This is a genomic window from Bremerella sp. JC817, assembly GCF_040718835.1.
GTDB lineage: Bacteria > Planctomycetota > Planctomycetia > Pirellulales > Pirellulaceae > Bremerella.
This window is the reverse complement of sequence record NZ_JBFEFG010000266.1, coordinates 1-57,671: the sequence shown is the minus strand read 5'-3', so window position 1 is coordinate 57,671 and position 57,671 is coordinate 1. Positions and strand designations below refer to the sequence as shown.

Sequence of the window (57,671 nt, the reverse complement as noted above, 5' to 3'; positions counted from 1 at the left end):
AAAGCCATTTGAGACCAAGCCAAGTACTTTCCAGTTGACGAAAACTGCGACTGCGAAGCACGCCCCGCATTGTTTCAGCGATCGCTTCATCGACCAAGGCAACTAGACCGTCCTGGCGAGAATCGACCCGTTCGACCTTGCTTTCGGCGAGCACTTTCTGAATGAAGGCCTGCCAGTTTCCGCTTTCCAGTGGCGAGCGATCGACGTCGACCGATTGAGCCAGCACATCGGCAAACAGATCTTCCGACCCTGGGGCGGCCGGCGAGACAGGGACCTCGCTGGAAGCGTCCGTCGCGTTGTCTCCCCAAGCCAAGACTTCCGCCGCTGCGGAATCGAAGTGCTTGGGATTTTTCAAACGTCGACGAAGGGTCCGAAGCTGCTCGAACAGTTCGAGCTTTTCGAACAACACGTCGGGCTAAAAGTCTTCGAATTCCTCGAAATCGATCGATTGCGTGGCCCCAGCGGACGATGCCAGAATACCTTCGAGGCGCACCTGAAGTTCCGCCGGCAGTTCGTAGATGTTGTCTCGATCGACTTCGATCGGCGTCGTTCGTTCCGGCTGGCCGCTACCATGGAAATTGCCCACCAGCAGAATATGCAGCGGGACTTGCTCATCGACTTTCATCTTTGCCGGGGCGAGCGCACTGCCAACCTTGATTTCTGCCATGCCAGTCCCCTGTCGATGCGATCCGAAGAATTGATTTGCGAGATCACTTAACCGGTCTGTTCGACGACGCGATTCAATCCCAGCTTCTGAAGTGGCTCGGCCCATGACTTGCGGGTGAACAGTTGCCAACTGTCAGGCATGTCCGCCACTTCGGTCAAAATCGCTTCGACAGGCTGACCAAGCAATTGATCGACCGTTTCCTGATCGCGTTGGGTCAAAAAAGTCGTCAGCAAATTGGGCGAGAAGACCGCGAAGAATTGCGGCCCCGGCGATGCACTCGGCTGGTCACCACGGGAAGGCCCGAACAGGCCAGCGCGGAAGTGGTCGACGATCTTCTGGGGATCGCCAGAAGTGAACAAGACACTGATCGCATCAAGTCCCCACATCTCGTCGATGATCTCACGAAACGGCTCGAGATCTTCCGGGCAGAAGAGCATCGGCCCGCCCAGTGCCGCGAACTTCTCGTCGAGGTCCCCACGTAGCGGCACGCCCCCGAGCCCTTCGGGAATTGGCTTTTCAGCACGCAGGAAATGAATCGACAGCACTGGCCGTGCGATGCGCGATAGCTCGCGGATCATGGCGAACGGCGAGAAAGAAACCGCCGGCGTTCCTTCGAGAATGCTTTGATAGAACGGATAGCCAGAGACCGTGGTCTCTTCGCGAAAACAAAGTCCGCGAACCGATTCTGCCGCCGCAGGGGCCGACGCATCGGTCGCTTCACCCGGCATGTCGGCCTCAGACAGATCGGCCGAAGCGTAATCAGGATTTCGCCAGTTACCAACGCCTGCGGCTTGGGGCTCGTGAAAGCGTGGCGGCGGTTCGATGTTCGACGGAATCGAGACATCCGGATTGAGGCCAGGCACTTCTCGAGCGACCGGATCGTCGTTCGAGAAGCCGACCAGGTTCGGATTGAAGTTGCCAGGTCTCGCCGGCGGTGCAAAGCTGGGACTTTCGGTGCCACTTTCCCGCAGTTTGCCCAGAACCGGGTCGTCGTCCGCCTCGTCATCAAAGTCGAGCGAAGGGCCCAGATGCGGACCGAATTCGTCGTCGCCGAAATCGAGGTTGGGATTGGCACCAGCCTGCAGACCGAGTTGGGCCTCCCATGGAGGCGACTTTGGTTCTTCGATAGGCCCGAACTTACCTTCGCCGGGGGGCTGCTTGAACGGAGGATCTTGCGGCGGAAGGTTCATGAAGTTCGGGATGTCGTCCCGTTCTTCGATATTCGGAAGCCCTGTCGGTGGCGTCCCTGGCGGACCAATCGGCGTGCCGGGTGGAACGGGCCGAGGAGGCGGTGGAAAGTTACCAGCCGGTGGCATGCCAGGCGAAACGGGCGATGGTGGCGTTGGGCTGAAAGGAGGAAAGTTGCCTGGCGATGGATTTCCGCCAGGAGGTCCCATAGGCGAGCCCAGGCCCCCCTTGGCAAACTTAAAGATCGGAGCGTCGTCGCCACCTCGCTTGCGGTTCTCGGGCGGCACGAATGGTCCCGTAGGGGGCGTCCCTGGCGGAAGCAAGCCAGGCGTCACCTGACCTGGCACAGGTTGCCCCGGCACGATCGGCGGCGGAGGCGATTGCGACCAGGGAGGGCTCTTGGCCGTCGGGTTACTCAAATCATTCGAATGGACGTCGCTTCGCACGGTGGGAAAGTTCGGTGGCGTAGCCGGATCGGTGCCCGAGTCTCCCAGTGAGGAACCAGCGATCGGCAAACCAGCCGCGTCATCTTTCGGCAGACCCGACGATGCCGCAGGATTAACCCCCGGCGAACCACTGCTGGAGAAACGAGGATCGCTCCCTTCGATGGCCTGACTGCCATACTCCGAAGACAACAGCGATTGATTCTGAACGGGTTCGATCAGCCCGAGATTGGTCGATTCGTAGGGGCTCTTGGCGCCGCCAGAGATACGGACGAGAAACTCGGTGCGGCCTGCATAGATCTTCTGGCCGTCGTGCAAGACGAGGCTTTCTTTGACGAGCTCGTGATCGACACGCGTTCCGTTGCGGCTATCGAGATCGCGTAGCCAGCAATACTTACCGTCGTTGCGTACCTCGAAGTGTTGGCCAGACATCATGACATCGTCCGCGAATGCTTCGTCGGCGTAATTTGTGCGTCCGATTTTGCATGTCTGATCTTGCGGCACTTTAACTTGGCGCCCAACTTGAGCACCAACGACCACCTCGAGGACAACCAACATGATGTTGAATCTGCACCTAATTTTAGGGGGAACGATTGCAGGAATTCGATTAGATCAGTATCACTCTGACCCGTCAAACAAATACGACGTAACACCAAACCGGGTTGAAGTTTAAAACACGCCCTATCGTAAGTGTCGGTGATTGCCCCAGATAGTTGCGGCATAATCGACAGATTCGGCAACATCGTGCAGGTTTTCCCAATTGTCTCCATGACTGCAACCGACAAGATTCTCTGGTAAAACTGGTAGATTCCGTCGACTTTTCCGACTTTGGAGACGACACATTTCCCGTTTGTGGGAAGAATAAGACCTTATTGCTCCCTGGGCAGCGAACCCGGGATCCACTCGTCCTATCCTCTTTGCCTTCTTCGTGAAAGAGCTCATGAGCACCGCGGATAATATGCCTTCCTTGGCTGATGAAGAGTACAGCTACGACGTCGTTCCGTATCCAAGCCATCCCTTCCGCCAGTCTCACCCAGAACGAATGGCCACGGTGGGGCACCTGTTCGGTTTGAGCCCTGCTCCGGTTGGCAAGTGCCGCGTCCTGGAGATTGGTTGCGCTGCCGGCGGCAACTTGATTCCTATGGCCGAAGCCCTGCCCGAGAGCGAATTTGTCGGGGTTGATCTGTCGAAGAAACAGATCGAGCAAGGGGAAGAAAACATCAGCTATCTCGGGCTGTCGAACATCCAACTGCTGCACATGAATTGTGCCGACATCGACGAGTCGATGGGCGAATTCGACTACATCATTTGCCACGGTGTGTTCTCGTGGGTCAGCGAAGAGATCCAGAACCGTATTCTGGAAGTCTGTCAGAACAGCCTGACGGAAGATGGCATCGCCTACATCAGTTACAACACTTTCCCCGGCTGGCACATGCGCGGCATGATCCGCGACATGATGAGCTTCCATGTCCGCAACGTCAGCGAAGTACCTCGTCGCATTCAACAAGCTCGGGCCTTGCTCGAATTTCTCGCCAAGAGCGTTTCGGCCGACCGGGGCGCCTATGGCATGCTGCTCAACAGCGAACTGCAACTGCTGCGTCGCCAGTCGGACAATTACCTCTTTCACGAACACCTCGAGAAAGAGAACACGCCGCTCTATTTCCACGACTTCGTCGAGCGAGCCCAAGAGCACGACCTGCAGTATCTGGGCGAATCGCAATTGGCGACCATGTGGACCGGCAACTTCCCGAAAGAAGTCGCCGAGACCCTGGAACGGATCGCTCCGGAAATCATCCAGCGCGAACAGTACTCCGACTTCGTCCGCAATCGCACCTTCCGTCAGACGCTGCTTTGCCGCAAAAACGCTAAGCTGTCGCGAGCCTTGAAGCTCGAATCGCTGGACGGGGCCTATGTCGCGGGCAACCTCGACGAGCAGATCGACCGTAGCAAAACCACCAAGCCAGGCGATCCACGTACATTCGTCAATCCACTGACTCGTCAGACGGTCAGCACGCAGGACCCGCTAGTGATTCACACCGTCGAAACGCTGAAGGAGTGCTATCCGGCCGCGATTTCGTTCGACGACTTGTTCCAGTCGGCGATCGATAAGATGGTGGATGGCGTGATTGCCGATGCCACCAAGATCGAGGCTCTCAAGCGATCTTTGGCGACGAACCTCATTCATATGACGGTTAGTGGCATCATCGAACTGCAATACAATCCTTCGCGATTCACCGTCGAGGTTCCGGAATATCCAAAGACCTCAGGCGTCGCCCGGATGCAGGCCGCCAATACGACTCGCTTGACCAACGGCCGCCACGAAACGGTTCAGGTCGACGACCTGGCACGTCATATGGTTCCCTTGATCGATGGTACCCGCGACCATGCCCAACTGGGTGAAGAACTGAAGCGTCTGGTCGACGAAGGAAAGCTGGTCATCCAGACCAAGGGAGACAAAACGGCGAATCTGCCCCGCGACATCGTGGTGAAAAAAGCCATCGAGGAAGTCTTGCAGCGGCTTGGCAAGGCCGCGATGCTCGTTCAATCGTAAGGGTACGAACGACTTCTCAGGAAATCTCCAGCAGAAAGCGGGTTGGTGTCGATAAGACGCTGACCCGCTTTTTTCGTTTCCGGACCGAATCAGCACTCATCGTGCCCATTTCGCCCCTGGGGAGTGTCTTGAATCCCGAAGTGTGTGTGATTTAATGACCGGGTGGGTTCGGATGGGATCGTTTCTTTCGGATGAGGAGCGGACCGTTGTTTTGGTACCCAACATCGACGCCTGATCACGAGAGACACGATGGCCAAGCTTACTCCCGGCATGAAGCAGGATTGGAAGCATCGCCCCGGCAACGGAGGGCGTCCGTTGAAGCGGACGGTTCGCCTGATTTTCGTGGCAATGCTGTTCCTGATTCTGCTGGGAACGCTGATCTGGTTTCTCATTCCCCCTCGGCAACAGCACACTTTCTTCTTTGCGGCAAAGTCGATTGAATACGATCTCTGGGCAACCGTGCCTTTGGTCCATACATCGGTCGCCGATACGATCGCCGAAAAAGGGAACCACGATCCACGCTCGTTTCATCTGACAGCTCTCTCTCTGGAAGAGAACTTCCCATCGATCGACTTGCTGGCCAGCGAAGCCTCGGACGGTAAGACGCCAGGGCGTCACGACGCGTGTGTTTTCTATATTCAGGCCCATACCCTGCGATACGATCAGGACGGTGTCGCCCATGTCGTGGTCGCCACGCCAACCTTCCTTCGTAACTCGCTCGCCAACTGGCAGCAAAGTGGCGTCCTCGATTTGAATGTCGTGCTCGACTGGATCGAGACGGCGAACTGCCCAATGAAGCTGGTCCTGCTCGATGCCGGCACGATTGTCACCGATGGAAGGATCGACCTTTACGAGAACAACTTCACCGCGGCTCTCGAAACCGAGATGAAAGCTCGCGATGACGACAGCTTGTTCATCATCACTTCACACGAGAACGGACAGAAGTCGCTATCGCTATCGCTACAGCGGAACTCGATCTTCTCGCAAGCGGTTCAGGAGGCGTTCATCGGCAAAGATCTGATCGACATGTCGAGCGACGATGTGCTGACGCTCGACGAGTTGTACCATCACATTTGCGTTCGCGTGAAAGACCATCTTGGCGAAGGCGTAATTGTCCAGACGCCTCGGCTGTTCCAAGGTGGCCAGGGAATTCTGACCGATGGGTTTCCAGCGATCTTCATTTGTCGCTATTTCCGAAAGACACCCTCACCCGAAGACGAGGCCAAGGACGCCCTGGAAAAGAAAGAGCCGGTCCCCCCTGCCCCACCCAAAGCAGCCCCTGCGGATGGCAAGCCTGATGCCGCATCCGATGGCAAACCAGACGGCAAGAAGACCACGGATGAGGATCCACGCTGGGTCACCTTGCATGAAGTGTGGCAGCTTCGCGATCAACTGGCTCAGCCACCGGCCGAGCGTGGCGGCATGGTCTGGAGTCCGATCGACTTCGCTCCGCAATACTTTCGTCGACTCGACAGCTACCTGATCGGCTACCAGTTTCGTTTGCTGTTTGCCACCGGTAGCGTGCCGGAAGACAAGCTGACCAAGATGAAAGCTTCGCTAGAAACGCTGCTGGCCAACATGAAGAACGGCCAGGCCATTCAATCGATTCCCCCTCTAAGTGATACTCCGGCCGACAATTTGATCGAAGCGTGGAACCAGTTTGTCGGTACCCCTTACGAGCAAGCATGGAGCGCCGAACTAACCACGGCAGGCACAACCTCACGCGATGCGATCCTGGGATGGAACTATTGCGTTTACCAGGTACCTGAGATCACGCGTTGGTATGAATACACCGGAAGCAACTCGACCGTTTCCAATTACGAATCGCTGCTGAAAGATATCGAAGAGATCACGGTGGGCATGTTGGAAGTCCCCTCCAGCGACGAGTCTGGCGAACCGCTCGAAAACTTTCCGTACGTGGGCGTCGTCGATCGTGCCCTTGCCAATATTAATTCGCTACGTCGACTGACCAATGTCGAGATGACCATCTCACCACTCGATCCGCAGACGAAGAATCAAAACTTTCAAATGGCGGAAGCGATTCGCCTGATCGGTTATCTGAAGACATCGCTGCCATCGGCCGCCGATCGATTGCAGATGTCTCAATCGCTCCGTTCCTTCTCGCAGCAATCCGTTCCGCCTTACTCGTACATCGATAGTTCGACTCCTTTCCTGATGCAGCTTTCTCAGGGAGAACTCCCGCGGGCCTCGGCAGCCAACATGGAACGCCTGCGATCAACTTACCTTCAAATCGCCGCTGCCGGCGAGCCGCCCGCGACCGACGGTAACGAAGCCTTCGTCACGCTCGGCAACACCGTCCCGGCTAATCTTTCGACCAATGCCGACTACCGTGATCAGGTTCGCTACCAGGTTCGTGTCCGGACGATCGATTGGCGCAACATGGCCCAGATCGTCGGCGAAGTTCCACCGCTGCCATTCCGCTTCCCGGTTCAGGAAAAGATCCCTCGCCTGACAATTCAACGTGGCGCCGAGAACCAACCGGTCACCTTGTATGAAATCGGCAAGCCGGTCGAAGTTGCTTTCGATCTGACAGCCACCAACTTCCCGCCTGGACAGGTCACCTTCGAGGTTGCTTACGATAACAACGCGTTGGAAGTCTCGTTCGACAACGGTAGTTTCGATCCGGTGAAGGGAACCCTGAACTACACAATCGATGCCAGCGGACCGCTCATCATCAAAGGAACGGTCACGGCGTTACTCGACCGCGAAGCGAACGCGGTACGGCGAAAGATTCCTGATATTCGCACCGCCCAGCGCGAGATTGTTTCGCTTTCGATTCCGACGCAATACATTCCCCCAGGTGCCGAAGGAAGTCGCGTCGGCAAGCTCGATGTCACGCTGCCTTGGGCAGAAGTTGTCGAGTTGATCGTGCAGCAAACCGGTGCCGATCAGTCTGGCATCTTCTATGGCAACCGCGTGCAAATCCCCGTCTTCGATAACCGCCCGTCGGAATATCGTTTGGGCGTGATGAACCGCTCGCGTGTCCCACGCAGCCTGAATGTGTCGCTCTATCCGGCCGTGCGGCCAGCTGGCAGCATCATGCCAACGGGGAGAATATTCTCTTCGCAGTATCATCGCAAGCCAGCGACAGGCGGTGCCAACAGTCAGGAAGCGGAGCTCGCCCCGTGGCGGGTTGCCAGCTTCGAGCGTCCCTTGGTGAACCTTGGCAAAGACTTCTTACCGACCGGCATTGCCACCGGAATTCAGGCCCCGCCGGTCGATCAGATTCCTCCTCCTGCAACACGCCTGCGAGGCCGGATCGTTAACGAAGCGGTCGACGAGAACCAATGCCAATGGCTTCGTTTCACCGGACCGCCTGGTCCCCCGGGTCCCGACGGCAAACCAGGTTCGCCCGGCAAGGTACTTCCCACCAGCCTGACCAATGGCTTGCTAGTGGTGATCGAAGACACGGAGCACAAAGACGCCGATGGCAACCCGGTACGCTGGATGCGGTGGGTCGAATGGGTTCCCCGCAATCCGAGCGAATACCTCGACTTCCAGCCGGCCGTTTATCCCGCCGATAAGCTCTCGCGGCTCGAGATGATGGTGCAGCCAATCACCGGCAGTCGTGCCATGCCAAGGGCTACCTGGGACGAACAACCTTTGGTTGGATTCTGCACCTTGCCGCATAACCTCGCCAAGATACCGATTCGCGTCGAGTGGGACTGGCAGTTTGATAACGTCTTTGAAGATTCCGAACTGATTCGCCGTCAGTCGTATGGCATGCTGAATTCGCCAGACAGCACGGCGACGCTCGGAGCCGTTTTGAATCTCGATAGCTCCAAGTCTCCTTTGCGTCCGCTGCTGATCGATATCGCGTCTTCAGAAAAGCAGCCTACTTTGCGACGGGCGTTTCGCAAGGTGATGCATCTGAACACCGGCAAGATCGACGCCGACGCTTCGGCCGGTTTTCAGGCATTACGCTTGGATGCATATGTGCCCCATGTCGAAGACGAGCAAAAGCCCCCCTTGCCGGTCGAGGTGATGGCATCGGATTGGCCCGCGAATCGGCTTCCGATTATCTTGCCCAGCAATAGCAAGACGGTCGACTGGTTGATGGCTATTTCGACCGACACCAACAGCTTCAACGGTGCCACCGAGATTAACCCTGACATGATCCAGCTCGGTCTGTTGGAAGCTGGCAATGGTTTTCAATCGGCTCGCTTGAACTTCACTGAGACCCTGTACTCGAATCGCTCGTTCGCCGCCGAGTTGACCACAGCCCAGGCCGAAGGTCCGCTGGTGATCACGTCGTCGCTGCAAGATATCGTTGCCAACGGACTCTCGGCGGCGACTTACGAAACGTTCATTGGGGACTTTGTTGTCGAGATCTATAACGGATCGAAGATGGTCGAAAGCCTCCGTGTGCCGGTGGTCATCGATAAAGATCCGCCAACAATCAACATCGCCCCTTCTCCTTTGGCGATCGCTGTCAACGATGGCGTGAAGGTCACCATCCCAACCGAAGACAAGGCTTCCGGCATCAAGTATCTAGAATTTGGGGAGCCTGGCCCTGGCAAAACGATCGCCGACAAGCCTTCCATCCTGGAGCCGCTGGTGGGCAACATCGTGCCGAACCAAAGCGATATCTTCCTGCGTGTGCCTCAGTTCATCCTCAATATCCGACCGGCGGATTTAAAGTGGGAAGAAGGGACGACCCACAAATTGCGGGTACGAGCCGTGAATCGCGCCGATTTGAAGTCGGATCCGCTCGACCTGATCATTCGTGTCGGTCCCAAGCTGGCCGATCCGACCGATGGCAACCCCCAGCCACTGATGGTCATTCGGACCCAAGTGGTTTTCGTGAATGGCAGAGCGACCAAAGATCCGCAGTACAAACCAAGCATCAAGGAACTCCCGCTCCAGCCGACACTGGCTCCAGATGGGTTTACCTGGGTGTTTGAAAGCACACAACTCAAGCCGGGGACGAATTACACACTGCAGACCAGTGGCCGACAAACTTCTGGCGGAATTAAATCGACCGAAACGACCGCTCAGGCCTCGCCGGCGAACCAACGCTCTCCCATCTACAAACTTCAATTCAACTAGCATGCTGGCTTATTGACGACAGTGCTGCGATAGCACGCTAGCAACTACCTAGTTGTTAGAGACAACGCACTTTCAAATTTTACGCAACCCGCAAAGCCAGCCAGGTAAAATGCGTCAAGTTTTCGGATCACGAAAACCTAGCAGGCTAGGACAATGATTGCGCAAGCATCTTGAATACTGTTTTTGAGGGGCGTTGACTCCGATGGTACTGCATGTGGGGAGTCTCCTATCGTGCACAATCGTTGCAGGATAGCCGACCCCGACATTTGGAATTCATCGGACTTGCCCCAAAACCAACAGGAACGCTCTCATGGTCAGGCCTTCACTGCCGTACGCCGCATTCGCGTGCGTAGCCATGTTCGTTAACGGATGTGCCATCCACTCCGCTCCGCCTACCGTTACGGTGTGGAACAAGCTCGGCATTCCTCAATCGTTCGATGCTGCGAACGCCCATTGGATCAACAAGCATGGCAACCATCCGAAGTGGGAAAAGAAGCCACCACTGAAGCGGATTGCTGACCCGCTCAATCTTCAGTCCCCCAACCCAGCCATCAAGGCCGCGGCTGAGATCAAAGCGGAAGAAGACCTTGCACCGCAGAAGATCAAGGCTTTGAAGTACCTGGCGACCATCGGTTGTGGGTGCTACGACAAGGAAGGCAAAGTCGAAGCCGCCATCCTGGCTGGCCTGAGCGACTGCACCGAAGAAGTCCGCAAGACGGCCGTTCAAACCGTGGCAACTGCCGCGGGGAACTGTGCGTGCAACGATGGTTGCAGCAGCACCTGCTGCACCGAGAAAATCCAGGAAAAGCTGCAAGACATGGCCTATGGCGAGACCGACGGGTGTTGGCACGAGCCTTCCGCCGACGTCCGCTCGATGGCCGCTCAAGCCTTGGCCGCGTGCCCGCCGATCAGCGTGCTTCCGGCAACCCAGGACAGTCGCGAAACAGTTCCGACCCCAGCAGTTCCCGGTCGTGAAACGGCTCCTGGAATGGGCGAACCACTGCCACCGATTCCACCACCTGCTCCGCTGCAGACTGCGGCTCCGGCGAACCTGCAAGACGCCGCGATCGTGCCGATGCCAGAAGCTCCGGTCGAGAAAGCACCTCAGGCCAGCTTCTACGCCCCGGTCCATGTTGGCTCCGCTGAGAAGCAGGAAGCATTCAGCCAGTCGCAGGTCGCGACGGTTTCGGCTGAAATGGCCACCGAAAGCCCCGCCATGATGGTGATCCAGGACAGCGAGCCGTTGAGCATTCCGGTTGCCTCGCGACTAGAAATCATCAGCACCAAGGTCGAGTTCGTCCTGCAGCAGCAGTCGGCTGCCGCCATGCACCTGCCCAAGGCAACCAACATGAACGTTGGTCAAACGTTGGCCATCCAGATCCATAGCCGCCGTGGTGAACATACCATCGACGGCAAAGTGCAAGTCGTGAAAGTCGACGGTAGTTTGTTGTATGTCCGCCCGATCGACGGCCTGGCATTGAACGTACTTCGACCTGGCAGTTCGATCTCGATTGCTCGCTAACCGATGAATCGAGACCCCAATGGTAACGCATCGTCCGCCACGTCATCTTGTTCCCGATGGCGTGGCGTTTGACGTTCTTGGAGAAAGCTGACGCCGTCGATGAATTTCCGCGAAACTTACTCTGAAGCGTCCCGTTAATCTGGTACTCTCGATGGAACGACCTGCGGCATGATCCAGAATCATCGCCAGTGATGTTCCGCGATCTCGTTTCTTCCTCGTCGACTCGAACCCGCAACCGTAGGAGCTAGGCAAGCATCATGGCTGATTGGCGTGAAGGAGCCGGCAAACCCAAGAAGCCGCAACGGAAACCAGCCAACGATCCTCAGCCCACGCCCGCGAAACCTCCGCGTGATCCTTCCGACTGGCGCGGCAAGAAACGTGGCGAGCCTGCTCCGACTGGCCAGCGAGCTTCTGAAAAATCGTATCTCCGCGAGAACAAGTCGAACGGTCCGAAGAACATCGGCGTGCTGAACCTGTTGCTCTTCTCGCTGGCGATCCTGACCGGTTCGTTTATCGCGATCATCGGCTGTCAACCGACCAAGACGCCGATGCTTCACATGGCGACTCTGGAACATGACGATCCCTTGTGGGCACCGAACGCATTCGCCCTGGAAGACCTCAACAACTTCACGTTGTCGATGGAAGACCCTGGCAGCAACATCGAGCTATACATCGGCCAGGGAATGACGGCCGGTTCCGAACAGCAGAAGCCCTGGATCAATCTCGACGACGACGAGTTTACCTCAGCCATCAATCGCTATCTCGATCTGACGAAGGCCCCTGGCGGGCCGCGACCTGGTGGCTGGGTCTTTTATTTCAGTTGCCATGGCGTGACCAACTATGATGGCGTTCCGTACCTGGTGGCAAAGAACAGCCGGGCCCTTTCGCCCGAGAGTGGCAATGCCAACGCCAAACTGGTGCCGCTGACGACGGTCCTGCAGGCGATCTCCGATCATCCAACCATCAAGCGTTATCCCAAGTCGTACAAGTTGCTGGTCTTCGATATGGGCCGCATGGAGTCGCAGTGGTCGGCCAATCGCTTGTACAACAACTTCCCTTCGTCAGTCGGAAATCTGCTGAAGACGTTGCCACAAGACATTCAGCTTTCCAATACGCACCTGCTACTCTCGAGCAGCGACGGCCAGAAGTCGTGGGCGAATCCTCATGATGGTGGCACCAATTTTGGATTGCTGTTCGGCAAAGGCCTGCTTGGCGATGCCGACCAGATGCCGACCTCGGTTTCGGACGACAGCGTTTCACTCAGCGAACTGAATACCTACTTGCTGCAAAGCGTCGACAACTGGGCGATGCAGCATCGCAATTCTCGACAAACGCCCCAGTTGTATTCGATTGGTCAATCTCCGCCGCCGGATCAGATCTTACTGAGCCGTGTCGGTGACGCGAAGTTCCAGATCAAGCCCAGCAATGCCTCCAACTTCGATGGCAATAGTCCCGATCAGAAGCGTTTGGCCGACCTGTGGGATGCCCTGCAACTGCTGGGTGAAAATGGTGCCCTGCAGATCGCTCCGGCCCGGTTCAGCCTGGTGCAGTATGAACTGCTGCGTGCCGAGCGCATGACCGAGTCAGGCATGTGGTATCAGGCCGAGCTCACGCAGATCTTGAAATCGGTTCACCAGGCGATGGATGATCTGGCGATGACCATCGCCCAATACAATCCGGTCGCCGAGCAAGTGATCGTTGAGTCGACGTTGCCATTCTTCGAGGGAACTGGTTTACAGCGAGAGCTGGGTAAACGGAAGTCATATGCCCTGGGAAGTCTTGCCTGCTGGCGATTGATTCACCCAGAACCGATCACCCATGTTCCGACGTTGGCCGAGTTGCAAACCAACGCTAACAAAATCGCGGAAGAGGCCAAGAAGCCAGACACCCCGACCGACAAGCAAACCAAACCGCTACGCTGTGAAGACTACTACGCGGCCGCCGAGTTTCTGTTGGATGGCTTCACCAAAGCGAATCAGCGGGACATGACGCCTGAGAATATCGAGCTGATTCTCAACTACCTGCAAACGGCCCCCAATAGTCCGGTCCAGGAAGCAAACCAGGGAACGCATGTTGTCGAAGTTGAGCAACTTCTGATGCTGGCCAACTTCCAGCAGACGTTGGCCACCAACTTCGGCATCGACGCCGCTTCGTACGACGCGACTCCTTACCGCAACGCGATGGTCGAAGTTCTTCAGTGTCGCCGACGCCTCGAACGACTCGCATTTACGGCAGACCAACGAGTCTTCCCCTGGCTGGTGCCATCGCTCGACAACGCCGATTCGATCCGCCGCGAAGCCGAGGATTACCTTTACGCCTTGCAGCCCGACAAGACGTTGGAACTGCTGGGACCATTAACCGGGGCCGCCAATGGCTTCCAGGATATCGCCAGTAAAAAGGATCGCCTGACGCGAGCATACCGGGCGGTCGATTCGGTTCGAATCTCGGTGCCTTATCTCATTTCGTGGCTGACGCATCACCCTTACGGCGCGAGTGATCGCGAGTTGCGTCTGAATCAAGCCACGACCGCACTCGAGAGAAGTCACGATCTGGCAGCGGCGCTTTCGCCTCGCAAGTTGGAAGGTGAAAGCCAACCGAACTACGGCAAGGCTCCTATTCCCGAGGAAGATTTGATCCGCGAGATCGAACAAAACTATGCCGAAGTCGTTCGGTTCTTGAATCGTGAATCGCAAGATATCCTCGACGCCCAAGGAGGCAAGAATCGCTCCGACTCCGAGACGCTACTCGAAATCCACGACTTGCTACGCGTTCGCTACGTTGCTCGCTTGACCCCTTCGATGGCGACGTACGATCGCAACTCGCTACGTGCTAAACAAATTGCCATCGCCGGCCAATCGCTCGGCAACGTCAATCTGAAACCGGTCGCCCAGTCTCCGTTGATCCTGGGTCTGGCTTCGTTTCCGAAAGGCCCCTGGCAGTTAGCCTTGAATCAGGTCGGCGGTGCAGGCGACTATCAGATCGCACCAATCCAAGTCGAGAACGAACCAGCGGCCGCCGCACTGCTGAAAGCGACCGGCCCCACCGTTGAGTTTGCGTTGAATGTCGAAGAACAAGCCCTCGCCAGTTCGTTGGCACCCGCGCGGTCGATCGAATCGTACCCCAGTGCGACCAATGCGACGGCAGTGACCGCGTTCACCGGGGTTGTAGTCTCGGATCAGGCTCGCATCTCCGGAAATCGCACCACGCCTCCCCAGATCGAGTACCGAATCCAACGCAAGGAGCACTTCGCCTGGTATGCCTTCCGTGCGATGGAAGACTTCTGGGGAAACGACTCGCTGAATCCTTACTTCGATCGTTCGGCGGAAGCCTACCTCGGTCCGTTCAGTCAGGAATCGGTGAACGCGACCAGCGAACTAGCCAGTACCGTCATCAGTCGCTTGCGGCAACTGCGAAAGGATTACCCCCGGTGGGTTGATCTTGGTAATCCACCAGAATCGATCAGCGATTCCAAGGACGACATCCATCACAAGCTGACCATTCATTTCCCGCAATCGATCCCAGCCGGTCTTTCGGCGATTGACTTGCTGGCGAACCAAGGCAAGGCGGTCGATACGTCTGACTCGGCTGGCGAGTCGAGTGTCACCCACACCTTCCAGACCCAGCCCGTCGGAATCTTCCAGCCACAGCGTTCCTTCCTGCAAATCATCCCGACGAAAGCCGTGGCGCAGTCGACCGAAACGATCGAGCGAATTCGTTTCCGTGGCAATGCTCGCCGGTTCCCGCTTGAGATCTCTGGCACTAAGCGGCCTGACAGCATTGTGCAGATTGTCGACGTGAATCCATTCCCGTTCCGGCAGCCGACCGTCTCGGTCGATGGCGAACTGAGCGGAACGGCCGACGTGATCTTTATCCTCGACTGTTCCGCCACGATGTCGAAGATCGTTTCAGGGACACCGCCTGCGTCGCGAATGAGCATCGCCAAGGGCGTGCTGCAAGATATTCTCGGAACGATGGCCAGTCCGAAGGGTCAGTTCCGCGTGCTGACCTATGCCTTCGGTAGCCGAGTCGGCTGGGATGGTGATAATCAAGCGATTCAGCGGCCTGGTGTGAACGTTCCGGCCGGGATCGTGCCGGCGAACGATGTGATGCCGCTGGTCAATGCGAACCTGGCTCCACTCTTGAATCAATCGCCACATCAAAACGAACCAGGCGTCGATGTCGCTCGCATTCAGGATGCGATTGAAGAACTCGATGCCTTCGGCGAGACTCCACTTTACTATTCGATTTACCTGGCCCTGCAGAAGATCGATCCCACGAAGCCAACGCAAATTATCGTAATCACCGATGGGGCGAACGATCAGGCCGACGACCCTACCAGTCGGCCGTTCCGCAAGAGCGCTATTAACTTGATCGACGAGTTCAACAAGCCGAAGTATGCCAACACGCAGCTTCAGGTCGTGGGCTTTGCGTTGGGAGAACAGGCCCGCAACCTCCAGACTAATCCTTCGTCGCAGCCTCCTGCCAACACATTGGCGGAGATTGCCTGGCTAGCGAAAGAGAAGGCTCGTGGCGGGTTCATTCCGGCCGACCAGCAGATCGAACTTCGCCGACGCATCGAAGAACTGATCAACATCAAGGTCTATTTCTCGGTACAGCGATCGGACGATCCAAGCCAACCGACTCCACACGAGTTCGGTTCGTTATGGTACGCCAAAGATAGTTTCGAGAACCAGCGGCACGACTACACCGTGCGTGAACTACGAACCGACGACACCGCCAAGATTCAGCTTCGTGGTGGTGAGCGAGTTCGTCTGACCTACGACGACGAAATCAACCAGATGGTCTTCCAGGATGATCAGGCCGACGAAGCAGCCCGAGCGAAGATTTCGGTCGACGATGCCTTGGGCTTCAGCGGCGAGTACATCGCCAGCATCCTTAATTTCCAGGCCCCTGACCCCGATACGGGGACGCTCGAAATTCCAGTGCGTCTGGAGAACACAAATGACACGCAGTTTACCGTGCGACCGTTTCACATCTGGGCCGAGATCCAGCCGAGCGTTACGAACGCGTTCGCTCCGAACGAACTTTTCGAGACCCGCTACTTCAGCGATCTGCTGCTTCGGAACGAAACGCAGTTTCCTGAGTTTCTGCTGGAGCTAAACCAATGGCAATCGGCTGCCAAATGGGCCCGGGTCAAGGTTTACACGCAGCTCGAGAAGCCGATCCAGCCTGCCAAGACGGTCTCGTTGAAAGACCTGCTGGTGAACAACGTCACCAACACCGGGGCCGACTTTGCGGCCGGTAACTTCACGGTCGAGACTTCCACCAGCTTGGATCAGTACAAATATCAGATCGTGGTGAGGGTTGAACCGGGCAGCCAAGGCATTCAACCACATCATGTGGGAATCGTTCCGGCACCACCGCGAATCCAACGCACCTACGACATCGCCGGCGATGGCAGTCGCGAGATCCTGAGCATTACGCATCGATTCATGTACGAAAGTAAGAATGACGTCGAAGCCAGCGACCATCCACGAGTTGAAATCTGGACGCGTGATCAGCTTACAACGGGGGCTCCTTCGTTCTCGGTCGACGTACAGATTCCGAAGTGGTAGGAAGCCCTCCGACAGAGATCGTTAGCCTGCTTAAGATTGGCGATCCTGGACAGGCAACGCCTCTGCTTCCCTTTCAATCGCGACAATCGGACCAATCGATCGCAGTGGAGTGGGGAGGCCGATCAACCATTGATCATCAAGGGACAGCGTTGTGATTTGCAACCTATGAATTCTCAACGCCTTAAGCTCGCCGAAAGGAAGCCGTTTGCATCCCGAAAAGTTTTCCTCGTTTCTTCCGGGAAACGACGCAACGTTCTTGGGGAGGCGCCGTAAACCTAAATATCTTCAGGGGGAAACGAGGCCGACCTGAGTCCTGCGACTAGCGGTTTCGTCAGCGACATAAACAAAGCCGATTCGATCGTAACACTTACACTTCAAGATTGAGGGAGAAGAATGACAATGGCTGGTTTCCTGTTTATTGATGGTGTTCCCGGACAGAGTGGCGACGCCGAACACAAGAATTGGATCAACCTGCTTTCGGTCAGCGAAAGCATTTCCCGCATGGTTTCGCGTGGCGGATCGGGCTCGAGCCGCAACGTGCAGAGCGCAATCTTCGACGACCTGGTCTGCGTCAAGGAATTGGACAAATCGACGCCGAAGCTGATCGAATCGATGGCTGCCGGTACCGTTCATCCGGTTGTGAAAATCGACCTGGTACAATCGCTCGGCGACAAGGGCAAGCGTCTCCCTTATCTGCAGTTCGAGATGAAGCAGGTCATCATCACCAGCTACAACTTCAACGCCGCTGTCGATGGCGACGGTACCGTCCCAACTGAATCGTTCTCGCTGAACTTTGAAGAAGCCAAGTGGACCTTCAATCAGTACGGCAAAGATGGCGCCAATCAGGGTAAAGTCGAAGCTACCTGGAAGGTCGAAGAAGGCGCTTCTTCTTAACGCTTCGCTGTCGAACAAACGCAGGGGAGCGGCGTGTTGCTATCCCCTGCGTTTTTTTCGTTTCGGACGAGCTGAATCCCTTGGCGACTTTTGCCCGGCCGACACCCTAGCTTTCTGTCAGCCCACCTCTTTCGGACGCTCCGACTACCATGAACAAAGCTCAAGAGAATCGCGCGTTTGCCCTGGAAGATAGCCTGGGGAATGACTTCTATCTCTTGTCGTTCCAGGGTGAAGAGGGTCTGTCGAAGCTATCGCAGTACCACTTGTCGCTCGTCTCGCGACGCCAAGACCGGCAACACAAGCCGGAAGAAGTCATCAACAAAGAAGTGAAGCTGCGGCTGAATGTTGGTGACTCGAGCAAACGCTACATCAAAGGCTACATCAAGCGATTCTCGGCCGATTACCAAGCCGGCACCATGGTCGAGTTCCATGCCGAAATGGTCCCTTGGCTTTGGTTCGCCACCCAAACCACCGACTGCCGGATCTTCGAGGACAAAACGATCCCCGAAATCATCGAGGCGGTCTTTAACAGTGATCCACTGAGCAGCATTGCCAAGTTCAAGTTGAAGCTGCAGAAGAACTATCCGAAGCTCGAATACTGCGTGCAGTATCGCGAGACCGATTTCAACTTCGTTAGCCGTTTGATGGAAGAAGCAGGCATCTTCTACTTCTTCGATGGTTCCGGAGATGGTTCGAGCAGCGACACGTTGATCCTCGCTGATAACTCGCAGGCCTACTTCGATGCCACCGAGAAAGATGTCTATCACCGAACGACTTCCGCCGGCACGCATGGCACCCAGCCGGAAATCATCGAGTGGAACCACCGCTGGGAGTTTGTGGCCGGCAAGTTCGTGAACACCGATCATACGTTCAAAGAGCCCTACGAAAACTTCGAGAAGAACTCGGAAACCAAGATCAGCAATCCGCTCAGTTCCGACTTTAAGAAGTACGAGTTGTACGACTACCCGGGAAACTTCGTCGACTCGAAGTCTTCGGGGCAAGCCAGCGAACATTCGACCTCGAACAGCAAGGTACGCATCGGTTCGGAAGAGCATGGCTTCGATCGCATACAAGCTTCAAGCGATTGCGTTTCGTTCGGACCCGGCGCCAAGTTCAAGCTGAACTCGAAACGGGTTCATGCCGATAGCGGGAAGACCTACGCGATCGTCGCAATGTCGCACTCCGGCACCAATCCGAACTACACCACCGGCGAAGCAGCGGGCGACAAGTACATCAACAACTTCACGTGTGTTCCGGAAGACACGGTCTTCAATCCACCGCAAACATCCAGCCGTCCAAGCGTGGCTGGCCTGCAAACGGCGACGGTCATTGGTCCGGCGGGCGAAGAAATTCACACCGACGAATATGCCCGGATCAAATGCCTGTTCCACTGGGCTCGCCCACAGAACAAGGATCGCAAGCAGCCCGATACCGAAACCTCGTGCTGGGTTCGCGTCGCCCAGGCATCGGCCGGCAAGAAGTGGGGATTCCTCTCCATTCCGCGCATCGGGCAAGAGGTGGTGGTCGACTTCCTGGATGGCAATCCCGATCGGCCGCTCGTGGTCGGTTCGGTCTATAACGAAATCCAGAAGCCTGCGTACAGCCTGCCGGACGACAAGGCGAAGACCTACTTCAAGACCAATAGCACCCCTGGCGGCAATGGTTTCAACGAACTGTTCTTCGACGATAAAGCGGACAAGGAACGCATCTTTCTGCATGCCCAGAAAGACCTGGACGTTCGCGTGAAGAACGACTCGCGAAATCTGACCTTGGGCAATCGCTCGCAGATCATCGGCCAAGAGAAAGATGGCGAGAAAACCGGTTGGCAGCGTGAGAAGGTCTTTCAAGACAAAGAGATCAACATCAAGCGTCACCAGATCGAACACATCGAGGGCAACCATCAACTGATGGTGGGCAACGGCGACGAGTCCTCTGGCGGCAACGTCGCCCTGGTGGTCGAGAAGAGCGTTGGCGTTCAGATCGGCGATCAAGGTCTGGAAGTCACCAACGATGGCAGTGCCAAGACCTGGGTGAAGGGCTCGCAAGATATCACCGTCGATGGCGACTGGCGTCAGCAATCGAGCACGCTGCACATCAAGGCCGAGTCGGACTGGAACTCGAAGGCTGGTGCCAACATCAGCACCGAGGCTGGCGAGAACATCGAAGCCAAGGCCGGCATGAACTACAACCAGGCCTCCGGGATGGAGATGAACCTGAAGGCGGGCATGACGCTTAACATCGAAGCGGGCGCCAGCATCTCGCTGAAGGTGGGTGGCAACTTCATCAACATCAACGCCGGCGGCGTTTTCATTCAGGGAACGCTGGTGAACATCAACAGCGGTGGTGCGGCAACCTCGGCGGTCGAAGCGAGCCCAAGCTCTCCTTCGTCCCCCGAGAAGCCAGAGAACGAAGTCACCCAGGCGGCACCGCAAGATCCCGATAAAGCCCACAACGAAGAGACCGGCTTCAAGTCGGCTCCGGAATAAATCGAAGCCGACGATGCCTGGTCGATCGCGTTAGCCGACCAGTTCTGGCGGGCATGGCAATCCGAGCGTTCGCCAGGTGCGAATCTCGGAGTCGTTCTTGAAGATCACCCAGCGAGCACCTCGTTCAATTTCGAGCAGCACGGCCGAGATGCCGTCGAGTTGCCCGGTGCTGATGAACTGGCCATCGGAATAGAGATGGTTCAGCAACTGGGTCGGGCTCGCCAACTCGTTCGAGAGACGATAGGCGAGGCTCATGAACTCCAGCTTGTTCAGCCGGCTCCCCATGCAGATCATTGCATCTTGTCCCCAGGTCTGCTGCAGTATCGAGTGGAACGACTCGACATCTCTTTTCGGAATTAAGAGCTGCGTACTGGACAGTTGGACGGCCCCCAGGGCCATCGCTTCGTTGTAAAACGAAGGCTGCTGCTGCGGTTGCAGGCGTCCGAAGTTGACCACGGCGTACAAAAATCGGCTTTGGCCGATGAAATCGGCGACGTCGGTCGGTGGTTTGACTTCGCTGCGTGGGCAGAAGTAAGTCATGCCGGAAGGAGCCATCCGGGTCTCGTAGCGAATCTGGAGCCCGCGAGAGAGCTCGGCCGCCGAAATGGGCCGATGCGTCATCGAATCGCTGGCAGAGGCCGCAGCGGGCGGCTCTGGGCTCGAGGCAGACATGTCCGCGTCTTCTTCGCTACCATCTTCGGCAGCACGGCGACCTGGGAAGTCGCTTCCCAGGCCAGCATGGCGGCGGATGTCTTTGAACGAGTGGCTGCTCAGTCGTGGATAACTTGGTACGCCAGTCGGCACGGCCGTTGGCTTGCTGCTGCCACCGAAGAACGGGTTGTTTTCAGGTGAAATCGACTCGGTCCGGTCGTAGTCGACGACGGCGGAAAACGAGCCCCGGGAAGCGGTTTCTGGCATCGGTACGGAAGTTTGCGGCGGAACGTCGCCGCTTTGGCTCCCGGTTTGATCGCTTACCACCACGATTTGAAACTGCGTTTTGCCAGCGACGATCACGTCGCCATCGTGCAGTTGCATCGCCGCGCCGACCTTCGCACCATTGACGAAGGTCCCGTTACGGCTTTGCAGGTCCTTGAGCATGATCCGATCTTCTTCCAGCGAGATCGAGAAATGCAGACCGGAAAGATGGGGATCTTCGGGCACGGTCAGCTCGGACCGGGTGGTGCGCCCTACGCGCACGACTTTACTGGCGTCGAGCCATACTCGACGGCTCCCGAAGTTAACGGAGTAGATTTGAAGCGCGTACCGCAAAAGAAAGGCTCCTGGAAGACGAGAAAGCCATGAAGTGGCGGTTCTTCAATCAACGGTAAAGTAATTATCAAGCCAACGGAATTTCCCATCCCAGGATTTTTCGGTTTTTCGATCCTGAAATGGAAAATTTGCGGCTTCCTCTCGGTAATCTTACCGGAAGCATCACAGCTTGCCGATATCATCCCCCTCGGGCACTACTTCGATTCTGCCTCGGCAGAGGCGATCGCATCCTTCCCGAGAGTGCCCAGCTGAGCCGCCAGTTCGGCGTCGGTTTTGGGCAGTTCTGTCGTGAACCACAAGATCGCACTGCGATCGATCGACGACGTCAGCAGCATCTTGCTATCAGGCGAAAACGCGATCGACGAGATCTCTTTGCGATGTCCCTTCAGCGGCACGAACTGTTGCACGTGCAGCGGAGGCAAAGGGGCGTCCTCCTTCTTGGCATCATCAGCCGAAAGCTCGGGCCGGTCGATAAACCAAACCGTCAACGCTCCGTCGAAGCTACCGGTAATCAGTCGTTCGCCGGTCGCTGAGAAGGCAGCACCGGTCACGTCGGTTGAATGCCCTTCAAGCTTCCGCGGCTCGCTGGTGCTCCACTCTTCGACCGGAACATCGGCCCACAAGCGAACCCTTTTGTCGGTACTGGTCGCAGCGAAACGCATTCCGTCCTGCGACACCGCCAGGCTACGGTAGCGGCCTGGGTGCACGGCAAACGAGTCGCCGATTTGGCTCCATGTCTTGGTATCGACCAGTTCGATCGAACCGACCTGGTGCTCGCCTCCATCTTCGTCGGCTTGCATACGACTACTGGCGATTACCAGCACGGGGTCAGGCTTGCCGCCAACCCAGGTCAACGCATCGATCGAGTAACCAGTATTGGCCAGGTTCTGCACGAATTCTTTCTTCGCCAGATCGATAATCGCAATCCGACCGGCGCTGCCACCGACGGCCAGCATGCTTTCGTTAAGACCAGCCGCTTGCAGAGTTTGGTAGCCAGAGTCGAACTCGTCCAGCATCGCTCCGCTTCGAGCATCCCACAGACGCACCAGGCCATCGACATGCACTGAAACAATTTGCGTGTCGTGTGCCAGGAAGTCGCAGAAAAGGACCGGCCGCGTCGGAGCTAGTCGTTCTAGGCTCTTCTTCGCGGTCATGTCCCAAAGCTCGACATCGCGATTGCTGTACGAAACCACGATTTGGTTGTCGTTGCTGGGAAACGCATCGACCAGCACGACTTCACGCGAGGCCGTTCCCACGTCATCTGTCCCTTTACGGGAGTAAGGCAGCGTTTCGCACTGTGGCTTGGTCACTTCCCAGCGGGCAGCGTCGTGATCGCCAATGCGGTGCTGCTGCACGAAGTAGACAACCTGGTTGTCGGCCGAAATTGAAGGAAACGCCGCCAGTCCGTCACAGGTCGCTTTGTGCAAAGCCTGCTGCGGATTGTTGAGTGCGAACAAGCTCAGGTGCGTTTGCTTTCGCTGATCTGGCTGGTTGGCGTAATAGTCGTTGTACGTAACCACCAGGTGCTTCAAGTCGGGCGAGACTGCGAACTGCAGGAATGGCAAGCCATTCTCTTTGCTCGGCAGATCACGAATCTTCGTGTCCTTGATGAAGTCATACAGCACCAGGTAACCTTCTTCGCGGCCAGAGTCGTAACCCAGCAGCAGTTCGCTGTCGGAGCTGAATGCTAATTGCTGCACAATACCGGAGTCGACTTTCCAGACTGGTTCCCCGAGTTGCTTGTCCGCCTTCGTCGGCATGGCGTAGACTCGCACGCCGTTCGGGATACGGACACCAAAGTACTTGCCTCCTGGCGAGACGACCAGTTCCGAGACCTGGCCGATTTCGAGCTGACTGTCGACAGCGAACAGCTTCTCCCCTTGAGGATTCGCTGCGATCACCTTGGTTCCGGTGGCACCTTGTTGGGAAGCCGATTGATCGAGGTAGATGAACTGGTCGCTTAGTGGAATCGGGGCCATGCGGTACGAGCCACCTTCGGTCGGCGTGCTCCAGACGGCCTGTTTCGTCGCGAGATTCCAGACCGTAATACCGATGTCGGGATCGGCCGTGACAACATGCTTACCATCGGCCAGCGGAGCCGAGATCGCCTTCTTGCCAATATTCTGACTGGTCCAGTCGCTCACGTGCATATCGAGCAACGGTTGATCGGTGCCTGCGGTGGTGTCCCAGACCTGGGTACGCCCGGCCCGATCGCCGGTAACGAACTTGCTTCCATCTTGCGAGAAGCTGGCCCACAGAACGCTGTTCTGCAGATCGAGGTCCAATCGATCTTGGTAAGTGTCGTAGTTCCAGAATCGAGCGGTCTTGTCTTCCGAGACCGAAACCAGTTCTGGCTGTGTCGGATGGAAGGCGGAAGCGAAGACGGCGGCCTGATGGCCCCGCAGCGTCTTGAACTCCTTCAAGCGATTGCTTTGTGGATCGAACTGAAATAGTTTCAGCGAACCATCCGCCAGCGAAGCCGAGAGCAATTTCCGTTCAGCATCGTAAGCGAACTGATTAACCTGAGCGGGGAGCGAAAAGGCGAGCGTGTCTTGCTGCTTCGGTCCGGTCCACAGGTTCAAACTGCCGTCGGCCAAAGCCAACGCCACGCACGATTCCGAAAGGTAAGCACAGTGCAAGACAGGATCGTTGAACTGCAGTTCTTCGACATCTTGCGTGCTGCCATCGACGGTCATGCGCTTGACGCGATACTCACCTTGAAATTCCTGGGCGTGGACATACTGGTTGCCGCTAGGGGAAACATCGAGATCGAAGACGTTCTCGGCGTGGATCAGCGATTTGCCGGTCAGTGTTTTCGAGTCAAGCAGATAGCAGCGTCCGCTCACCGCGACCATCACCTCTGAAGATGCCCCTGGCACGAACTCAATCGCACTGACGGCTGGCATGGTCGAGTATTGGTTAAGCTTCGCCAGTTCGACCGTGGTCAGGTTGCCCTGCAGCGGCAGCACTTGCAAATACTTCGCCGGATGATCGGTCCCGATCCACAACTGGCTTCCATCGGGCGAGAACCGCAGACAGGTGATCCGGCAATCAGGCATCGCCACATGATTGGCCTTCGCATCCTTCTCGGTCGCGTGGCTGGTCGGGTAAAGATACAAGCCGTCCTCTTCCGTTCCGATCGCGGTCCACTTGCCGTCGATCGACATCGCCACGGCCGTCGCTGAAACCTGGAAGTCGACGTGCGGCACGTCAGGATGGCACAGATACGCGAGGTGCTTCCATTCCCAGCCACGATATTCTTCGTCGACACTCTCGAGCAGCGATAAGGCAGCCGCGATGTCGTTGGACTCGACCTTCGATTGAGCCAATCCGACCGAGGCAAACATACCGGCAAATCGAGCCCGATTACGCTCCTGGGCGACATCGACCAAAGCAACTTCCAACCGGTCGCGTTGAACTGCGATGGCATCACGCTGAGTTTCGAGCTCGATATTCTGCTCGCTAATGGTCGCCGTCTTCATTTGCAAATCCTGATTCAGCATCTTCAGCCGATTGTTCGCTGAATCGAGATTATTATTGACGACCACCAGATTGTCTTTTTCTGCTTGGAGGGCCACCGCCAGGTTATCGGCCTTCTCCTTTTCTCGGGTCGCCTTCTCTTTCTCTTGGGTTGCCACCTCTTTCGCCTGGGTTGCTTTCTCGGCTTCGTCTTTCGCCTTTTGTTCGGCAGCGATGGCGACTTGAGCCGCATCGTAGGCCTGTTGTCGCAGGCCATTGATCACCAGCAAACCGATGCTCGCACCCACCAAGGCAAACAGCAACGAGCCCACCGCAACGAAGCGGGCCATCTTGGCGTTGCGCGAGGTCCGTTCGGCGTCGGCCTTGGCTTTGACCAGATCGTTGTAGATCGGCTCTTCGTCCGGATTCTCGGGACTGACAAGTTGCAACCCAAGGTCGAAGTCACCCTTCTTCAGCGCGCAGAGAGCATATTCCTGACGGGCTTCGTGGAAACCTCGATCGGCGACGTCGTTCTCGCTCCACAGCTTCAGGGCATCCTCGAAGCCGAACATCGCCCGCGAGAACAGCTCGTAGTTCTCGGCCTCTTTGGCCGTTTCCAGTTCGTGCTGAGCAGTGTTCGCCAATTCGATACTTTGCGCGGTCGATTGATACTTGCGAACTTCTTCCTGCAGCAAGGCGACCGAATTGAAACGCAGCTTCGGCGAAGTCGCCATCGCCTTCAAGGCAATGTTCTTCAAGCGGCTCGTTGAATCGGAACGGACGATCACATTCTGAGCGGCCGCGACAAGGCACTCGGTGATCGTCGACGCGGCATGCGGTGGGAAGCCCGTAACGATTTCATACAGCATCGCCCCCAGCAAATAGATATCGCTGCACTTGCCGATGCGTTCGAGCGGACCTTTCGCCATTTCTGGGGCCATGTACGCAGGCGTGCCCCCCATGGTGAACTCTTCTTTGCGGTTCAGATCGACCGCCAGGCCCCAGTCCATCACCAGCACTTCGCCATACTCGCCAAGCATGACGTTCTCTGGCTTCAAGTCGCGGTGAATCACATTCTTCGAGTGGGCAAACGCCATCGCGTCGGCCACCTTCAGGAAGATATCGAGGTTCTCGGCTTCCGACTTGTTGCGGATCGCCTTGTGCCACTCAGTACCGGTGACGCACTTCATCGAATAGAAGAGCGTGCCATCTTCGGTCTGCCCCAGTTCGTGGATCGGAACAATGTTCGGGTGATCGAGAATCCCGGTGATCACCGCTTCACTGAGGAACTTGGCCCGATCGTCTTCACGCTGGCCGATGTCCCGTTTCAGCGTTTTAACCGCCACGCGTCGCCGCAGCGATTTCTGCTTGGCGGCATAGACCACGCCCATTCCGCCTTTGCCAAGCTGGTTGATGATGGCGTAGTCGGAACCTTCTTCTTGATCCGACAGAATACGGCGTCGCAGATCAACGCCCAGCTCTTTCGCTTTGCTGACTGTTGCGGTCCGCATCGTCTGCATCGGCGAACCATCGCCTGCAGCCCAGTAGCGTTTCACGTCACTCGGTGAGAGAGGTTCCGAACCGAAGGTAACATTCAGGTCGTCATCCGAGACAGGATGATTGGGGTCGCCAATATCGACAGTCTGCTGGATGTCGTCTCCACTCACGCTGAAGGCGAGCGTGTGGCTCGCATCTCTTCCAGCGTTGGGGTCACCTTCCAGATCAAGCGTCTGCATTCCTTCGCTACCAGCCGGCGGCACGTCCATGGTCGGCTGCGAGTGAATGTCACCAGCTTCCGGTTTGCCGAGATCGAGCGTCTGAAATCCGTCCCCTTCTCCTTCCACGCTGTCGAGCGAAATCGTGCCAGAGGTATCTTCGCTGCTAAACTCGATCGTGTGGCCGATGTCTTCGCCAGGCGGCTGGATGAACTCGTCTCCGACGCGGGAAGCACCAGGCAGGTCGATGGTCTGATTGGGGGAAGGTTGACCATCTTCGTCGAGTTCCAGCGTCTGCGCGTTCAGATCTTCAGGCGAAAGTTCCAGCGCATCGTCAGCGTTGTCTGCATCTTCAGAAGGTGAGAGATCCAATCCGGACGGAACGGTCTCGGAGGTGTGACCTGCCCACTTGGCATCGCAATAGGGGCAGAAGCCGGCGGAATGCTGGAAGTCGGGCAATTCCGCGTGACAATTCGGGCACTTGAAAGTCGACATGAAGCTGTTTCCCCCAATTCGATTCGCTCGCCGAGTGCCCTTGCTTCCCGGAGCAACTTGCGGCCCGTTTCTCGATCCGTTTTGCTTCGCATCTCAACGAATGTGCAGGATCTCACAGAAAGTTCGATCTTAACGCGCCACCTTCCTCACCCCAAGGAATCGGGGGCGGCGACGGCATCGAATTATAGACCTTTAATCTAGCCATTGACGGGCGCGACGACGCAGTCGGGCCAGATTCCCTACCCCCAGATCCTCTGGTGGATCCGGGTTTTCGCTATTACCGGAATCCGACCGGTTTTTCTCATCTTCCTGTCGCTGAGAGGCGACCGCCGCCATTAAGGCAGCTCCGCCAATCATGGCTCCGCCGAGACAGTCTCGCGCGACCATTCGTTTGGCCCGCAACTGCTGCGTAAGTCGATCGATCTCTTGCAGATCGACCGCGGCGACACGCTGCATCAAGATATCGTCTTCGCTTGGCAACTGCTCTTCCGTGGCGGACTCGGATGAGGCGACCGGGTCGGCATCGGGGAACCACTCCTCATACTCGCGTGCCCAGACATCTTCGGCCGAAAGCGAGTTGGCTGTGGAAGCGACCGCCAGTTCGGCTTCGGTTGCCGCGGCGGGCGAATCGTTTTGGCTGAACAGGTCGAACGGGACCGGGCGATCTTCTTTCCAGAAGTAATGGATCTGCGGTTCTTCGACGCCTGGATACAAGATCGAAATTCGATACAGCCCCGGCGGAAACTGATCGCCATTGAGGATCAACGCCTTCACGGCGTCGAGCGTCATGTACTCGCTGCCGAGCTCGATTTCCTCGCCGACTTCCTCGAAGTTGCGGGGGTCGACTTCCACCACGGTGACACCATCGATCTGGGTTGCCGCGCGGGCATCGTCATTGATCTTTGGCAGCGACGAGTAAGGCACCACTTCCGCTTCGATGATCGGCGATGGCTCGACCAGCGGGGCATTCGGCGGGACGAAGTCGACCGGTTGATAGTTACTGAACGGGATCGTGTTAAAGAAGAACTGGAACTTGTCTTGCACGAAGTTCAAGTTCTGCTCATTCGGCGTGCCGACGTTCTCGTACAGATTGATCTGCGGACTGTTGTAGGCCCGAACGGTCACCGTTACCGAAGCCGAACTGGTCGCGAACTCCCAGGCGTAAGCATGCTCGATGGCTGTATTGGAATCGATCGCCGTGTCGAATGAACGAATATCGAGAGCCGTGCCATCTCCCCAGTCGACAACGATTCGGAAGTCAAGCTCGCCGGAGGCCCCAAGCTGCGAGATGACAAAGAACGCTTCCGCATCGAGGCCAACCGCCGTCGACAACAAGTACGTGGTGGTCGTCCCTGGGATGCGGACGTAAATCGGACCTTCGTTCGGCGAACCGTCGATGATCTCGAACAGTTGGTCGGCTGGATTAGGCAGCAGGATATCGTTGTACTGCTGAATCTGCGCGACGATCGCGAACAAGTCCTGCAGCATCGGATCGACCAGGTTGGTCTGGCTCGAATGCAGCTCGAAGCCAGCCGTGATCTGCAGGCTGCCTTCCGCCAACGCCGTGATGATGCCGGAGTTCGCCAGGTCAACAATCACCGGATCGGAACCAGCGGCACCGAACGTCAACGCACCACCATCAATCGTCCGCAGGAAGACGTGACCGGCATCGCTACCGGCGGTTACCAGTCCATTTACTGAAACCGGATCATCGAACGCTCCATCGACGCGGCGGATCACCAGATCGCCACGGTTCACCAGCACCAGCGAGTAATCTTCGCCCACGCCATCGGCAAACTTGTCGGCCAAGCCGCCCGCCGCGTAGGTATCGCTGTTCTCGTCTGGCAGCAGCGGATCGATCGCATCGGTCGTCAGCGAACCATTGAAGCCATCGGAAACGTTGATCCCTGCGGCAGCGAAGTCAAGCGACGAACCTGGCGTGACATTCAGCGGGGTTCCCTCGGCGGAAGCAGCCAGCCAATCGACGTCCAACGACGTCAGCAGAACCGCGCCCCCTTCCGAGATGAAGAGACCTTCGTGGGCGATGATGTTCGAGGCCCCAGGGTTGCCAATGCGGAAGTCGTTGACCTGCACGATGCTGCCGTCGGTCCGCACATGGATCGATCCGCCAGCGGTCGTTCGGGTTCCATCGATGATCGCCAAGCCATTGGTGTCGGCTTGTTCGTCAATCGTGATCTTCTGGGCTTCGGCATAGAGGATCCGAAGGTCGACGTCCCCTTGCAGCGACACCTCGGCCGCGGTCTTCAACGAGGTGAGGTCAGCCACCGATAACGAAGAACCTGCTTGGTTCTCGATCGTATTGTTCGCCGTCAGCACCAGCGATTTCGCGACACTGTCGCCGACCAGCAAGATACCATTCGCGTCATCTTCCGAGATCGTGACGTGCATGCCATCGGCCTGGAACTGAAGCGATCCGAAGCTAACGATCGTCGGAGCATCGAGCCCCCGCAAGAACGAATCGCTCGTAGTTGGCAAAACACCGACTCGCAAGTCGCCGTTGTCGACATCGAAGTTGGCCTGACCGACCACCGTCAGATTGTTCACCGTCGCGAACGTTATCGAACCCGCATCGAAGGTCGCGTCGTTCGCAACGGAGATCTCGCCGTCCTGATCGAGGTCGCCGGCAATTTCTACTCGCAGATCATTCGTAATGTCGATCTCAGAAAGAGTCAGACTCTTCGCGTTGACCAGTTCCAACGTCAGGTCGCCGATCGTACCGGCCTTCGCGACCAGATCAAAGTCACCGCCCGGTGTATCGATCACATCGACGTTTTCGTTGCGGATCTCGAAGTTGAAGAGCAGGTTGTCGCTGCCACCCAGGTCGAGAATCACATTGGCTGACATATCGTTGCCAACGTTCAGCAGTTCGATGGTGGCCTTCGTGGTCAAGGCCAGTGTTGTTTGCGTCGAGATATCGAGGGCCGTTCCGCCGGCCTGAGTGATGTCGCCGTTGGCGGTCACCGAGAAATCGGCGGCACGAATATCGAGGAGCTCGATCGCATCGATCCCATCGACAATGTCGACCACGCCAGCGCGATCGACCAGCCCACTGTTGATCGAGACCAAACCGAAGTTGTTCGTCGTCTTGTCGAGCAGCACCGTAACGCCGTCGGCCACTTCGATCGTCGCGATGCCGGTGACTTCCAATTGACCGCCGCTTTGACTTATCGTGTCGTTCGCACGCAGCGTCAAGGTTGGCGTCGTGATCGCTTCGAGGGTGATCGTGCCGTCCGCGTTCAGCTCCACAAAGCTGTCGACCGATTGCGTTGCATCGATCGAGCTGCCGGCCATTTGCGAAAGAGCACCGCCGCTGTCCGTCACAGATGCGGTTAGTTTGTCGACGATGAAATCGGTCAGCACCAGGCCGGCGTCGCTGTCGACAATCGTCACTTCGCCCGCAGCCGTTCCGCCGAATCCTTCGACACCGATCGTTCCCAGCGCGTTCGTCGCGGAAGACAGATCGACGTTCGCCCCGGTCGCGACCAGCACGGTCGTCGTGCCTAGAACTTTCAGTTCATCGGATGCCTGGGAAATATCGTTGCCGGCGGTGAGTGAAAGCGTGACCGTTTCCAAACCACGCAGGGTGATGGTCTGTCCGGCGGTCAGATCGACCTGACTTCCAGCCGACGCGGTCGCATCGATCGACGTGAGATCAGCTTGCGACAGAGCCCCAGGCGTCTCGACCGTTAATTTGTCGACGACAAAATCGAGCAACTCCAGGTCGCCGCTACTGTCGGTGACTTTAACTTCGCCAGCAGCCGTCCCACCAGCACCGGTCACTCCGATGGAACCGAACTCGTTCGAGCCAACCGAAAGATCGACGTTCTGCCCGGTGGCGATTTCTACAGTCGTCGCACCGGTGATAATCAATTGATCGGAGGCCTGGGTGATGTCGCCACCTGCCGTTAACGCCAGAGCAGCCGACGTGATGCCTCGCAGCGAAATCGTTCCGCTTGCGGTCAGATCAACCAAGCTATCCACCGTCGCCGTGGCATCGACCGACGTCGCGGCCATCTGGGTCAGGTTGCCAGCCGTGGAAGCGGTCAGCTTATCGACGAGGAAATCTTTCAGTTCCAGATCGCCACTGCTATCAACGATCGTGACGGTCCCTGCAGCCGTCCCGCCGGCACCAGTCACACCGATCGAACCGAATTCATTTGTTCCAGCGGAAAGATCGACATTCGCGCCGGTGGCGACTTCAACGGTTGTCATCCCGGCGACGATCAGTTCGCCGGAGGCCTGACTGATCGTACCGCCTGCGGTCAGCGAGAGCATTTCGGTCGTGATCCCACGCAGCGAAATCGTGCCCCCGGCCGTCAGATCGACAAAGCTGCCCAGGGAAGCCGTCGCGTCGATCGAGCTCATGTCGGCCTGATCAAGATTGCCGGTCGTGCTAACCGTCAGTTTGTCGACAATGAAGTCTTTAAGTTGCAAATCGCCGGTGCTATCGACGATGTCGACTTGTCCAGCGGCCGTGCTACCGGTCCCTTCAACACCGATCGAACCGAACTCGTTCGCCGCGGCTGACAGATCAACATTCGCGCCCGTCGCGACCACCACGGTAGTCATGCCACTGACAACCAGTTCGCCCGAGGCCTGGGTCACGCTGCCGCCGCCATCGAGTGACAACATCGGCGTGGTGATGCCTCGCAGCGAGATCGTTCCGCCTGCGGTCAGATCGACAAAGCTATCGACCGTCGCCGTGGCATCGATCGAGGTCGCCGCCATCTGCGAAAGACTGCCAACCGTCGAAACGGTCAACTTGTCGACCACCATTTGATTCAGTTGCAGGTCGCCATCGCTATCGACGATATCGACCTGACCAGCCGCCGTTCCGCCACTCCCTGCGACACTAATTTCCGCCAGTTTGTTATTCGTCGCGGAAAGATCAACTTGGGCACCGGCCCCCACGACAACCGAGGTGATTCCGGAGATATCGATCGAAGTCATGGCGGCCTGGGTCACCCCGCCGGTCGCCGTCAACTTCAAGGTATTGGTAGTAACATTGCCCAGTTCAATCGCCGCATCGGTCGTCAGCGAGATCGTGTCGTTGACCTGCAAGCTTGTGCCTGAAGCCTGTCCGATGTTGCCGGTCGCTTCCGCGATTAGGATCCCTGCTTCGACATCGCCGAGAACGATCGCGTTGTCATCCTTCAGCATCACCGTCCCAGCGATATCCGCCACGCCGTTGCCGAGGATCGAAACGGCACCGGTGAAGTCGTTGCCATCGTTGAACAGCGTGACCGGCAAATTTCCACCGATCGTGATGACTGTCGTCCCGTTCACATCGAGCGTCGTCGCAGCGATCTGGCTGATGCCGCCTCCTCCACTACCGGAGTTGATCACGAGATCAAGCGTTTGCAGATTGCCTAGCGAGATCGTGCCGGAAGTGGTATTCAGTTGGACCAGCGTAGTGGCGGTGACGGGTGCCGTGGCCGAGGCGTCGATATTGCCGGCATTCGTCGTTGCGATCAACGTTCCGGTCGTGATCTCGCCCAGCGTAATGCCGCTGGTCGTTGCCTCGAGCGTGACGGAAGTATCGGCTTGAATCGCCGTGCCTGCCTGCTGCGAGATGCTGGTTCCGGCCAGGGCACTGAAGATGTCGGCTTCGATCGCGCCCAGCAGCAAAGCGTTCGCATCACGAATCGAAACGGTGCCTGGCGTTCCGGCACTTTCGACCGAGACCGCCCCGCCAAAGTCGTTTCCAGCTTCGTTCAGCAGCAGATTGAAGGTGTCGGCGACGGCGACCTGAGTGGTCCCCGTGACCAAGAGCGACGTCCCAGGGGCCTGAGCAATGTCGCCGGTCTGGGCTTCGACCTCTAGATCGCTGGCGGAAACATTGCCCAGCGTGATCGCGCCGCCGTTGAACAGCGTTACGGTGGTCCCCGTCAGGTTCACTTGATTCTGGAAGTTATTGCTGAACTGATCGAGCGTGATCGAACCGGTCGTCGTCAGGGTTGCTGCCCCGGAGACCGTAATCCCATCACTCGTCTGATCGATCGCCGCGGCGCCGGTCACATCCAACTGCATCGCATTGATCGCACCCAGCGTCAGATCGCCGCTCGCGACATTGATCTCGACGATACCAGCCGGGTCGACGCCGGCATGGGCCGAGACCGCATCGCCGAACACGTTCGGGCCATCGAGCACGATGTCTTGATTCGTTCCCGCTTGAAACACGCTAGAGTTCGAGACATCGATCCCATCGGTCGTCTGCTCGATCTTGGCGGCAGAGGTCACGTTCAACTGACTGGCGTAAATCTTGCCGAGGGTCAGATCGCCCACACCACCCAAGATTTGAACGGTGCCGGCTCGATCGCTGCCGGTGAGCCCTTGGACCGAGATCGCGCCGGTGAATTCGTTGTTGCCATCGAGCAGCGTTACGTTGCCGGTATCGGCGACGCGAATGCTGGTCGTGCCGTCAATATCAAGCTTGCCCGACTGCGTCAGATCGCCACCAATGCTGACGTTCAAATTGCCCGCCAGTTTGATCTCCGGCAGATCCAACGACGGAGCGTTCTCAAAGAGCAGCGAAACGTTCGTCATTCCACCCGAAGCAAGGCGGGCTTCAAATTCGCCGGGGACCGTCGAGCCAGGAATGGCAGCCGTGGCGTTATCGTCACGCAGGTAAAAGCTGTCTAGCAACGCCGATCCATCGACGATCATACCGCCGGTGAACTGATTCGTACCGTAGCGCAGATCGATATCACCAGCCCCGGTCAACGTCAGCTTGGTCGCCCCGCTGACCGAGATCGCTTCGCCCGTGTTGACCTGGGAAATCGAACCGTTGGCCGTGACTTCCAACTGCGAAGCGGTCACTTCGCCCAAGACGATCGATCCGGTATGCGAGACGAGCGTGACATTCTGCCCCTCGGCTTCAACCTTGCCGGTCCAGTTGTTGCCTGCCTGGTCGAGCGTGATATCGGTGCCGGCGGTCAGCTTAGTATCGCCAGCAACAGCGATGCCACCGACCAATTGTTGAATCGATCCACCTGCGGAAAGCTCTAACGAGTCGACGGTAAGACCGCCGACATCGATGTCGTTGGCATCTTGATAGGCGACGTCCGAACCGGTGCCGATGATGGTGCTGAAGTCGTGGGGGGCGTCGTTCAAGTCGACGTCCAAATCGCCGGTGATTTCGTCCAGCACCAGGTTGTTACCTTCGAGCACGGTACTGCCGCCGAGCCCGATGGTGCTGTTGTCCATGTTGCCGGCGTTCGACAGCAACAGGTCGCCGCCGATCGTCACCGGGTCCATGCTCTTGCCCAGATCGACCTGATCGATCCCGCTCACCGAAACATCCCCGGTCGAGAACGAGTTGCTCAGATCGCCCAGACTGTCTGCGAAGATCAATTGCGAGAGGCTGGCCGCATCGAGGCCTGCGTCAAACGAAACCGATTGGAAGGAGGTTAAAGCGAACGTCGTGGTGTCGCCAGCCGATGGCGCGGTGACCACGCCGTTGATGTTGAGCGAGTTAATCCCTGAGATGGTGAGGTTGCCAGACCCGTCGCGGCCGATCGTCACCATGTCGCCGTCATCGATTGTGACGTTCAGATTGCCCGCCATATCGAGCGTAGCCGCAGCCAGCACCACGCGAGGTTCCAATTCGCGGAAGCGGAGCTTCGTATCGAATTGGTCCTGGAAGGCTTGCTGAGGTCGTTTGTCCTGGGCAGCTTCTCCGAAGATTCGCTTCCAGAAACTCTTCTTTTTCATTCGTCGCAGCTCGACAGGCGGAAAGGAGAGGAGTGAAATCCGCGGGAGGGAAAAGAACAGAAGAATGCAGCGCGCCCGTGTGCCGCAAATCACTCAATTTGCGCCAAATTCCCCAAACTAACGAATTCCCCGTAGAATTTCATTCAAGTCACGCTCTGAGACTGTGTCAACGAAGTTCCTGGGAATTTAGGGAAGACGCCTTAATCCTTCTGTTTTCAGCATTTGTGGTGTTCGCTGCCCCCTAAGACACCACCCGCCCGATGGACCTTCAACACACCCATTAAACAACAATCTGGGCAAAATAGGTAGTCCCTATCTTTTCTCCCCATAATTGTATGGGGGAGGGTCATGCCGGGTCGAAAGAACCAATAACCCCGTTTCTGCTTGGAAACGAGACGATGCCCGGAAAGGGGCTTCTTCGCGTGCCGCGTCTGGAAGAGGATTCCTCGCAATGCCGAGTGTTCTGCAGATTCAAAAACTTGGATTCCACACCCTCGGCCGGGCCTGCCTGGTCTTGCTGGCGACGGTGTGTCTGCTGAACTCGGTCCTGGCAGCCGAACCGGCCGGGCAAGCTCGCCTGCGGATTCAGCCTGTCTCCCCTTCCCGCTCCGCCGCGCAGCCCACACCGGGCCACATTCGGATGGCATCGGGCGAAGAAACTTCCGGCCTGCAGCCGGTGATTCAGCCAACCGCGCTGACCTTGCTTCAGCCACCATCGGAAGCCGCGTCGACGCCTCCGAGCCCTCCGGCTCAGATCACGATTCAGGCCATGCCGAAGCCGGCCACCGCCGCCGGTGCCACGCCTGAGAACATCTCGCCTCCGCTGCCAGCGTCGCTTCAAGCGATTGCCAATGATCGCGGACGACTATCGAACAAGCCTGAAAGCTTCTTCAAAAGTCTGACGCCTGAAGATCGCGAGATCCTTTACGATGGCAAGCCAGCTCAAGACTTCGGAATCGGTCGGACCTACGACTACGACATCGACGGTAAGGAAGTCACGCCGCCAACCAACATCGCGGCCAAGATCTTTTCCGAAGAGCCAACGGAAGACTTCCCTTACGGCTATCACCACGACTGGTATCCGATGGTTGCGATGTGGGAAGCCCCAGGGCTGTATCATCGCCCGCTCTACTTTGAAGAAGTCAACCTGGAGCGATACGGCAATCAGCACATGCATCTGCAGCCGGTCTACTCGACCGCGCACTTCTTTGCCAATACGCTGACGTTGCCGTACAAGATGGGTGCCTACCATCCGTGCGAACGCATCTACACGTTGGGGCATTACCGCCCTGGTGACTGCAATCCGCACGACGTTCATACCACGCCATTCACCTGGAAAGGTGTGATCTATACCGGAGCCGCCTATTCCGGCATCGGCGCCGCCTTCCCTTAAGAGAAGAAGCGGAAGTTCAACTGGAAGAACCGGGCCACGATCTGCCAAACCGTTTGTGGCCGGCCCACAATCACCGCATTGCCGGTCGTTCCTGGCAAGACTTTCTGCCCGGCGTGTTCGTCCAGCGTGACTGTCGCCGAGAAAGCTCCACGTTCCAGCGCCAACGAACCATCATCACGACGACGAACCCCAAGCGACTCTTGCGAGCTTAAATTGCGTGGCACCTCGGTCGATTGATCGGTCGAGATCTCGCTTAGCTTTCCGCTGAGACTGTGGGTTGAAGTTCCATCGAACAAGATCGAAACAGGATCGCCTTCGCGAATCAATTCGATCTGATCCTGATGTATCAACAGCCGAGCTTGAACCGCTTCGGCATCACCGATCAAGCAGAGCAGCTCGCCTCGTTCGAGCAGGCAACCACGATTCGCCGGGTCGAGCGGACTGCCGGTCCAGTGCGAAAGAAAGCGATCGGAACTCCCTCGTTCGATCTTGTACGGAGGTGCGATCACCACGCCGTCGACTGGGGCTTTCACGGAAAGATTGCCTTGCTCGCGCAGGATCACTTCGCGGCGTTTCTGCAGATCGTTGAGTGCCGCTTCGGCTGTTGGAATCTGAGCGGCAGCCTCGGGACTATTGTTCGAGCGAAGCTTGAGGCTCTCTAAATGTTGTCGCTGGAGTTCGATCTCTCCTTCCACGACAAGCTGCTGATCGGCCAGATCTTCATTCACCAGCACGGCCAGTACGTCGCCTTGCTGAACGTGCGACTGCGGGGCAACGGCTTCGACCACGCGGCCATCGACCTGGGCGTAAACGCGGTGATCGGAATCGATCTCGGCGATTGCCGGAACATGTACCCGCGACGGAATCGGAATCATTCCCAAGCCAGCCACGATCAGCATCAGCACCACCGTCGCACCGATGACACGTGCTCGATTCATCGCATCTCCCCTTCCCTTCGGACGTCCGATCCATTGCCCCAACCGCATCGTCGGCTTCAGCAAAAGCCCGACGGCGAACAAGCCTACCACCACGTACCACAGCGACAAAAGGTCGTTCTGCCGACAGGCCTGGTATAGAAACCACAGAATGAAACCAAAGACCAGCGTTCGATACACGATCGCCAAGATCGCGTACGTCCGCAGCAAGCCTGCTTGAGGCTCTGGCGGAGCCACCACCGGGTGCCGAAAGAACCAATTGCGAACCGGCGTCCACAACGCTTCGCTGGCCCGGCTACCGAGGTTCGGCAGATTCCACCAGTCAGAAAGAATGTAGTAGCCATCGTAGCGCAGCAGCGGGTTCGCGTTCACGACGACCGTGCTCACGCCGCACACGAACACGATATTCAACAGCCAATCGCGGATCGGCCCAGGGTTGGCAAAGTACCACAGCGTAAAAGCCATCGTCGCAAGAATGACTTCCACATACATCCCTGCGGCCGAGACCATGATGCGTGGCCAGCGCCGCGGAAAGAGCCACGCGTCGGAGACATCGCAGTACATCGCCGGCGTGAAAACCATCAGCAGCACACCGATCTGATGGCATTCGCCCCCCATCGCTTTGCAACAATAGGCATGCCCCAGTTCGTGCAGCACTTTCACCAAGGCAAAGGTGACCAGCAACAGCACCAGATTCTCGCCCCGAAAGAAAGCCGACTCGCTAGGAAGCTTCGCCGTCACCGCCTCCCAGTTCAACAGCCCTAGCAGCAGTGCCAGACTTGCGAACATCAAGACGATCGTTACGGTCGTCTTGTGAAACAGCCAGCTCACGGCTCCGCTCGTGGCCTTTAGCCAAGACTCGGGATCGATGCCCGGCAAGCGAATGGAAAGGACTTGCAGCGGCAGCGAAGCCAGCTCGAACCAGGCCTGCTTCTTCTTACGCTGCAGCAAGGTATCTGCCTGGTTCTCTGCAGAGGCGATCAACAGGCCACGTTGATGCAGACTATGGCAGAACCCCACGATCTCTTGCGTCGAGATCCGACGTGGAGCGAACTGTTCTTCGTAGAGCGATTGGATCTCCGCAGGAGTCGAATGTCCATCCAAGTGTCGCATAACAAACACTTCGGCCGAACCGAAATGAAAGTAACGCAGCGTGACCGGATCTTTCACAATCCAGGTTTCGCCGTCTGCTTCAAGGCGTCGCGCAAAGACCAGGTCGGGCCGGATGCGGACTCCCTGGCGAAGCGAGAACTCGGATGCGACGGCGGTCGACACGCGTTATGCACCTCGCGGTTTAAGACTTCGATTGAATCGTCATCGAGGCCCGCAGGCCTGGACGGAGCTTCAGATCTTTGTTGTCGAGATCGACCCACACGCGTACCTGACCATTGACCGGGTCGACTTCGGGATCGACGAAGGTGACCTTCCCGGTGACTTCGATTGGCTCTTGATTCGGGATCTCGACACGCACCGTCGCCGGAGTTCCGATCAGATCGATCATCGCCTCTTCGTTGCGAATAAAACCCTCGGCCCGCAATCGATCGATCCGCACGACCTTCACAACCGAGTCACTGGTCTGCACCCATTCTCCCTCGCGGCGAAACACGGCAACCACCATGCCCTCGATCGGTGAGACAATTGCGTGCTTTTCCAGCTGAGTCTGCACGATTCGCATTTCAGCATCACGCAGCTGCGCGGTCAGCTTGGCGATGGCGATCTTCTCTTCCGACTGTTCAATCTCCAGTCGACTCTTCTCGACCACCAGCCGCAAGCGATCCATCTCGGTTTGCGAAACGCTTTTTTCCGCGATCGCGAGTGCTTCTTCCGAACGTGAAAGCTCCGCCGATGCGACTTCCAGGCTCTTACGGGCGAAACGGATGTTGACGTCGTTCTCGGATTCGCGTTTCGCGATATCGAAATCAACGCGTGCCTTCTCGACTTCCATCCGCTTCTCGTCGTCGTCGATCTTGGCGATCACCTGGCCGCGATCGACGATCGAACCTTCCTGAGCGGTGACCGACTTCAAGACGCCTGACTGCTGCGCAGGGATCTCGACCGATTCGATGATCTTAAGCAGCGTGGCCGCGACTTCGATCTCTGCCGCTTGCGCGTTGACCAGTGGGATCAGCGTGCAAAGAAGACCTAAAGTGCGAAGCGAATGGGAGACAATCCAAGGCATGACGCGTTCTCGTTTCGTCGTACGCGGGAACAGTTACCAGAACAGGAAGCGGCGGATCGATTCCACCAGTTGATAGGACCAGACGTAGGCGATCGAGCGTTGACCACAATCAATTCGACCGACCACACTCAGTCCGTGACGCAGGTGAGGGATCTGCGATTTATCGAAGTCGGCCAGCAGCGGCACGAACGGCTGCTCGGCGTTTTCATCCAGATCGACGATCGCCGCCGTATCGGTGAGAAGTCCCTGGTAGGTTTCCCCGGGCTCGTTCACCAACTGGAATCGAACTTCCAGCGGCTCGCTCGATTGCTGCTGCGCAGTGACCACGTGATAGGTCCGCTTGTCAGGCAGTTCCAACTCCAAGAGCCAAGGTCCTTGCACATCGGCAACCTTCATCAGCAGTTCGCCTCGACTTACTGGCCGGGCCGCGAGGACTTCTTCCAGTTCCCAGTCGAGAACCTGCCCTTGGATCGGACTGAGCAACTTCAGTTCGTCTTCACGCTTCTGCAGCAGATCGCGCCGCTTGGTCAGGCTTTCGATCTGCGTGGTCAGCTTCAGTTGATCGGCCGAAAGGTTCTCGAGCGTATCGGTCGAGCGAGTTTCGGAACGAGGATCACGCCGCATCCCTTGCGAACGTTTGACGATGATGGCGTCGAGTTCCGCTTGGGCGGTTTGCAGTTGGCCGACAATCTCGGCACGTTGCAATTGAAATTCATTCGATCGAAGCTGGATGAGTGGCTCGTCAGGGGCGACTTCCTGACCATGTTCCACGAAGATCTCTTCGACATAGCCGTCGGACGGGGCGAAGATGTTTCGCTGTAGCTTCGGGACTAGTTGCCCATGCACTTCGATCGAGAAATCGGTCGGAATCAAAAACAGTGCCACGACCAGGCAGACCACCGGCACCAAGACTTTCAACGTCGTGGGCAGCCGATACCAGCCAACCGCCGCCAATCCTTTGCCCAGCGGACGGAGCACGGACGCAAACGGAACCTGGCGATAGGCTAGAGCATTGGCCAGCGCGGACGCCGCATGCCGCACCATCGGTTCAGCCCGGCGAAGGAGTTCGGCCCCGTCGAGATGCTCGATACTTTCCAGCACCAACGCTCCGATCGGCGACGATGACTTTCGCTTCGCGGCGTCGTCGTCGGCTTCAATCGCGGCAGGTTCTTCCAAGGGAATCACCGCGATGATCTTCGAGGGAGACTCTTCCAGGTAGTCGGCCAGCGCCGCTTCGACCTGAGGAGGAAGCGATTCGGTTTCGCCGGTGTAGAGCAATGGCTGCTTGGCGCGAACGACCTCGGTCGCCAACCGCTGCAACGTTTGCACGGTGTTCGAGCGACCATGTGCCTTATCGACGCCGGAGATCGCATCGAGCCGGCAGCGACCGCCACGCAGCGATAACACCGCCACGCGATCGGCATCGAGACAATTGCGAGCTTCGTTGGCAATTCGATAGGCGGTTTTGTCGTACGCCAGGTCGGTATGCACAAGGCCGGCGAAATCGAGCTGTCGCTTCCAATCGGATTGATGCTGACGGAAGTCACGTAGCAGTGTCTGCTGTTGAAAGTGCTGAGCGACTTCGCCGAAAGCTTGTACGATGCGTTGATAGGTCTGCTGCACCGAACGAGCCAATGGCCCTTTCTGATACAGCACCAGCACGCCCCAGCTTTCGCCGACAACCTTCAAAGGCAAGGCGATCATTTCATAGGCGGAGGTTGCCTGCTGGCTGCCGGCGAGGGTCTTGGCTTCGGTTCCGGTGAAGACCTGGTAGAGGTAGGCTTCATCGTCACTCATCGCATGGGCGGCCTGACCGACCGGATAGACCTGGGCGAGATCGGACTGGTGCGCAAGGATCAGGTGCCCGCCAGGGCCTTTCGTCCAGATAGCTGCACCAAGGGCGGTTGTCGCGAACGTCAATCGATCGAGCAGTTGCCCATAGAACTCGTCCGGCGCAAGAGGCATGTCGGAAAGTTCGGCAACCTCATCGAGCAGCGACTCGATTCTTTGCCGGGCTTCCTCCGTCGTGCGCGGTGCGTTCTGATGATGCAACGAAGATTCCATGGTTCGCGGGATGAACCAACCCCAACAGATGACGTTTCAACGAGAGTACCCAGCCAGAATTATCCGGAAAACCAACCCAACCGGCAAACAGTTTCCTATCGCCAGGCTTTCCGGCAGCGGCGGATGCTGTCGTTTCACTATAAACACGACACTCCCGGCTCCCCTTCCCTTCGCCAGACAATCAGTTCGATTGCGACACAAAAAAACGGCAGCGTGCTGCTGCCGTTGGAATAATCGTCACAATTTGCGTAGTCCAGGAAGGCTGCCTAACTGGCATCGATCACTAAAGGGCCCTCGCTAGGCGATGGTGTAGGCGAAGTTGCCATCGGCATCGACATCAATCTCGACCGATCGAATCTCTTCGCCTTCCGCCATCCGGGCCAGGAACTCGCTCGACATCTCGGGCAGCAAGGTCTTGGTCAGAATCTTGTCGACGTTGCGAGCCCCGGTATCGACTTCGGTACACCGGGCCGCGATCGCGTCGACCAGCTTGTCGGTGTATTCGAAGGTTGCTCGATAGTGATCAATCACGCGGCGGCCGACCTTCTTCAGCTTCAGGCGAATGATCTTCTTCATCACGTCGTCGTCGAGTGGGAAGTATGGAATGACCGAGACCCGGCCCAGAAAGGCAGGCTTGAAGGTCTTCAGCAGTTCGCCGTGTAAAGCTTCGCCCAGTGCTTCCGGCTCTGGCCGCGTATCCGGATCGCGGCAAAGGCTCATGATCAAGTCGGTCCCGGCGTTCGACGTCATGATGATGACCGTATTCTTGAAGTCGATGTCGCGGCCCTCGCCATCCTTCATGTGCCCCTTGTCGAACACCTGGTAAAAGATGTCTTGTACGCCAGGGTGAGCCTTCTCCATTTCATCGAGCAGGACCACGCTGTAGGGCTTGCGACGCACGGCTTCGGTCAGCACGCCCCCTTCGCCGTAACCGACGTAGCCCGGAGGCGAACCCATCAGCAGCGATACCTTGTGCTCTTCCTTGAACTCCGACATGTTGATCGTCGTCATATTCTGCTCGCCACCATACAACAGATTGGCCAGCGTTAACGCGGTTTCCGTCTTGCCGACACCGCTGGTGCCTGCCAGCAGGAAGATACCGATCGGACGACTCGGATCTTCCAGGTTCGCTCGCGAAGTCTTGATGCTCTCCGCAATCTGCACCATCGCATGCGACTGCCCTACGACGCTTTCTTCCATCAAGTCTTGCAGCTTGAGGACCGTGGCAATCTCGTTGGCGACCATGCGTCCGACCGGAATCCCAGTCCACGCCCCGACCGTTTCCGCCACGGCATTGGTGTCGCAGCAGATATGAACCAAGGGGGATTCGCCTTGAATCTTCAGCAGCTCGGCTTGCTGCTTTTTGACTTCCGTACGAATCTCTTTCCGCTTGGCATCAGGTAATAACTCTGGCTTGGGCTCACCTTCGATAACCGGCTTATGACGTTTCGCATCGTCTTCGGCGAGTTCGTCTTGCAGTTCGCGAATCTGATTGACCAGTGTTTTCTCTTCTTCCCACCGAGTGGTCAGCGTGGCCAGGTCGGCCTCGGCCTTGGTTTTGCTTTCTTCGAGTTCGGCGATCTTCTCTTCATGTCCTTCGGCACCGGCAGCCATTTCGCGGCGCAGAATCTCAGCTTCGGTATCAATGCGATCGATCTGTCGCGTCAGATGCTCGACCTGCGGAGGCGTCGAATGCTGACTCAATCCGATCCGAGCACATGCTGTGTCCAACAAGCTGACTGCTTTGTCGGGAAGCTGCCGACCACTGATATAACGGCTGGAAAGCTTCACGGCCGATTCGACCGCTTCGTTCAAAATGCGAACGTTGTGATGATGTTCGAGCGTGGCCACCAGCCCACGCATCATGCCGATGCATTTGTCTTCGCTCGGTTCTTCGACCTTCACCACTTGAAAACGACGCGCCAAAGCGGCATCGCGTTCAAAGTACTTTTTGTATTCCGCCCAGGTCGTCGCCGCGATCGTGCGCAGCTCGCCCCGCGCGAGTGCCGGCTTCAAAAGGTTGGCGGCGTCCCCTTGCCCCGCTTGACCACCAGCACCGATCATCGTGTGGGCTTCGTCGATGAACAGAATGATCGGCTTGGGGGAAGACTTCACTTCTTCGATGACTGACTTCAGACGGTTCTCGAACTCCCCTTTCACACCAGCGCCCGCTTGCAGCAGTGCCAGGTCGAGCGAACGAATTGAAACGGTCTTCAGCGCGTCAGGCACATCGCCCGCCGCGACACGTAACGCGAAACCTTCGACGACGGCTGTCTTACCGACGCCAGCTTCGCCGGTGAGGATCGGATTGTTCTGGCGACGTCGACACAAGATATCGACGATCTGGCGAATCTCGTCGTCGCGACCTAGAACCGGATCGATCTCACCCTTTTTGGCACGCTCGGTCAGGTCGATTGTGAACTGATCGAGCCCTGGTGTTTTCGTAGGCTTGGCTGGTCCGCCAGCGGAAGCACTGCTGGAAGAGGTGGTCGCAATGGTGGCTTGCGATTCTTCTTCCTCGGAAGTCTCGGCCGTCAGCCGAGCCAGGTGCTGCTTCAAATCTTCCAGGCTGATCTTTTCCAGCTCGGGGCAACTCGACAAGACCGACTGGGCGGTGATCCGATCGGAAAGCATGGCAATCACGAGGTGCCCTGTCCGCACGGAAGGCTCCAGGTAATCGACCGAGGCAATCAGCCAGGCATCGCGAGCCAGATCGACGACCGTTTGACTAAGCGCCGGCGGACGAGCGTTGCCCGTCTTCAGCTTGTCCATCGCCCGGGTCAGTTCGGCCAGCAGCTTGCTCGCGTCGATCTCGTAGTTCCGCAAGATCGCGTCGAGATCGGTGTTGGGGGTTTCCAGGATCTTGGTCAGCCAATGCTCGACTTCGACGTTGTAATTGGTTCGCGACAAGCACAAACCGGCCGCCCCTTCGAGCGTGCGTCGACAGGTTCCGTTGAGCTTTCCTACCAACGATTTCAAGTTCACGGATGCCATGGCTGGTCGATCCCTTTCCACTGAATCTCTGAATGTCTGTCAGGTTGGTTCATCAAGGCTGGCGCCGAGAACCTCTCGGCCAGGTTTCGTCGCGACTTAGGCGGACTTTTTCTCGGGGTAGCCTGCGTGCTGAAACACGGCGTCTTCGACGTCCTCTTGAAACTCGTCGTTACGAAGCCACATGTTGTAACCCAGGAAGCAAGGCGACTCTTCGCTACCTAGAATGCACGGAGGCACCTCCGTTTTCTTCAGCACCAACTGCATATCGAAGTCGAGCGAATTGCCGACATAGGTTCGCGTGAGCTGGGCGACTTCACCCAGTTGATCTCCACTGGGCATCAGCTTTTGATACTGCTGGTAGTCGACCGGGCCAATTCGCAAACGGAAACGCGTTTCGCAGTTCCACATGCGGTGACCAATGACGGTCTCTTCGCCGAGGCGATTGTTGCCACCCAACAGCCCTGCCGCGTCAGGCAATCGCGATTGATCGGCCGGGTCGATGTACAACCAATGCCCGGCGTACTGCTGCACGACGACCTCGAAGGCGAAATAGTCTTCCAGGATCTGCTGCAGCCCCAAGGCCGATCTTGGCGTGTGGGCGAAGTGCCCGGCATAGTACAGAAACGTTTCGTCGTTGATTTGCTGCCGCTGGCGAATGCCATCGGTTCCCATGCCAACCAGTGAGTACAAGATCTGCGTGAAGAGATCAAGTTGCTTCGGGTTCCGCGAGACTCGTCGAGCTCGCTCGAAGGCGATGGGAAAGCGGTACTTCTCCCACGCTCGATAAAACAGCGACAAGATCCGGTGGTGGAACAGGTCGAGAAAGTCACGCAGGGCGTAATCTTTCCGACGAACACGATCCAAAACCGTTTGCGTGTAGTGCAGCGGCATCACGCCTTGGGCACCGAACAGTCCCATGAAGGTGGTTGTCATGACGAAGGGAGATTCGCCGTCGGCATGGCCATGCTCGGGGTCGGGACGTCGACGAATGATCGACGTGACCTCGCTTGCAGGGAACGTCCGCGCACACAATACCTTCAACTGCACCAGCTCTCGCTGAGGCGGTCCATCTTCGCCCACGGGTTGCCACTGGGCGAACGTCGCCGGATCTTCCTGCGCGACCTTTTCCAGCATTCGCATTGCCTGGAAAAAGTCGAACTGATACGGCTTCTCCATCAGTCGGCTGGCTACAGCAGCACGTTTTCGCCGGCCCTCGGTGCCCAACGATGAATCTCCTTGCCGGTCTCGTCATGGATGACCGTCTGGGTGAATGAATTGATCGTGCAGTAAAGCGCGAAGAAACGCTCCAGCACACTTGCCATCAAAAACATGCCGCCGCCTGAAAATCGCGACGAGTCGAAAGTCAGATGAACGCGCGTCCCACGGCAGAAGACCGTTCCATTGGGTGTCTTGACCCGGGCCGTGCATGGTTCGCCCTCGATGCCTTTGATCCCTTCGACAAAGGCCTGGCTGACATTCGAGTTGACGTAGTCGTACAAGCTCAATATTTCTCGCAAGGCGTGCGAACCTTCTTCATCTTCGATCAACGACAGATGGTTCAACGAGAGGTGGGAAATTAATCGCCAGCGAATGCCCTGTTCGATGTCAGGACGACGTGTCGGCGTGGGTGGCAACAAGCAACGAATCTTCGTCACCGGGGCCAGCCCCGACATATAAAGCTTTGGCTGATCGCCCCCAAACGGAAGGCGTTCTGGCAGATCCCGATTAAAGCAAGTCAACTCGGCATGCAGGCTCCACTGGGCCGGGCTGCTGGGCTGAAAGTCGAGATCGACAATCGACATGAAGAGCTCGGTTCCTTCGTCGTTCACCTCGCGTCCGCCAGGATTGGGACGCCGCGTCGCATGCCAATAGGTCCCTGCTTCTCGCGACTGCGAAGCATGCTTGAACGAGTAGAACGGGTGATACGGAACTTCGCGATTATCTTGCGAGACCGCCGTGACTTCGTCGATCGAATAGATCTCGTTGGCAAACGGCCGACGCGAGTCCGGAATGACGTGATACTCGGTTTGCTGGTGCGTCAGCCGGATCGGTTCGGCTTCCTGGCGATAGAGATTCGTGATCGGCGTACAACCGATCCGCAGGTTCTCGGCCGACAAGCGGCGTTCCAGGTCGGCGTTGGTTTCCTTCAGGAAGATATAAAACTCGACTTCTTCGCCGCTGATCTTCTTCAGGCAGTTGCCAAGCTGCAAATCGAAGAACAGAAACTTATCGGGAAACGTGAAGAATTCCGTCAGCATCCGATAGCCGATAAACGACCGGGCCGGATAGTCGAACATCCCTTCGTCACGCTGAAAACCGACCGGCTCGATACAGCGGGTACCAAGCAACTGGCAGTCCGGAGCCTTCGGGTTGCGAGCGGCAGCCACGCCTACGACCGAAGTCATCAGCAGCTCGTAAAGGTCGTACTTATACGGGGCCTGTTCTTTGATGTAGAACCGCAGCGTCTTCAGGTTCAACTGATTGAGCTGCGTGTTGGTCGAAAAGGTCTTGGCTCGAATGCGAATCATCGCGGTCGAGTCGGTATTGTAAGCGGTCGCCGGAGCCTCGAACGGATGGCTCATCATGCGGACGTCGGTAATCTCGATTGGCCAACAGGTCACCGGATAGCAGGTCCGGAAGCGACAAGGATCGCCGTCGATCTGTTCCGTTTCGAGGCTCGTTCCACGAGCGACCGTGAAGCCGTCGAACGCTTCGACCTGGGCTCGATCCAAACCGAACTGCACGATCGACATCGAAGGAATCGGCCGCAGCAAATGCGGGAAGAGAACCTCGAGCATCGACGCGGCGATCTCGGGGAAGTCGTCTTCCAGCTTCAAACGCGTGCGTGCGTTCAAGTACGCGAACGATTCGATCAGTCGCCCAACGTGCGGATCTTTGAAATCGTCGCCCCCTAGTCCGAGTCGACTGGCGATCTTCGGATTGGCCTCGGCGAAGCTTTTTCCCTGATCGAGCAGGTAAGCACGCTCACGACGATAAAACTCGAGCAGTTCGTCGCTCATCGATCCTTCCGTTTCACATGAAATAACTGATCCGAAGGCTCCAACGTCGAATCAAACACAATCGGTTCCGGAGCAGGCGTGGCATACAGTTCCGCACGAATGACAAACTGCAGCAAACGATCCTCTTTCTTAAGCTTCGGCGAGAGTTCGACCTCGACCGAAACGAACCGTGTCTCGTAGGTGCGAATCGCAAACTCGATCGCCTCTCGTAGCGTTTCCAGATCCATGTCCGAGCTGAGATCAATCGAAGAAAAATCTGGAATGCCGTAATTCACCAGCGAGCCGTCAAGCGTCCCCTTTTCTGGCGGCCAGTTCATGCAGCGCCAACGCGTATTCAGCAAGTTCTCGAGATCCCGCATCACCGACTCGCGGATCTCACGCATGGTCTGGGTTTGCGAACGAGGTGTTTCCCGCGCGTTGAACGGTTCGTAATCGATCAAGCGATCGAATACGGACGGCATCAACGGCTGATCCTCTTCTCCCTTCGACATGCGTACTCCCTGGAAAGCCGTGGCTATTTGCTGAAAGTCAGCGTGCTGATTTCCATAATCGACTTCTCGTCTTCACCCAGCCAGAACATTCGCTGCCCCAGGCCACGACCAGGCTCTCCTTCTTGCCCGAGCCAGTCCGTGCTTTGGCCAAGCTTCTGTGTCAGGTCGTCGCTTTGCGAGCTGCCGGGGTACAACGCATTGAGGAAGACGTCCCCTTCTTGACCGTAGGCACTCATGGTGGCTCGGCGCCAGATCAAGTCGGAAGGCTGTTCCGGCGGATGGAATTCGATCGATTCGATCTCGTCGAACGGAATCCAGAAGTACTTTCCGTTGCTGGTAATCGTCTCGAAGAAGAACGCAGTGCGGTCGTCCTGGTCTCGTAGATCTTCAAAGGGGACCCCATCGCACGTTCCCTTGACGAGCGGGCGTTCTTCCTCGATTTCGCCAGCCAAGGTTGCGGCCTCGGACAGGTTGCCATCTCGCAGGGCCAACAGCAATCGCAGGTTCTTTTCGATCAGCGGGGTCGGTTCCTGACCTTGCATCAGGTCAGGCGTACGTCCGTCGTCCCAGCATTCGTTCCGAGTCATCTCGCCCCGGATCATCTGCCGATACATCGAGATTCGCAGGATCGCATCGGGGGTTTGAATCTGGGCCGTTTCCAGATGCCCGTCGGCTCGCTGCAAATCGCCTCGCAGACATAGCAGTTGAGCCATCGCAATTCGCAGGTCCCATTGCATCGGCTGCTTCTTGACGTCGGCAATCGCCTCGTCAATTGCGTCGTCGAGCTGTCCGTTCTTTAGCTTCTCACCGATGGTCATGGAGGGCTCTCGCAGTTAATCCGCAGTATGCAGAGGGTTTACGTTTATTGTCGGCGGCCTTCGATGGTGGTCTTCATGCGAATCGAAGCGACCAGGTCATCCAGTTGATAATGAGGCCATAACTTGAAGGTGCAGTGGTACGAGCCAGGCTTACCAGGGTCGTCTCGCAATGAGATCTCGGCCTGACGCAGTGGCCGGGCCGCCTTTGTTTCGGGCTTCGCCTTCTGATCTGGGGTCACATAGTCGTGAATCCAATCATTGAGAAACCGTTCGATCGCCTCGCGACTCTCGAAGGTACCGACCTTGTCACGTGCGATCACCTTCAACGCATGGGCGAATTGTGAGGTGCAGAGGATGTACTGCAACATGCTCGAGATCTTCGCGTTCTGCGTCGCTTCGGGCTCTTCGTATCTCTTTGGCAACTGAACCGTTTGATTGGAATAGAACGCGCTCAGTTCGGTATCGTGACAATGGGTCAGCGGAATGAAACCGAGGTTGGCCAGTTCCGCCTCTTGTCGATCACTAACAATACAATCGGTCGAAGCTTTCGGAGCGATCCCTTCGCGATCGGTCCCGAAGTAGTGAACCGGCAAGCGGCTGACCAATCCGCCCCCCACCACGTTTCGCTGAACACCACGAATCTGCGCCAGCCATCCGCAATCGGAATAGGCGCGGATCAATACTTCCGCGAAAGCATAGGCAGCGTTGCCCCACAAATAATTTCGTCGATCGCGTCCGGCGACTTCTTCGCGGAAGCAAAAGCCGTCGGCCCGGGCATCGAAGGTCTCGTAGGGCAAACGCATCAGGACCTTCGGCATCACCAGCCCGACAAACCGGGCATCTTCTGATTTGCGGAAGGCATGCCATTGGGTGAACTCGGCCTGGTCGAACCCGGAACGAAGGTTCTCGACATGTTCGATCCCGCTGAAATCGTCCAGGCCAAACATCGAGGAACTGGCCCCGGCGATGAACGGACAGAACGAAGCGGCCGCGATCCCTGCCAGGCCTTGCAGCGTGTCGATATCGCGATGAGGATGATGCTTGGTCGGCTGCGGATGAATGTGATAATCGCCGATCATCACCCCAAATGGCTTGCCACCAGCCGTACCAAATTCTTCTTCATAGATTTTTTTGAACAGCTCACTGGCGTCGAACTCGATCGCTCGTTCCATGTCGCGTTCGACATCTTTCCAACTGGCGTTCAATACGCGCACATGGACCTGCTGACGATCAGCCTCTTCATCGACCATGTCGGTCAGATATTGCAGCCCCCGCCACGAGGCTTCCAGCTTCTGAAACTTGGGATGGTGCAGAATCGCATTCAGTTGATCGTTGAGCCATTGATCGATCTGAGCGACGTCGGCATTCAGTCGGCGAACGAGCGACTTTTTCGAGAGCCCATCCACTTTGCCGAGCCAGGCAAGCAGCCGCTCGTAGATAGTGGTCGCCGTCATGAACTCGTCCCAGCGATGCGAAGCTTGCCCCGCTTCCGCGACATGTTCACTGTCGACAATCCAGTCCAGAATCGAGATTGGCCCGGTGGTTTCCGTCGGCGCATCCTGCGGAACTGCCTGCGTTACCTCTTCCAGCAGAGGTTGAGCGAGCTCTTCAGGTTGCGTTGGAAACTCAGCAGGCATGGCAACATCGCGCAGAGGAGTCGATATAAAAAGAGGCACAAAAGAGTTCGTTCCCCAATGTGCCTCTTGGATTGCTCAGCAGGCGTGCATTAGCCAGCCTTTTGCGGAATGCTGGCCACCATGCGAAGCGAGGTGGTCAACTCTTCCATCTGCAGCCATGGACGCAAGTAGGCCACCGCGTTGTACGAACCTGGCTTGCCAGGCATTTCGGTGACTTCGACCCGTGCTTCGGCCAAAGGCAGACGCGCCTTGACTTCGGCACTTGGGCTCTTGTCGGCACAGACGTAGTTGTGAATCCAGTCGTTCAACCAGCGTTCGCAGTCGTCGCGTTCCATGAACGAACCGATCTTGTCGCGTGCGATCACCTTCAAGTAGTGAGCGAAACGGGACGAAGCCATGATGTACGGCAAGCGAGCCGAAATCTCGGCGTTGGCTGTGGCGTCTGGTTCATGGTACTGCTTTGGCCGCTGCGTGGTCTGACCACCAAAGAAGACCGAGTAGTCGGTATCTTTGAAATGGCAGAGCGACAGGAAGCCCAGCTTGCTCAGTTCCGCTTCGCGACGATCGGTGATCGCCACTTCGGTTGGGCACTTGATACCTGAGTCGCCATCGCTGCTCTTGAACACGTGCACCGGCAGGCCTTCGACCTTACCGCCGTTTTCGACACCGCGGATCGCCGTGCACCACCCCGTCTTCGCAAACGCGTCGGTCAGCTTGGCACCCATGACGAACGCTGTGTTCATCCAGCAGTATTCTTCGTGATCGACTTCGATTGGCTGACCACCAGGACCGGTTTCGACTTCTTCAAAATCGAACTCGTCGATTGGCTTGGTCGCCGCACCGTAAGGCAAGCGAGCCAGCGTGCGTGGCATGCACATGGTTACGAACCGCGAGTCTTCCGACTGACGGAACGCGTTCCACTTGATGTACTCTTGCGAGTCGAAGATCTTCGCCAGGTCGCGTGGACGCGAGAGCTCTTCCCAGTCGTCAAACCCGAAGAAGCTTGCGCTCGGAGCAGTCAAAAACGGGGCGAACGCCGACGCGGCCACGCCTGACATCTTCTCCAAGGCGGCAATATCGTCTGGGGTGTTATCCCATTCGTAGTTGCCGATCAGTGCGCCATAAGGCGTACCACCGGCCAGGCCGAATTCGCTTTCGTAGATCTTTTTGAAGGTGGTGCTTTGATCGAACTCGACAGCACGTTCCAGATCTTTCGAGAGATCCTTCTTCGTTGCGTTCAAGACACGCAGCTTCAGCATCTCGCCCGTTTCGCTGTTGCTGACCAGGTAGTTCAGGCCACGCCAGCTACCTTCCAGCTTTTGAAACTCTGGGTGATGCATGACCGTCGCCAACTGGGTCGAGACCGCTTCGTCGATCGCGGCGATCCCTTGGTTGATCGTCCGGATAATATCTTTGTCGAAGGTAACCGTCCCCTTCATCGCTTCTTCGACCAGCGTCTGAATCAGCTCTTTCGCGCGAGGCTGTTCGGTCTGCTTGGTCGCTGTGATCGCAGCATCCAGGAGGCTGGTTGCTTCTACGTTTTGGGCCGCTGCTTGAGCGGATTGTTGTTCACCGGCACTCATGACTATGCATCCCCTTTGTCAGCATCACCCGAATCTTGGACGCCCAGTTCACCAGCCAATTTCTTGAGCTGTCCGGCGTCGTTCATAACCTGTTCCAGCAAGGTTTCCAGGTCGTCGCTGCGATCGATCTTGGTCAACAGGTCACGCAGATTGTCACGCGTTGCGAGCAGCTTTTTGAGGGGTTCGATCTGCTTGGCAACGTTAGCTGGGCTGAAGTCGTCCATCGATTGGAACTTCAAGTTGACGGCCATTTGCGAACCATCGTCCGCCAACGTGTTGTCGACGCGCATATTCAGTTCGGGGCGGAATCGCTTCATCACGTCGTCGAAGTTGTCGCGATCGATCTGAACGAACTTGCGATCCTTGAGCGGTTCCATCTTTTCGGCTGGGTTGCCGGAGAAATCTCCCATCACCCCAACCACAAATGGCAGCTCTTTCTTCTCCATGGCATCGCCCGTTTCCACATCGTAAGTGATGTGGACGCGAGGCTTGCGGACGCGATTGAGCCTCTTTTGATAACTTTCAGCCATCGTTTCCCCCCAATGTCAGTTCTTATAGCAATGCGTTGTGAAATAGGATTCGCAGCTAATCTGGTCAGCACGCATCGTTACCGGCCAAGTTTTTGCCCCAACTTAACCTGACCTCAATTTCAGGGAATTGATGTCAGATTACAATCAAACTGTCAGAGATATTATTGGAAATCCATTAATATCCACCCTCGTCGTCTGGTATCGGAATACCTGTACGACGATGCAATTCCCCCATCGCAGAATCGTCACGCAACAACTCTTTGAGCAGTTCCGGAAAAGGCATCTCGGCCCATCGCGCGGCTTGCTCGAGTTTGAAGTGAATGAACGATTGCGGCTCGGTCTTGCGGAAGTACTCGGCCGCCTTGCGAATCAGTTTGATGGCGTCGGTTCGCGACTGGATCGCCCCCGCAACCACCTTGGGTTGGTCTTGTGTAGCTTCGCCTTCCTGCGCAGTTTCTTCCACGGCCGGCGTTGCTTCCTCGAGCAAAAGCTCGGAAATCAGTTGTTGTACGGTCGATCGGGTCGCCTCAAGCTTCTGACGAAACGAGGTCATCGACGGCGAGGTATCTTCGCCAAACGAGTTGCGGACGCAACGTTCGTCGAGGTAAGTCGCCAGGTCGCGGATTGTGTCGATGATAGTGTCGAGATCTTCGAGCACATCATTAAAGTGTTCGCGAGGCGTAGCGCGGAACGACTCGTCAAACGTGTTTCGTTCGATCGCCCCTTCCGTGATTCGCCGTTGACGCTCTTCCGTGGGCATCCCTTCGATACGGTTGGCTTCGTTGAAGTCAAAGAGGGAGTAGCTCCCCCCTCCACCGCTGGTCAGTGGCAACGCATCCAACACGCCGAACGTTCGTTCGCTGGTCAGGCCGGTCAGTTGCGAGACCGTCTCGGCATAGCCTTCGTCTTCGTCAGGCTGCGGGTGGATGCTATCCCAATAGCGACGGCAGATTTCCTGCATCACTTTGAAACCATCCCGCAGCCCGGCGATGCCATCCAAACGCATGACCGCTTCGATTAGCCACGAAGCGACCGATACGTCTTTGGAATAGTTTGTCAGGACATGAATCGAGCGATCTCGAACTTCTTCCCACTGCGGATCCTTCAAGTCCGGAAACTCTTCATCCGGAAAGGCCATCGCCGTTTGCAGCTCGCGCTCGGCTTTGTTCGATTGATTGAAGATCTCGCGCAGGTCGAAGAACTCGTTGGCATGTTCCGAACCACGAAGCTCCACACCGCTCGGATTTTCATCCGAGATCGGATTGATCAACGTTTCGACGTCGAGGACTTGTGGGAATGCCATGGCAGTTCATCTCGGACAGACTGGTAAACGAAATGGCCGCGAAAGTATAAGTGTCAAAATAGGAGTTTCAACAAAAATATAAGGCTGAAATTTGGCCAGCCGCATATTCGTCACAGACGTCCTCTCTGATTCTCTCGGCACTCCCCACTAGCAGGAATGATTCCGATCGAGCAAATCGCTACTCTTTAACAGGCCAATGCTTACGACTAAGTCGTTTGACGCAGAGCGCGACCCAGACGCTCGAGAATGGCTTGATGCAATCGGCTTGCCCAAGACTTGCTTTTGCCAAGATGATCAGCCGCCTCCTTGAGACTTAACCCTTCGTAGTAGGTCATCCGGATCAGTTCTTGCTCTTGCGGAGCCAGGGTTTGCAGCAGTTTCTTCAGCAGCCGATGGATCTCTTCGTTCTCGAGTTGCTCGTCAGGTTTTTCCACGCGAGCGTCCGCAACTGCTTGAATCGCGTCTTGCGTATCTTCGCCGTGGCTGGCCAGGTAGATAATCGCGAGTTTTTCCGTCAGGTTGCCAAGCCATCGAGCATTTTCTTCGATTTTTGCCTGGGAAGGTTCTCCCCGAGTGCTCTCCGCTTCCAGCGTATCGACCGCCATCTGCTGGTATTTGTTCTGCATGCGAGCCGCATGCGAATTCCAGCTCATCTTCGAGATGCCGTCGTATATCGCCCCTCGAACACGATAGTACGCGAAGGTCGAGAAGCTCGCTCCGCGCCCTTCCTCGAACGACTGGGCCGCTTCAGCCAGCCCCAATTGTCCGTAGGCGATCAGGTCGTCCATGCCGATCTGCGGTGGCAATTTGCGATGGATTGACTTCGCCAGCGAGATAACCAGGCCTTGGTTCTCTTGGATGCGTTGCTCAAGTTGGGTCGCGTCGGCAGACATAGATCTAACTCGATTGAGACCATAGAGTACGCATCCGCTCGGCGGCCGTCGGGTCCTCGAGCAACGACTGGGCGATTGTCGAGGCCATGGTCAGGACTTTCTCATTCTTCAGCGGCAGATCTGGGTAGCGCCGCTTGAGATAGACCAGCACGAAATAGGTCATCGTGTCGATCTCGCTCGGCTGAGCGTTGGGGTTCTTTTTGCGAAGTTCTTCGATCACCTCGAGAACATCATCCGCTTGCCCGGAATCTTGCGTGCGGCGCAGAACATCATCCAACGACCATTGCTGATCCGATGCTCCCTCGCGCGACGGTTCCGAATCCCAGCGTTCCGGATTCATTCGCATGTCCCCTTTTGTTCAGAGTCCGATTCACCACCTTGCGGGGCGAATCTGGCAGGTGTTTGACCTCGGCTTGCCCTGGGCTGGGGTCTCCCACTTAGCGTGAGTATACCAATCGACAAAACCATTCCAATCAGCTGGCTTAGGTTTCGCCGTCACGCTATCGTCATCGGCCGAGTTTAACGATTACGAAGAGTCTAAGGCAAAAACAATCGACGCTAGCGTCTGGGCCGGTGGTAGTGTTTCTTTCTGATCTTCAGAAAGTAAGGGTTTTATTGAGTTTGCAGATAGTCGTTGCCGAAAAAGAACGTGGGGTTTCACCCAGAAGCGTGGTGCTAATGACCTATGCGGCAGATCCAACCCAAGCCGATCGCGCACCAATCGCCCCCAATAACTGTTTGCTCCCGTGGACAAACGGTTAGCCCCGCACGATCGACCCAGGAGGGAATAGCAGCGATGCTCCGTCGCTACACACGATGGATGGTGGTCCTCAGCACGTGCCTGACAACATGCTGTAGCGGTTGTCTGCACCAGTGCTGGAAGGGCTATGACTGTCCAGATCCTCCTGCCTACGACGAATCGCTGATCGCAGAGTACGCCAACCGTGGTCTGAAGATCGAAGATCCTGCCCCGAACGTCTGCGAAGAAGACGACTGGCTGGAAATCCCAGAATCTCCCGATTCGATCACGCCTGAGAACATCGACTTCCGCAACGGCTACTGGGACCTCTCGCTGGAAGAAGCGATCCGGCTCGCTCTGCAAAACTCGCAGGTCATGAAAGATCTCGGCGGTGTGCTGCGAACGCCTGAGGCGGTTGTCTCGATGTACGATCCCGCGATCGTCTATACCGATGGCCGCTTTGGTGAAGAAGCCGCTTTGAGTGCGTTCGACGCCACCTTCGGCGCAGGCGCCTACTTTGAATCGAACGATCGCCGAATCAATAACTTCACCGTCGGCGAGAATGGTTTCTTCCAGCAAGACCTGCACAACTATCAGGTGAATCTGAGCAAGCGGAACGCGACCGGTGGTTTGGTCAGCTTGCGCAGCGTTACCCAGTACGACTACAACAACAACCCGCAAAAGATCTTCAGCGCCGGCTGGGATACCTACATCGATGCTGAAGTCCGCCAGCCTTTGCTGCAAGGTGCAGGCGTACAGTTCAATCGGATCGCTGGTCCTAACGGCGAACCAGGCTTCGCCAACGGTGTGCTGATCGCACGCACGCGAACCGACATCAGCCTGGCCGACTTCGAGATCGCCGTGCGAAACCTGGTGAGCGATGTCGAGAACGCCTATTGGGACTTGTTCTTCGCCTATCGCGATCTCGACGTCAAAATCAATGCACGTAACAACGTGCTCGAAGTCTGGAAGAAGGCCTACGCGAACGTTCAAGCCGATAAGAAGTCGGCCGATACCGAAGCTCAGGCCCGCGAACAATACTTCCGCTTCCAGGTCGAAGTGGTCAACGCATTGCATGGCCGGCTTGTGGAACGCACACGCGGGCATAACGGTTCGGAAGGTGGTACGTTCAACAACCCAGGTGGCGTGCGCGTGGCGGAACGTCGACTTCGTTTCATGATGGGTCTGACGCAAACCAATGGCCGTTTGATTCGCCCCGTTACCGAAGCTCCCGTCGCCAAGGTGAACTTCGACTGGTCGGCCATCGCCACCGAAGCGCTCGCACGTCGTCCGGAACTTCGTCGTCAAAAGTGGGTTATCAAACAGCGTGAGCTGGAACTGTTGGCCAATCGCAACTTCCTGATGCCCAACCTCGACCTGGTTGCCCGGTATCGCCAGCGAGGCTTTGGGCCGACGCTTTCGGATCAAAGCAGCATTCCAGGCGAATCAGGTGCCTTGCAGAGCCTGACCGACGGTGACTTCGCCGAGTATCAACTCGGTGTTGAATTCGAGATGCCGATCGGCTTCCGTCGGGCCCACTCGGCTGTCCGCAGCAGCGAACTGGCCTTGGCCAGAGCCAAGGCGATTCTGGATGAAGAAGAAAAGCAGATCATGTACGGTCTGTCGAACTCGTACGCCGAAATTACCCGTGCGTACGAGATCATGGAACTGCTGTTCAATCGACGCGAAGCAGCCAACGCTCAAGAGGCCACGGTTCGTGCCAGCTACGAAGCGGGCAAGGCGCCGATTGACTTGCTGCTGGAAGCCCAACGACGTGTGATCGATTCGAGTGCCTTGTTCAACCAGGCCCGTATCGACTACGCCCTGGCGATCAAGAACGTTCATTATGAAAAGGGCTCGCTGCTCGAGTTCTACCAGGTCTCGTTGGCGGAAGGCCCATGGCCGCAGAAGGCTTACAACGATGCCTTGATGCGTGACTTGAACAAGCGTCGAGCACATTCCGACTTCATCATCAACAAAGCGGTGATCGGCCAGCCAACCAAGATGGACAACACGCTGGTTG

General features: G+C 57.0%; 28 protein-coding genes (1 of these 28 running past the window's edge). 8 read left to right on the top strand and 20 right to left on the bottom strand.

The genetic code is table 11. The features are described 5' to 3' along the window. The 3 genes in view from AB1L30_RS07610 to AB1L30_RS07600 are tightly spaced (at most 47 nt apart) and all read right to left on the bottom strand, a layout consistent with a single transcriptional unit that may run on beyond the window. Window positions 1-409: the 5' portion of a type VI secretion system contractile sheath large subunit gene (locus tag AB1L30_RS07610; RefSeq protein WP_367012826.1), read on the bottom strand. 767 nt of this gene lie to the left of the window's left edge; 409 of the gene's 1,176 nt are visible here — the first part of the coding sequence; it begins with the start codon at window positions 407-409; the stop codon falls past the left edge of the window. Between the two features lie 6 nt (window positions 410-415). Next, entirely contained in the window at window positions 416-667 is a 252-nt protein-coding gene (locus AB1L30_RS07605; RefSeq protein WP_367012825.1) for a hypothetical protein, read from the bottom strand. Between the two features lie 47 nt (window positions 668-714). After that, the gene (locus AB1L30_RS07600) at window positions 715-2,856 is read right to left on the bottom strand and encodes an FHA domain-containing protein (protein ID WP_367012824.1); all 2,142 of its coding nucleotides are present in this window, start codon (window positions 2,854-2,856) and stop codon (window positions 715-717) included. 382 nt (window positions 2,857-3,238) lie between these two features. On the opposite strand from AB1L30_RS07600, the gene AB1L30_RS07595 reads away from it, so the two are divergent. The 6 genes from AB1L30_RS07595 (at window position 3,239) to tssI (ending at window position 20,397) form a co-directional block, all read left to right on the top strand. Beyond that, window positions 3,239-4,849, top strand: coding sequence for a class I SAM-dependent methyltransferase (locus AB1L30_RS07595; protein WP_367012823.1), 1,611 nt, complete (start codon window positions 3,239-3,241; stop codon window positions 4,847-4,849). 249 nt (window positions 4,850-5,098) lie between these two features. Next, window positions 5,099-9,919 (top strand): hypothetical protein, encoded by a 4,821-nt coding sequence (locus AB1L30_RS07590; RefSeq protein ID WP_367012822.1) that lies wholly within the window; start codon window positions 5,099-5,101, stop codon window positions 9,917-9,919. 310 nt (window positions 9,920-10,229) lie between these two features. After that, entirely contained in the window at window positions 10,230-11,441 is a 1,212-nt protein-coding gene (locus AB1L30_RS07585) for a hypothetical protein (RefSeq protein ID WP_367012821.1), read from the top strand. Between the two features lie 257 nt (window positions 11,442-11,698). Continuing rightward, entirely contained in the window at window positions 11,699-17,017 is a 5,319-nt protein-coding gene (locus AB1L30_RS07580) for a VWA domain-containing protein (RefSeq protein ID WP_367012820.1), read from the top strand. Between the two features lie 393 nt (window positions 17,018-17,410). Continuing rightward, entirely contained in the window at window positions 17,411-17,911 is a 501-nt protein-coding gene (locus tag AB1L30_RS07575) for a type VI secretion system tube protein Hcp (protein WP_345087814.1), read from the top strand. 149 nt (window positions 17,912-18,060) lie between these two features. Beyond that, on the top strand, window positions 18,061-20,397 hold the full coding sequence (gene tssI / locus AB1L30_RS07570) for a type VI secretion system tip protein TssI/VgrG (RefSeq protein WP_367012819.1): 2,337 nt from the start codon (window positions 18,061-18,063) through the stop codon (window positions 20,395-20,397). 30 nt (window positions 20,398-20,427) lie between these two features. On the opposite strand, the gene AB1L30_RS07565 is transcribed toward tssI, so the two are convergent. The 3 genes from AB1L30_RS07565 to AB1L30_RS07555 form a co-directional block, all read right to left on the bottom strand. Further along, a complete protein-coding gene (locus AB1L30_RS07565) occupies window positions 20,428-21,594 on the bottom strand; it encodes an FHA domain-containing protein (protein WP_367013039.1) in 1,167 nt (388 codons plus the stop codon). Between the two features lie 266 nt (window positions 21,595-21,860). Continuing rightward, window positions 21,861-27,335 (bottom strand): protein kinase, encoded by a 5,475-nt coding sequence (locus tag AB1L30_RS07560; RefSeq protein WP_367012818.1) that lies wholly within the window; start codon window positions 27,333-27,335, stop codon window positions 21,861-21,863. A gap of 192 nt (window positions 27,336-27,527) precedes the next feature. Next, window positions 27,528-35,069: a hypothetical protein gene (locus AB1L30_RS07555; protein ID WP_367012817.1), complete on the bottom strand. Its 7,542-nt coding sequence runs from the start codon at window positions 35,067-35,069 to the stop codon at window positions 27,528-27,530. A 451-nt stretch (window positions 35,070-35,520) separates the two neighbouring features. On the opposite strand from AB1L30_RS07555, the gene AB1L30_RS07550 reads away from it, so the two are divergent. Beyond that, window positions 35,521-36,462 (top strand): hypothetical protein, encoded by a 942-nt coding sequence (locus tag AB1L30_RS07550; protein WP_367012816.1) that lies wholly within the window; start codon window positions 35,521-35,523, stop codon window positions 36,460-36,462. On the opposite strand, the gene AB1L30_RS07545 is transcribed toward AB1L30_RS07550, so the two are convergent. The 14 genes from AB1L30_RS07545 to AB1L30_RS07480 all read right to left on the bottom strand — a co-directional run bounded on the left by AB1L30_RS07545 (window position 36,459) and on the right by AB1L30_RS07480 (window position 55,255). Then, window positions 36,459-38,672: a hypothetical protein gene (locus AB1L30_RS07545; protein ID WP_367012815.1), complete on the bottom strand. Its 2,214-nt coding sequence runs from the start codon at window positions 38,670-38,672 to the stop codon at window positions 36,459-36,461. The two genes, AB1L30_RS07550 and AB1L30_RS07545, sit on opposite strands and share 4 nt — an antisense overlap. Before the next feature lie 19 nt (window positions 38,673-38,691). Continuing rightward, window positions 38,692-39,576 (bottom strand): HlyD family efflux transporter periplasmic adaptor subunit, encoded by an 885-nt coding sequence (locus AB1L30_RS07540; RefSeq protein WP_367012814.1) that lies wholly within the window; start codon window positions 39,574-39,576, stop codon window positions 38,692-38,694. Window positions 39,577-39,609: 33 nt separating this feature from the next. Continuing rightward, window positions 39,610-41,640 (bottom strand): efflux RND transporter periplasmic adaptor subunit, encoded by a 2,031-nt coding sequence (locus tag AB1L30_RS07535; protein WP_367012813.1) that lies wholly within the window; start codon window positions 41,638-41,640, stop codon window positions 39,610-39,612. 297 nt (window positions 41,641-41,937) lie between these two features. Continuing rightward, entirely contained in the window at window positions 41,938-44,634 is a 2,697-nt protein-coding gene (gene tssH / locus AB1L30_RS07530; protein WP_367012812.1) for a type VI secretion system ATPase TssH, read from the bottom strand. Between the two features lie 96 nt (window positions 44,635-44,730). Further along, window positions 44,731-45,858 (bottom strand): type VI secretion system baseplate subunit TssG, encoded by a 1,128-nt coding sequence (gene tssG, locus AB1L30_RS07525; RefSeq protein WP_367012811.1) that lies wholly within the window; start codon window positions 45,856-45,858, stop codon window positions 44,731-44,733. Further along, on the bottom strand, window positions 45,822-47,654 hold the full coding sequence (tssF, locus tag AB1L30_RS07520; protein WP_367012810.1) for a type VI secretion system baseplate subunit TssF: 1,833 nt from the start codon (window positions 47,652-47,654) through the stop codon (window positions 45,822-45,824). Before tssF ends, tssG begins: the two co-directional genes overlap by 37 nt. After that, entirely contained in the window at window positions 47,651-48,145 is a 495-nt protein-coding gene (gene tssE, locus AB1L30_RS07515; protein WP_367012809.1) for a type VI secretion system baseplate subunit TssE, read from the bottom strand. Before tssE ends, tssF begins: the two co-directional genes overlap by 4 nt. A 23-nt stretch (window positions 48,146-48,168) precedes the next feature. Beyond that, window positions 48,169-48,963, bottom strand: a complete 795-nt coding sequence (locus AB1L30_RS07510) for a type VI secretion system accessory protein TagJ (protein WP_367012808.1) — start codon at window positions 48,961-48,963, stop codon at window positions 48,169-48,171. A gap of 44 nt (window positions 48,964-49,007) precedes the next feature. Then, a complete protein-coding gene (tssC, locus tag AB1L30_RS07505) occupies window positions 49,008-50,600 on the bottom strand; it encodes a type VI secretion system contractile sheath large subunit (protein ID WP_367012807.1) in 1,593 nt (530 codons plus the stop codon). Between the two features lie 89 nt (window positions 50,601-50,689). After that, window positions 50,690-52,183, bottom strand: coding sequence for a type VI secretion system contractile sheath large subunit (tssC, locus tag AB1L30_RS07500; RefSeq protein WP_367012806.1), 1,494 nt, complete (start codon window positions 52,181-52,183; stop codon window positions 50,690-50,692). Window positions 52,184-52,185: 2 nt separating this feature from the next. Then, window positions 52,186-52,713 carry a type VI secretion system contractile sheath small subunit gene (tssB, locus tag AB1L30_RS07495; RefSeq protein ID WP_367012805.1) on the bottom strand — a complete coding sequence of 176 codons (528 nt, stop codon included), beginning with the start codon at window positions 52,711-52,713 and terminating at the stop codon, window positions 52,186-52,188. Window positions 52,714-52,888: 175 nt separating this feature from the next. Next, window positions 52,889-54,016: a type VI secretion system protein TssA gene (gene tssA / locus AB1L30_RS07490; RefSeq protein ID WP_367012804.1), complete on the bottom strand. Its 1,128-nt coding sequence runs from the start codon at window positions 54,014-54,016 to the stop codon at window positions 52,889-52,891. 206 nt (window positions 54,017-54,222) lie between these two features. Continuing rightward, a complete protein-coding gene (locus tag AB1L30_RS07485) occupies window positions 54,223-54,909 on the bottom strand; it encodes a sigma-70 family RNA polymerase sigma factor (protein ID WP_367012802.1) in 687 nt (228 codons plus the stop codon). Window positions 54,910-54,913: 4 nt separating this feature from the next. Continuing rightward, complete coding sequence (locus AB1L30_RS07480; RefSeq protein WP_367012801.1) at window positions 54,914-55,255, bottom strand: hypothetical protein; 342 nt, start codon at window positions 55,253-55,255, stop codon at window positions 54,914-54,916. Between the two features lie 450 nt (window positions 55,256-55,705). On the opposite strand from AB1L30_RS07480, the gene AB1L30_RS07475 reads away from it, so the two are divergent. Continuing rightward, window positions 55,706-57,671, top strand: a 1,966-nt coding sequence (locus tag AB1L30_RS07475) for a TolC family protein (protein WP_367012800.1), incomplete at its 3' end; no start/stop codon positions are given.

Excerpts from the sequence above, each read along its gene's own strand:
- AB1L30_RS07605 (WP_367012825.1), bottom strand. The coding sequence starts at position 667 with ATGGCAGAAATCAAGGTTGGCAGTGCGCTCGCCCCGGCAAAGATGAAA.
- AB1L30_RS07600 (WP_367012824.1), bottom strand. The coding sequence starts at position 2,856 with ATGTTGGTTGTCCTCGAGGTGGTCGTTGGTGCTCAAGTTGGGCGCCAA.
- AB1L30_RS07595 (WP_367012823.1), top strand. The coding sequence starts at position 3,239 with ATGAGCACCGCGGATAATATGCCTTCCTTGGCTGATGAAGAGTACAGC.
- AB1L30_RS07590 (WP_367012822.1), top strand. The coding sequence starts at position 5,099 with ATGGCCAAGCTTACTCCCGGCATGAAGCAGGATTGGAAGCATCGCCCC.
- AB1L30_RS07585 (WP_367012821.1), top strand. The coding sequence starts at position 10,230 with ATGGTCAGGCCTTCACTGCCGTACGCCGCATTCGCGTGCGTAGCCATG.
- AB1L30_RS07580 (WP_367012820.1), top strand. The coding sequence starts at position 11,699 with ATGGCTGATTGGCGTGAAGGAGCCGGCAAACCCAAGAAGCCGCAACGG.
- AB1L30_RS07575 (WP_345087814.1), top strand. The coding sequence starts at position 17,411 with ATGACAATGGCTGGTTTCCTGTTTATTGATGGTGTTCCCGGACAGAGT.
- tssI (WP_367012819.1), top strand. The coding sequence starts at position 18,061 with ATGAACAAAGCTCAAGAGAATCGCGCGTTTGCCCTGGAAGATAGCCTG.
- AB1L30_RS07560 (WP_367012818.1), bottom strand. The coding sequence starts at position 27,335 with ATGTCGACTTTCAAGTGCCCGAATTGTCACGCGGAATTGCCCGACTTC.
- AB1L30_RS07555 (WP_367012817.1), bottom strand. The coding sequence starts at position 35,069 with ATGAAAAAGAAGAGTTTCTGGAAGCGAATCTTCGGAGAAGCTGCCCAG.
- AB1L30_RS07550 (WP_367012816.1), top strand. The coding sequence starts at position 35,521 with ATGCCGAGTGTTCTGCAGATTCAAAAACTTGGATTCCACACCCTCGGC.
- AB1L30_RS07540 (WP_367012814.1), bottom strand. The coding sequence starts at position 39,576 with ATGCCTTGGATTGTCTCCCATTCGCTTCGCACTTTAGGTCTTCTTTGC.
- AB1L30_RS07535 (WP_367012813.1), bottom strand. The coding sequence starts at position 41,640 with ATGGAATCTTCGTTGCATCATCAGAACGCACCGCGCACGACGGAGGAA.
- tssH (WP_367012812.1), bottom strand. The coding sequence starts at position 44,634 with ATGGCATCCGTGAACTTGAAATCGTTGGTAGGAAAGCTCAACGGAACC.
- tssF (WP_367012810.1), bottom strand. The coding sequence starts at position 47,654 with ATGAGCGACGAACTGCTCGAGTTTTATCGTCGTGAGCGTGCTTACCTG.
- tssE (WP_367012809.1), bottom strand. The coding sequence starts at position 48,145 with ATGTCGAAGGGAGAAGAGGATCAGCCGTTGATGCCGTCCGTATTCGAT.
- AB1L30_RS07510 (WP_367012808.1), bottom strand. The coding sequence starts at position 48,963 with ATGACCATCGGTGAGAAGCTAAAGAACGGACAGCTCGACGACGCAATT.
- tssC (WP_367012807.1), bottom strand. The coding sequence starts at position 50,600 with ATGCCTGCTGAGTTTCCAACGCAACCTGAAGAGCTCGCTCAACCTCTG.
- tssC (WP_367012806.1), bottom strand. The coding sequence starts at position 52,183 with ATGAGTGCCGGTGAACAACAATCCGCTCAAGCAGCGGCCCAAAACGTA.
- tssB (WP_367012805.1), bottom strand. The coding sequence starts at position 52,713 with ATGGCTGAAAGTTATCAAAAGAGGCTCAATCGCGTCCGCAAGCCTCGC.
- tssA (WP_367012804.1), bottom strand. The coding sequence starts at position 54,016 with ATGGCATTCCCACAAGTCCTCGACGTCGAAACGTTGATCAATCCGATC.
- AB1L30_RS07485 (WP_367012802.1), bottom strand. The coding sequence starts at position 54,909 with ATGTCTGCCGACGCGACCCAACTTGAGCAACGCATCCAAGAGAACCAA.
- AB1L30_RS07480 (WP_367012801.1), bottom strand. The coding sequence starts at position 55,255 with ATGCGAATGAATCCGGAACGCTGGGATTCGGAACCGTCGCGCGAGGGA.